The sequence below is a fragment of the Nocardioides sp. GCM10023255 genome (assembly GCF_042653125.1).
Lineage (GTDB): Bacteria > Actinomycetota > Actinomycetes > Propionibacteriales > Nocardioidaceae > Nocardioides.
The window spans coordinates 57,672-114,003 of record NZ_JBHSHU010000005.1 but is presented as its reverse complement, the minus strand read 5'-3'; the positions used below and the strand labels follow the sequence as shown (position 1 = coordinate 114,003).

Below are 56,332 nucleotides of genomic sequence, written 5' to 3'. Positions count from 1 at the left end.
CGAGCGCCGCCGGTCCGCTCAGCGCCGCAAATCGAACAGCTCGTCCCATCGTTCCCCTCCCTCGCTGGCGGCCCGCCCCTCAGCCCTGGAGCCCGGGGGCGGTCGACCCCTTCTCCTGAGCGAAGCACGCGTCGGCGCCTCGTCCCCTGAGCTCGTGGAAGCCACGCCCGCCGAACAGGCGTTCGTTGCCGCTCTCGCGCTCGAACTCGTCGTCGCCGGCGTTCGCGCAGATGTGGTCGATGTCGTCGCGGCCGCCTGGACGACGACGTCGAGCCGCCGCTTGCGGTGACCGCCCTTCGTCCGACCATAGATCCGCCCGCGCCGCTGGCGCAGGGGCGTTGGTCCCACGCCCAGTGCCCTGTCCGGTTGGCCGCGCGCTCCAGGACGATCCCGGAACCGACAGAACCGCCTCCGACCGCTTGCGGTCGGAGGCGGTTCTGTCAGGTCAGTCCAGGTAGTCGCGCAGGACCTGCGAGCGCGACGGGTGCCGCAGCTTCGACATGGTCTTGGACTCGATCTGGCGGATCCGCTCGCGGGTCACGCCGTACACCTTGCCGATCTCGTCGAGGGTCTTCGGCTGGCCGTCGGTGAGGCCGAAGCGCATGCTCACCACGCCCGCCTCGCGCTCGGAGAGCGTATCCAGCACGGCGTGCAGCTGCTCCTGCAGGAGCGTGAACGACACGGCGTCGGCCGGGACGATCGCCTCGGAGTCCTCGATCAGGTCGCCGAACTCGGAGTCGCCGTCCTCACCGAGCGGGGTGTGCAGCGAGATCGGCTCGCGACCGTACTTCTGGACCTCGATGACCTTCTCGGGGGTCATGTCGAGCTCCTTGGCGAGCTCCTCCGGGGTGGGCTCGCGGCCGAGGTCCTGCAGCATCTGGCGCTGCACGCGGGCGAGCTTGTTGATGACCTCGACCATGTGCACCGGGATGCGGATGGTGCGGGCCTGGTCGGCCATCGCGCGGGTGATCGCCTGGCGGATCCACCAGGTCGCGTAGGTCGAGAACTTGTAGCCCTTGGTGTAGTCGAACTTCTCGACCGCACGGATCAGACCGAGGTTGCCCTCCTGGATCAGGTCCAGGAAGAGCATGCCGCGCCCGGTGTAGCGCTTGGCCAGCGAGACGACGAGGCGGAGGTTGGCCTCGAGGAGGTGGTTCTTGGCGCGGCGGCCGTCCTCGGCGATCCACTCGAGCTCCTCGAGGAGCTTCGGGGAGATCTTGCCGCCCTTGGCGAGCTTCTCCTCCGAGAACAGGCCGGCCTCGATCCGCTTGGCGAGCTCGACCTCCATCTCGGCGTTCAGCAGCGGCACCTTGCCGATCTGCTTGAGGTAGTCCTTGACCGGGTCGGCGGTCGCGCCGGCGACCATGACCTGCTGCTCGGGCTCACCGGTGTCGTCGGCGTCGGAGACGACGAAGGTGGCGGACTTCTCGTCCTCCTCGATCGTCGGGTCGGTCTTCACGTCCTTCTCGAACTGCTCGTCGGGCAGGTCGGGGAGGATCTTCTTGCCGTCCGGCCCGACCACCGGGGCGGCCTCGACCGCGACCTCGGCCTCGGCCGACTCCGCGGTCGTGGCGGCCTTCTTGGCCGCGACCTTCTTCGCGGGGGCCGGGGCGGCCGCCTTCTTGGCCGGGGCCTTCTTGGCCGTCTTGGCGGTGGTGGTCTTCCGCGTGGAGGTCGCGGCGACCGCGCGCGTGCTCGAGGCGGTCACGTGCACCGAGATCCCCAGCGAGCTCAGGTGCATGAGCAGCGCCTTGAGGTGCTTGGGCTCGACCTGGGCGTCCTCACTGGCCTGGCGCACCTCCTCCGGCGTCAGGCTGCCGGTAGGGGTGCCCCGTTCGACCAGGGCCACGACGGCAGGGTGCGACAGCACCTCGGCAGGAAGCATCTTGCGTGCGTTCGAGGACACGAACACCTCTCGTAAGCTGGCGGTTCAGACCACGTGGGCGCGGCGAGGCCCGGATACGTCAAGGCCGCGTCGTCATTCTGCCACGGGGCCGGTGATCACCGGGCATTCACCCCGCGGCCATCCGCGTGGATGAGACGAAGGCCGCGTCTCATCCGGCCTTGGCGGCCGCCTTCTTCTGCTTCTTGTAGTCGCGGACCTTCTGCAGCGAGGCCTCGTCCACCACGTCGGCGACCGACCGGTAGCCGTCCTCGGCGTAGGCGCCGACAGCCTGCTCCCAGCCCTCGGGCCGGACGTCGAGCTGCTTGGCGAGCAGCGCCACGAAGATCTGGGCCTTCTGCTTGCCGAAGCCCGGCAGCTCCATCACCCGCTTCAGCAGCTCCTTGCCGGTCCCGGCCTCGGTCCACAGCCGCTCGGTGCGGCCGTCGTACTGCTCCTCGACCAGGGCCGCCAGGGCCTGCAGGCGCGCGGCCATCGATCCCGGGAAGCGGTGGATCGCGGGCGGCGTCGCGCACAGCGCCGCGAACTCCTCGGGGTCGGCGGCGGCGATCGCCGCGGGCTCGAGCGTCCCGAACCGATCCAGCACCTTGGCCGGGCCCCGGAAGGCGTGCTCCATCGGGTACTGCTGGTCGAGCATCATCCCGACGAGCAGGGCGAACGGGCTGTCGGTCAGGACCTGGTCGGCGGTCGGGTCGCCGGTGATCTGGATGGCCATGCGCCCATCCTGCCGCAGCCACGTCGTGGCCGACGCCTCCGCACGCTCGTGGCGAGCGCCCGTGATGACGTCTCCCCTCTCGTGGGGAGGCCCCCCGGGAAGGCCCCGAGCCGCCCGTCCCCTCATGTGGGTAGCAGGGGTGTCCCCTCTAGTGGGTAATCGCGATTTCGAGGTTGCCAGCCCGGTCCAGACCGTTTCTGATGAGAGCAGGTGCCCGGTTCTCGCCCGGCGCCGTCCCCCCGTTCTCCGAAGGACACCGATGCCTCGTCCGTGCCACCTCCTCGCCCCGGCGGCCGCTCGCCCGGCCGCCGGCGAGTCGACGGTCGCCGCCGAGTCCATCGGCCACGGACCCATCAAGCAGCACCTGGTCGCCCTCGGGACCGCGACCGAGATTGCGACGGAGGAAGAGCGATGGACCAGCAGCTTCTGCGGGAGCCCACCAGGGTAGGGCCGGACCCACCACGGGTGCCGGCCCTCAGTGAGCTCGATCCAGCGGCCCGGGGCCGCATCGACCGCCTCGTGGGGCTGTCGACGCGTGGCCTGACCGCGGCGTACCTGCCCCGCACGGGCGGGTTCGCCCGGACCGTGCGGGGACTTCCCGGGGGTGCCGGCGTCCGTGTCGTGCACGAGGGGACGGACCTGCGGTACGCCGCGATCGCGGCGCTCGGCCTGGGACGCCTGCCCGTCGCCGCGCAGCGCGAGGTGGTCGACGGGCGCACCGCCCGCGACGTGGCCGCGCTCGTCGTCGAGCGTGCTGACCGGACCCCGGACCTCGGCGCCGTCGCGCTCGCGGTGTGGGCGGCCTCCGAGGTGTACGACGAGCTGCCCCACCACCTGCTCACCCGGCTCGGCGCCGCCGTCGCCTCCCCCGCACCGATCCCGGCCCTGGACCTGGCCTGGTCGCTGACCGCCGGGGTCGCCGCGGCCCGGTTCGGGGACACCGAGGAGCTGCTCGCGACCGCGGCCGCGCGGCTGGTGAGGGAGCAGGGCGTCTCCGGGTTGTGGGCACACGTCCTGCCCGCCCGGACCCAGCCCCGGTGGCGGGCCCACGTGGGCAGCTTCGCCGACCAGGTCTACCCGCTCCAGGCGCTGGCGCGGGCCGCCCGGCTCACGGGCTCCACCGACCTGCTGGCCGCGGCGGAGCGGACGGCGACGCGGATCTGCCGGCTGCAGGGCCCGGCCGGCCAGTGGTGGTGGCACTACGACGCGCGGGACGGCGGGATCGTGGAGCGCTACCCGGTCTACAGCGTCCACCAGCACGCGATGGCACCGATGGCCCTGCTCGACCTGTGGGAGGCCGGCGGCTCCGACCACCGGGCCGAGGTCGCTTCCGGCCTGGCCTGGCTGGACCACCACCCCGAGGTCGTGGAGGAGCTCGTCAGCGACCGCTTCGGGCTGGTGTGGCGCAAGGTCGGCCGTCGCGAGCCGCCCAAGGCGGCCCGGGGAATCGGCGCGCTCACCACCGCACTGCGTCCGGGGCTGCACGCCCCCGGGATCGACACCTTGCTCCCTCCGTCGGTCGTCGACCACGAGTGCCGGCCCTACGAGCTGGGCTGGCTGCTCTACGCCTGGCTGCCCCCACGGCCGGACTCCCGGGCAGGGGGTGCGTCCGATGAGTGACCTGCGGACCGACCCCCGCGTGCTGTTCGGCCTCGAGGTCGACCCGCTCACGCTCGAGGAGACGGTCGCCCTGGCCGGCGAGGCGATCCGCAACCAGGAGCGCTGCCTCGTGGGTGTCGTGAACGCGGCCAAGATCGCCAAGCTCACGGCCGACGCGGTCCTGCGCGACTCGTTGCTCGAGTGCGACGTCCTCGTCGCCGACGGCCAGTCGGTGGTCTGGGCGAGCCACGTGCTCCGGCGGCCGCTGCCGGAGCGCGTCACCGGCATCGACCTCTTCGAGGAGCTGCTCGCCCTCGCCGACCGGGACCGACTCAAGGTCTACCTGCTGGGCGCCCGCCCGGACGTGCTGGAGCGGGTCCGCCGGGAGATCGCCCGGCGGTGGCCCGGGGTCACGGTCGTGGGCGCTCGCGACGGCTACTTCACCGACGCCGAGTCGGCGTGGGTCGCCGACGACATCGCGGCCAGCGGCGCCGACATGCTCTTCCTGGGCATGACCACGCCGAAGAAGGAGATCTTCCTCGGCGAGCACGGAGACCGGCTCGGCGTCCCGGTCATGCACGGCGTCGGCGGCTCCTTCGACGTGCTCGCCGGGGTCACCCGCCGGGCTCCGCGCGCCTGGCAGCGCGTCGGCATGGAGTGGGCCTACCGGGTGGCACAGGAGCCTCGTCGGCTCTGGCGCCGCTACCTCGTCACCAACTGCGCGTTCATCGGGCTCGTCGTGCTCGAGCTGGTCCACCGGCGCCCGGCGTACCCGCACGCGCCGCGGCACATCCACCATCTCAAGGGGGCAAGACCATGACCGACTCCGTCTTCGACGGCCGCGTCGCGATCCTCGGGCTCGGCTACATCGGGCTGCCGACCGCGGCCGTGCTCGCCACGAGGGGCATCGAGGTGGTGGGGGTCGAGGTCAACGAGGCCACCGTCAAGGCCGTCGCGAACGGCGAGGTGCCGTTCGTCGAGCCGGACCTGTCGGCCGCGGTGAGCGGGGCGGTGGCGCAGGGCCGGCTCACCGCGACGACCGAGACCCCGGAGGCGGACGCGTTCATCATCGCCGTGCCGACGCCGTTCGAGGAGGACCACCGCGCCGACCTGCAGTACGTCCGAGCGGCGGTCGGCCAGATCGCGCCACGGCTGCGCGGCGGCGAGGTCGTCGTCCTCGAGTCCACCTCTCCCCCGGGCACCACCGACAAGGTGAGCCGGTGGCTGGCAGACCTGCGACCCGACCTGGTCTTCCCGCACAGCTCGGAGGGCGTGCCGGACGTGTACGTCGCGCACTGCCCCGAGCGCGTGCTGCCCGGCCGGATCATGATCGAGATGGTCACCAACGACCGGGTCGTGGGCGGGGTCACTCCGCGGTGCGCGGCGAAGGCCGCTTCCCTCTACCGGGTCTTCACTCAGGGCGAGATCATCCTGACCGACGCCGCGAGCGCCGAGATGGCCAAGCTGGTGGAGAACGCCTACCGCGACGTCAACATCGCCTTCGCCAACGAGCTGTCCCTCATCAGCGAGGACCTCCAGCTCGACGTCTGGGAGGTCATCAGGCTCGCGAACCACCACCCCCGCGTCAACGTGCTGACCCCGGGGCCGGGGGTCGGCGGGCACTGCATCGCCGTGGACCCGTGGTTCATCGTGGGTGCGGCGCCGGAGCGCTCGCGGCTGATCCGCACCGCGCGCGAGGTCAACATCGTCAAGCCCCAGCACGTGGCCGAGCAGGTCGTGCGCAAGACCGAGCGCTTCCGCAACCCCACGGTGGCCTGCCTCGGCCTCTCCTACAAGGCGAACATCGACGACCTGCGCGAGAGCCCGGCCGTCGATGTGGTCATGGCGATCGCACGCGCGCTCCCGGAGGTCGACATCCGCATCGCGGAGCCGCTCTCGCACGTGCTGCCGCCGCAGCTGTCCGAGTTCCCCAACATCCGGCTGGAGCCCGCCTCGACCGCCATCGACGAGGCCGACATCGTGGTCCTCCTGACCGACCACGACCACTTCCGGTCGCTGAGCCGGTCGCGGCTGGCCGGCAAGGTCGTCTACGACACCCGCGGCCTGTGGAGGTGATGGGTGCCGACGGTGATGGTGGTCTACGGGACCAGACCCGAGGCCATCAAGCTCGCGCCGGTGGTCGTCGCGCTGCAGGAGGCGGCCGGGCTGGACGTGGTCGTCGCCGTGACCGGCCAGCACCGGGCGATGCTCGACCAGGTCAACGAGCTGTTCGGGATCGTGCCTGACCTCGACCTCGACGTGATCCAGCCGCGCCAGCAGCTGCACACCATGAGCCAGCGCATCCTCGACGGACTCACCGAGTCCGTCCGCACGGTCCGGCCCGACGCCGTCGTGGTGCAGGGCGACACGACGACGGCGTTCATCGCCTCGCTGGCCGCGTTCTACGAGCAGGTCCCCGTCTTCCACGTCGAGGCCGGGCTGCGGACCGCGGACCGCTACAACCCGTTCCCCGAGGAGATGAACCGACGGCTCACCTCGCAGCTCACCTCCCTGCACCTCGCCCCCACGCCGTTGTCACGGCAGAACCTGCTGCGCGACGGGATCGACCCGGCGGACGTCGTGGTCACCGGGAACACGGTGATCGACGCGCTCCTCGCCGTGCTGGAGCGCGACCTGCCCGCGGAGGACCCGGCGATCGAGGTCCTCGACGGCGGGCCGGCGGTCCTGGTCACCAGCCACCGTCGCGAGTCGTGGGGCGACCCGATGGGACGCACCGCGACCGCGGTGGCGCGCCTGGCCAAGGAGTTCCCCGACGTCCGCTTCCTGCTCCCCGCTCACCTGAACCCTGTCGTGCGCGAGGTGCTGCTGCCGCCGCTGCAGGACATGGACAACGTCACGATCACCGACCCGCTCGGCTACGCCGACTTCGCCCGGGCGATGGCCTCGAGCACGATCATGCTCACCGACAGCGGCGGGGTGCAGGAGGAGGCACCCAGCCTCGGCAAGCCCGTCCTGGTGCTGCGGGACAACACCGAGCGGCCGGAGGCGGTCGACGCGGGCACGGTCCGCCTCGTCGGCACCGACGAGCAGCGCATCGTCGACGAGGTCACCACGCTGCTGACCGACCCGGCGGCGTACGACGCCATGGCGCGGGCGGTGAACCCGTACGGCGACGGGCGGGCCGCGGTACGAATCCGTGCGGCCGTGGCGGAGTTCCTGGGTGTCGGGATCAGGGAACCGGACTGGCAACCGTCGGCTCCAACCGACGCAGCGCCTCGGTGATCCCCAGCAGCAGGAAGGTCACCCCGGCGAGCATCGGGAAGGACAGCGCGTCGAAGAACGCGAACGTGACGGCGATCGACGTGATCGACGCGCCGAGCGCCGCGGCGAGGGACCGGGTGTCCTCGTCACGCGACCGGCGCCTGACATTGACCGCGACGGCAACCCCGGTGACGAACACTGTGAGCATCGCCAAGGTGCCGACCACGCCGACCTCGATGAGGAGTCCGAGGTACTGGTTGTCGTTGGTGTTGTACTGCGGCAGGAAGGTCATGAAGCCGCGGCCGAGCCACGGAGAGCGGGAGATGAAGTCGCTGGCGACGGCGTAGCTGTTTGTTCGTGACAGCGCACTGCTGTCTTCCGACACGCCCGTGAACAGCTTGACCAGGGTCCCGAGCATCCCCGGGACGAGCACGAACGTCGCACACACGAGGACGACGGCGTATGCCGCTGCGCTGCGGCGAAGCGCTGACGACCAGGTCGGGACGACGCACAGCAACGCCACCACCATCGCGACGACGGCCGACCTGGAGACCGACAGAGGTATGGCAATCGACACTGCCACGGTCGGAGCCCAGCGTCGCAAGGGCCCCCCCGGGCTGCGCTGGGCGTGGTAGACGCACAGGGGCAGCATGGCTGCGGTGATCACGCCGAACTCGATCGGATGGATCGCAGTCCCGATGACACGGCTGAATCCGTCCCGTGACTGCACGGTCGCGACCCCGTTGTTGACGCTGAGGCCGGGGACCTGCAGCGCGTCGACGAACGTGTGATGGGTGAAGAACTGGACAATGCCCAGCGCGGCGAGCCACCCCACGGCCGTCGTCATCCGCGAGACGAGGACGTCCAGACGGCTCCGGTCGGTGACGGTGTCGCCACACACGAGCACGATCCCCAGCCAACCCACCACCAGCAGCAGCGCCACGTCGGCGGCACGGTTCTCGGTCGCCGTGGCCGGCCGGCTCGCCTCGACCACGTAGCTGGCCAGCACGGCCGCGGCGAACAGCATCACTGCGACCCGCATTGGGTGCCCACCGATCCGCGACTGGGGGGTCGCCCGCCCGGCGAGCTGCGTCAGGAGCCACCACGTGGCCCCGCAGGCGGCCAGCAGGCAGGCCGGCGCACCGGCAGCCCCCAGTGGCCCCACCACGAGCTTGGACGGCAGCACGAAGAGCAGCACGAGGTAGCCGGTGAGGAACCAGACACCGTCTACGGGGACGGACCGCACCTCCGGCGTGGAAGGGATCGTCTGGCGCAGGCTCACCGACGGGCTCCCGACGCCCTTCGCGAGCGCCTGATCTCGTCGCGGTCGTCCGGTGCGTCGGAGCCGGGTCTGTCTCCGGGCGGACGCCTCCTCGAGACGCTACCCAGCCGCGCCCGCTGCTGTGGCTGCGGCGGCCGCGCCGGTTCGCGGTCACGCCGGATCCGTCGTTGCAGGCGCGTGACCACGAGATCGAGCAGCACGACCAGCACCAGCGTCATCAGCAGACCGGCGGCCACCGCGACCAAGACGGCGCGCAGCTGGGGCGAGCGGGAGACCAGCGGCTGCCCGGGCGTGGCGACCACCTGGGTGGTGATCAGGTCCGAGTCGGGCACCTGGGCGGACTGCTGGAGGGAGAGCAAAGCCCCCGGGACTGCGTCGACCAGCGCCTGGATGCCCTGCTCGACGCCTGCCCGATCGGTGCCGTCCGCGGTGATGAGCAGCATGGGAGCGGCAGTGCCGGTGTCGCGCACGACGGTGAAGGACTCGACGCCGTCGTCCTTCAGCTCGCGTTCCAGCTTGGGTGTGACAACCCGCCGCGCCACGACGTCGGCGGCGCTCTCGAGACCTGCCAGGGCCATGTACGGGTTGCCCCCCACACCCACCGTGTGGGTCGGCGGCAGCATGACGACGCTCGCCGTCATCTGGACCGTGGGCTGCACCGATTGCTTGGCATACAGGCCCAGCAGGACGCACACGACCAATCCGGGCAGCACGGCGTACCACCGTCGAAGCAGAAGCCTCGGCAGGTCTGCGAACAGCATGTGCGTCCCCCTCGGGTGGCGAGCTGACTAAGCCCCTCCCCGTCGAACCTAAGCGGATATCGGCCCGGACACCCGTCCGATGGTGCTTCAACCGCCTGCATTCCCTGATAGTGGGTACGCCGCGCCGCGCCGTTCACGCGGGGGCCTTCGACCGGCGAGGCTGGGGCCATGGGCGTTGCCATGTCCGCGCGCGCACGTACGTGCGCGGTGCTGCTCGTCGGCGTGCTGCTCACGGCCGGCGGGCTGGTGTGGGTGCGAACGGTCCCTCCCTCGTTCGTCGCGTCCGCGCAACTGATCTTCGTCAGGGCCCCTCAGGAGTTCGTGTCTAACCCGCTGAGCACGGGCATCGGGAGTCTCATCGACGTCGCAGCGGTCGTCGAGCGCTCGATCAACCACCGTCCGGGCACGCGGACGGTCGTGAGCGAGGACCTGACACTTGCCGATCAGGGCATCCGTGAGGGCACGGTGATCCGACTGGCGAACGACGGCACCCAGTGGGCCAACGACTTCAGCCGGCCGGTGCTGGACATCGGTGTGGTGTCCCGGACCAGGTCGGGAGCTCGTGACCGCCTCGATCGAGCGATCGCCCTGGTCTCGAAGACCCTCGACCGTCTCCAGGGAGACCTCGGAGTCCGCCTCGACAACAGGGTCTACGCACGCCCGGCTCAGGCGTCCACGCCCGTGCTGCGCGTCGGTGGCGACCCCCGCCGCGCCCTGGTGGCCACCCTCCTGCTCGGCGCCGTCCTGACCGTGGGCGGCCTCCAGTGGTCCAGGCGTCCCCGACGTGGAGCACCGTCACCGCGCTAGGGCCTTTGGTCCCCGGTCGAGCACTCTTCGTGGCCTCCGTCCTACCTCATCTTGGGGATGAGCGGGCCCAGCCCTCCTTGCCGCTGTGCCAAGGTGTCCGGCGAGCGCGAGCCGGAGGCAAGCCAGACCTCCCGGCCAGGTCCTGACTCGGGGGAGACCGGGACAGCTCAACCAGCAGGCCATCGCATGTCCTGCCCTTGTCCGGACCCCGAGTGGCGTGGCCAGGCACCGAGTGCTGCCGAAGCAGCACCGGACTCTGCCGTGCCCGCTGAAGGAGAACTCGATCATGAAGCACGCAGTCCCGCACGTCTCAGCACGACGCAGCGCCGTGGCCTCGACCCTGGCCGTCGCCGTGCTTGCCGGCTCCGCGACAGCGATCTGCTGGGGGGCCGCCGACGGCGCCTCCGCGAACACGGCGTACCGGCGCGGCCACCACAAGCCCTCCCCGACCGCCGCGCCCACGTCCACCCCCACGTCCACTCCCACGTCCACCCCCACGTCCACCCCCACGTCCACCCCCACGTCCAGTGCGCCAACCGGCGTTCCGCAGAGCGGCGTCCCCACCGGGACCCAGCTGCAGGCCTCGGGCTCCATCACCGTGACCCAGGCCGGTGCGGTGATCGACGGCAAGGACGTGAAGGGGCAGATCAGGGTCCAGGCGAACAACGTCACGATCCGCAACACCCGGGTCACGGACGGGGGCTGGACCGTGATCGACATCGCGCAAGGCGTCACCGGGACCCGGATCGAGAACGTCGAGGTCGACGGTACGGGCTACCAGGGCTCCCCCGGGGCCGTCGGCATCGTGGGCACCGCGACCGTCGTGCACACGAACATCCATGGGGTCGAGAACGGGATCATCCCGGGCACCGGCTCGGTCGTCCAGGACAGCTGGATCCACCAGCTCGAGAGCCCGGGAAGCGACCCCCACTACGACGGGTTCCAGCTCGACGGTGGCCAGAAGAACATTCTCATCGAGCGCAACACCGTGGACCTGACCAACCAGAACCGCACCTCGACGGTGATGATCGACAACGACTTCGGCCCGGTCAGCGACGTCACGGTGCGCGCCAACCGCCTCCTCGGCGGGTCGTTCACCGTCTACGCCGACGGCAAGTTCTCCACGACCGACCCGATCACAGCGGTCTCCTACGTGAACAACCGGATGGGCCGAGGCGGCTACGGCTACGGCCTGCTCCGCAACGCCTCGGTCACCTGGTCCGGTAACGTCGACGACACGACAGGCGACACGGTCACGCCCTGAGTCACCGGCTCCGGCGCCGGAGCACGTCGCGATCCGGCCGGGACCCCGGGCTGCAGGACTCGGCGTCGGGAGTGCACCGCGTCAGGTCGCGGGCGGTCTCGTCCCGGTCCCATGTGACGTCCCCCGCTGCCAGACGGCGACGCGCCCTGATGCCCACCAGGACGCGCACCGTGGCGAAGACTGCGAGACCGGGCCAGCGGCGAGGATCGCGCAGCAGAGGAAGCAGCACGCTGCGACCCTGCTCCCCCACTTCGGGGGGAGCAGGGCCGAACGCGGCGTCCAGCTGCATGATGCCCAACCGTCCGCGCGTCTTGATCCTGACCAGCGGCCCCAGTCGGCGTGGCGCCGTCACGGTGAAGAAGCCTTGTGACGGGGCGCAGCGTTCCTCGACCGTGAACAGGCGCCGGAGGAACTCGTCGTCACCGATCAACGGCGGGAAGTCCTCGAATCGTTCGCGACCTCGTCTGGCCAGCCCGATGACGCCGGAGCCGATCATGCCCTGGCCGGTGTAGGGCAGGCGGGTCCATATGTCGTAGAAGCGACCGACCGGCCAGGAGGATCGACTCAGGTCGACGTGCATCGAGGGGGCACCGGCAAGCGCACCCCCGGCGTCGTCGAGCTGGACCTCGCGCAGGGTCTGCAGGCTCACGACGATGTCGGCGTCGACGTAGAACCGCGGAAACAGCGAGGCCGCTTCGTCCCCGATGTTGAGTGCGGCCGGCTTGCCACCGCGCTCGGCCTCGATCACTCGTACTCCGGGGAACCTGCGCGCGACCTCCGCTGTGCGATCCGTGCATCCATCGCAGACGACGATCACCTCATCAGCCGGAAGCGGTGGCCCCAGAGCTTCGAGCAGCCGCCCGATGACGGCCTCCTCGTCGTGCGCGGGAATGATCACCGACAGCGGATGGTCAGGCACGGCCGGTCTTCCTCGCCAGGAAGATCGGCTCGGGTGACATCCCGAACCGCCTGACCGTACCGGCAGGCAGCAGGTCGACGACCGAGCATCGTTCGACGTCGAACCCGGCACGCTCGAGGACCTTGGGGAAGTCCGACCCGTACTGCCGCACGTGGCCCACGTCGCGTGGATCCGGGGCGTCGTACTCCCGGGTCGACGGTGCCTCCCAGTCGACGGGCACCTGGAACACCGCTGTGCCACCCGGGGCGAGGACCCTGTGGATCTCGTCCAGTGCGGCATCGGCGTCGGGGATGTGCTCGAGCACGTGGAAGCAGATGAAGTAGTCGACAGAGTCGTCCTGGTATCGCATACGGGTGATGTCGCCCTGCTCCATCGCGTGTCGCTCGATGTCGAAACTCGTGTAGTCCAGGCCGGGCTGGGCTTGCATCAGTGCTTCGAATCCTCGCATCGGCGCCACTTCGATCACCCGTCTGCCGCCCTCGAGCATGTCCGTCCGCCCGACCAGCAAGGCGAGCAGGCTGCGATGCCGGTCCTGGCAAGAGCAGCCGGGACAGGTGACCGACTGCTCGTGGTAACCGGGTCCGGTGTTGGGAAAGAACCGTGGGCCCGTCCAACCACAGACGTTGCACTCGCGCCTGTCGGGGCCTAGAACGTTCCAGACCACGAGCCCGGGCAGCCGCAGACCCGTTTCGATCCCCTGGGCCACGAAGTCGAGGTCGCGACTGCGAATCGAGCGCGTCACGTGGCGAAGCGTCCGATAGCCGATGCGCGCCTGGTGTGACCACGGCCGCGGGGCGAGCCGGACGGGGGGCGAGATCTCCGGGGCCGGCACCGGCACCGCCTGGGGTGGGTCGTGGCGCCAGACAGAGCGCGAGTTCCAGATGTCGCGCCACTGGCGGCGACGGCCGCGCGCACCCACCGACGTTGCGACCAGGCGAAGACCGACCGCAGCGTCTATCAGCCACCCGCCCAGTCCTGCAGCCACCGGGTTCCAGTGCTTGTCGTAGTACTGACGACGGGCGCGGAAGACCTTGGTCAGCTTCTCCGACCGCACACGGTCGGACCCACCGCCGACGTGGACGAGGCCGACGTCGCCCGCGTGGACGCAGCGCAGTCCCGCGTCACGGACTCGCGCGGAGAGATCGGTGTCCTCGCTGTAGAGGAAGAAGCGTTCGTCGAAGCCACCGAGGCCGTGGAAGTCGGCAGTCCGCATCAACAGGAAGCACCCGGTCACGACGTCGACGTCTCGGGTGTCGTTGCGGTCCCAGGCGCCCAACGCCTCGGGGTTGAAGGTACTGCTGTGGCGCATCACGGAGGCCAGACCCGTGGCATAGCAGAACGCCGACCACAGGGTGGGCCGCGCGAAGCAGCAGGTCGGGTTGAGGCTGCCGTCGCGGTTGCGGGTCCGTCCACCCAGGGCCCCGATGCCCGGATCGGCGACGAGATGGCCGATGGCCACGTCCAGGGCGCCGGGGTCAAGCTCGACGTCGGGGTTCAGGAACAGCAGGAGATCGGTCTTCTGGATCGCCGCCGCCCCCATGTTGCAGGCGCGAGCGAAGCCGTAGTTCACGGAGGACTCGAGCACGAGCGCCCCCGGGCAGGTTCGGCCCACCGCCTCCACCGTGTCGTCGGAGGATGCGTTGTCCACGACCACGACCGCGGTGGCCGCTCGCGTCGCCGCGCGCAGGGAACCGAGCGCGGCCGTCACGTGCTCCACGCTGTTGTACGTCACCACGACCACCCCGAGCGTGGGCAGAGGCGGAGTCCCGTGTGGGGCGAGCGTCCAGTGAGCCGGGCCGGGACCGTTCGGAGGGGAGACGTCAGGGCGCGACATCGGCAGGCCGGGTGGCGGGGTGGGCATCGACTTCCTCCTGGGGGACTGGATGAGTCCGGCCACGCCGGAGCACGAGGTCTAGTGAGGATCTGAAGGTTCGGTGCGTGAGGAAGGGGCGTTCGAAGGCCAGCGAGAAGAGGTACGAGAAGGCGATCACAGCCGGGACGCAGAGGGCGAGCAGCAGGGCGAACCGGCCAGGCACGCCGAGGCCCGACGGTTCCACCACGAAGTGCCAGAGCAGCCACAGCACCGGCAGGTGGACCAGGTAGATCGTGTACGAGAAGAGCCCGACTCCGCTCAACGCGCGACTCGCCAGGAGCCTTCGCAGCCACGTCAGTCGCCCCAGGGTGAGCGCGGCGATGAGGCAGGCAGTGGCACCGCCTACGAGGAACGTGATCCAGAAGTAGGAGCGCTCGACGCGGTCGATGCTCAGCGAAGCGCACAGCGTCACGAAGGCGGCGAACAGCACCGCGGACGTCACGACCAGCACTCTGGGTCGACGGACGGGCCCGTGACTGAGGACCCTTCCTGCTGCCATGCCCATCACGAACAGCGCACCGAACTGGGGAGTCAGGTTGATGATCGGGTGCAACAGGCTGACCTTGCCCGCCACGAGGTAGGCCACGATGACGCTGCCGGAGACCAGCACGACCAGTCGCCACACGCCCCACCGACGGACGAAGAGCAGGAAGAACGGGAAGAACAGGTAGATCTGGCACTCGACCGCGATCGACCAGAACGTGGCATTGAGGTCGGGACTGTCGATGGCGTCCTGGACCAGCAGGGCGTGCACGACCACGGCCTTCGCGCTGATCAGGTCGCCGGTCTGCGCCGGCGTGACCAGCCCGAAGACCAGGCAGGAGAGCACCATCGCCGCGTAGTAGGTGGGCAGGATCCGCCAGGCCCGTCTGCGGAAGAACTCGGTGCTTCCGTTGCCGAGACGCCAGCCGTGACGGGCGGGCGAGATCGAGAGCGAGAACCCCGACACGACGATGAAGACCGCAACCGCCACGTACCCGTACGCCAGCCACTGCAGTGCCGGGCTACCTGCTTCGGTCAGGTAATCGGGGTGGGTCGTGAGCCAGACGTGGTGCACCACGACGTACATGGCGGCGACCGCGCGGATGCCGTCGACGAAGTCGATCCGGTGAGTGAGCGGACCCACGTTGCTCTGACCTGGCTCAGGACGCATGGGCGCGCTCCCCGCTGTCGTCATCGACGTTCGCCCGCCAGTCGACCGACGCGTTGCGGACGAGCCCGTAGCCGTACGCGCCACGCATCATGCGGTTCCTCACGTAGCGGACGCCCCGGATCGGGTCGGCGGCAGAGAACTTGCCGTCGGCGTAGACGGTGTACGAACCTCCGAGCAGCCGGTTCTCCCTCACGACGACGTCGCGGACCGGTCCGAAGTCGTTGTCGATCATGACGGTGGACGTACCGTCGTGGTTCGTCAGGTCGATCAGGTTGTGCTCGATGCGCACGTGCTGCTGACCGCCGTCGAGCTGGATGCCGTCGTAGTGCGGCTCCTGGCCGCTCGCATCGAGCCCGTGGATCCAGCTGTCACGGACCACCGAGCCGGACCCCGGGATGACTCCGTTCTCCACGCCCCGGATCTCCGTGTTCCGGATCGTCGCGGTGCCTGCGATGCCGACCGATCCTGGCGAACCGCGCTGACCGCGGCCGTTGACCTCGACGTCCTCGACGCGGGTGCCGGTGACGCCCGGGGCGACATCGATGACGATCCAGCCACCGTCCGTGACGCGCGTGTCACGGATGGTCACGTCGTCGGCTCTGATCTTGATCTGGCCACGCACGTCGAGGCCGTCGATCGTGGTCCCGGGGGCATTGACCGTCATGCCCGGGGACCGCGTGAGGTCGGTCCCCTCCGACACCCCGGCCTCGATCCTCCACACCGGTACCGGGTCCATCGGCCCCGGTCCGGCCGGGTCGACGCGTCCGGCCCGGGCTGCAGGCCCCTTCGAGTCCTGGGCCGCACGGTCCCCGCCGCCGGCATGACCAACGACTGGGCCGGATGGTGCGGACTTGCCGCCCAGCAGGTTGGCCACAGCGATTCCCACCACCACAACCAGGACGGTCGTCGTCACGGCGATCACCAGACTGACGCGCTCAGTCACGGGGCCTGCCCACAGCGTGCGCACGCGGGACCGCCTCCTTGACAGCTACCCGTGCGATGCCCGCGCCTGTACGGATGATCTCCTCGAGCAGGTCGCCGGGCACCCGCCAGTCGTCGGTGCGGACGCTTTGCGCCGCGGCTTCGCTGCGAGCGACTGCGTCGGGGGCCTCGACCGCCTCGCACAGGGCGTCGGCCAGGCCACCAGGGGTCGCGGGCGCCCAAGCGACGTGTGGGTTGTCCAGGTCGGCTCGGGCACCCCCAGCGTCGTTGACGATCGGGACGCAACCCGCCGCCAACATCTCCTCGGCGACCAGCGAGATGTTGGTGAAAGACAGGGCGAGCCCCGCGACGGATCGGTTGTAGATCTCGTTGAGCTCGCTGGGGGCCAGCCGTGACAGCCTGGTCACCGGAATCTGCAGCTCGGGCAACGGGTCGCCGTACACCCGGATCTCCTGGTCCGGATGGCGTCTGTGGAACTCGGCCAGTGCCAGGATCCCGAGGCGGTATCCACGGCGCGGGACGTCCGGCTTGGCGTAGAAGACGATCCCGGAACGCGGACCGCCGTCGACGCGTCGGTACACCGTCGTGTCGCAGGAGAAGGGCAGGAGCTCGGACGAGACCCCGATCTCCTCGGTCAGTCGCTCCTGCACCATCCGGCCCAGCGCCACGTTGGTGAACCCGAACCGGTAGGTGTCGGCGGCCAGCTCGTACTCGGAGCCGCGAGCGTAGAAGTAGGGCTCGTAGTCCTGGACCAGGTAGAGACGATGGATGCGCAGCTGCTCGGACCGCAGGGCCAGCACGTGCGCGGTGGCCCAGCTGGTGGCCACGCAGGCATCGGTGGCCCCGATGCCGTCGTCGACCCATGCGACCTCGGCCCGGACGTCGGGCCAGCAGGACCGGATCACGTGCTCGTGCGTACGCAGGCTCCCGTGATGCCGGTCGTAGAGCAGCACGACGCAGGTGTGCCCGTGACGTTCCAGGGCCGCGATCATCCTGAACATGGTCGTGTGACCGCCCGATCCGGGACCCGGCGGTGTGGTGACCCATCCCACCCGCAGCGGACGGCCGACATCAACCGGCAGTGGCTCGGCCAGCAGCAGCCGGGTGGAGTCCGCGATGTCGACGTCCAGCAACGGGAAGTCGAGCGACCCGGCGTCCAAGGCCCGGTAGGCGCGGCGCACCACACGCTTCGCACCCTCCCGGGCACCCTCGGCTCGAAGCTTTCGGGCCAGACCGGCGACGCCACCGGGCCTGGTCATGGCCGCACCGCCTCTGTGAGGGTCGCCACGACCTTCTCCTGCTGACAACCGGTGAGCCCCGGGTACATCGGCAACGACACGATCTCCTCGGCCAGCGCCTCAGCCCGCGGGAAGCTTCCCCTTGGCATGCCCAGGTGGGCGAAGGCCGGCATGAGATGGATCGGGGTCGGGTAGTGGATGCCCGTCCCGATCCCGGCGGACGCGAGACGCTCCAGCACCCGGGCGCGCTCGCGGACGCGTACGACATAGAGATGCCACACGTGCTCATTGCCGGCGAGCGACCGTGGGAGGGTGACCCCGTCGACGCCGGCGAGCATCTCGGCATACCGCTGGGCGGCCTCGACCCGCTCGTTGTTCCATCCCTTGAGGCGTTCGAGCTTGATCGACAGCACTGCGGCCTGCAAGGAGTCGAGCCGCGAGTTCGTGCCCACGCTGCCGTGCTCGTACTTGCGCACGCCGCCGTGGTTGCGCAGCGCGCGCACCCGGTCCGAGACCGCGAGGTCGTCCGTGGTCACCGCACCTGCGTCACCGAACGCACCCAGATTCTTGCCGGGGTAGAAGCTGGTGGCGGACACAGCCCCGAACGAGCCGGCCGGGCGGCCGAAGCGGGTCGCACCCTGTGACTGGGCGCCGTCCTCGATGAGCACCACATCGTCATCGACGGCGGCGCGCAGCTGATCGAAGGGCGCGACCTGTCCGTAGAGGTCCACCCCGATGACGCCACGGGTGCGCCGCGTCGTCCGACGTCGGACGTCCGCGGGGTCGATCAGGTAGTCATCGTCGCAGTCGGCGAGCACGACGACAGCCCCCGCACGCGCGACTGCCTCGGCCGTGGCCACGAACGTGTTGGCCGGGAGGATCACCTCGTCGCCGGGCCCGAGGCCGGCGGCACGCACTGCCAGCTCGATCGCGTCGGTGCCGTTCCCGACGCCGACACAGTGGTTGACGCCGCAGAACGCTGCGTATTCCGCCTCGAACTCATGCACCCGCGGACCGAGGACGAAGGCGCCGGTCCGGCACACCTCCCGCATGGCTGCAATCACCTCACCACCCACGGCGTCGTTCTGCAGCTGGAGATCGAGGAACGGCACCTTTTCGGCTCGGTCCGGGGTGGTCGGCACGCGTGTCACGTGGCTGCTCCTTCCGATTGCTGGGAGGCGACGAGCTCCGACACGGGCGGAGCCGGATGGTGCGCGCCGAGCGGGGCGCTCCCGACCATCGGGACGTCGCGGGGAACGCGGAACACCCCGCTGCGGGCCCATCGACGCATGCACCACCAGTCATCGAGGATCCGAGGCAGGGGGCGCAGACGGAGCCACGGACGACGGGTCGCCCATCGCCGTCCGGCCTGCCTGCGTGCCTCCAGGGCACGCCACTCGGGCATGCTCGTCGACGCCGGCCAGAGCCGCAGCGCGAAGTCCCGCAACGGCGCGACGTCGCGGGAGGGTGCTCGGCGCCGGTCGTACTCGTAGGACGCCCGCCTCAGCGCCTCGCCGGCCAGGGTCTGTCGGGCGAGGTCCCGGAGAGCCCCGGCCTGCGGGAGGGCACTGGCCGGCCCGGAGAACAGGACCTCGAAGGCCGACCAGCGCTCCTCGAGGATCGTCAGCCCCAGCGGGCTCTCGGCGCGCCGCGACAGGCTTGCCGGGTGCTCCCGGTGCCACGCTTGGTCCACCCCCCTCAGGTACGCCACATCGGAGAATGCCGCGAGCCGCATCCACATCTCCATGTCGTGGGTGTGGGCCAACGGCTGCTGGCCGCCGACCCGACGAACCACGGACATCCGCATGAACGCCTCGGGCGAGGTGATCACGTTGGTGCCCGTGCGGCAGAGGAGCTCCAGCCAGGCCGTTCCACGCCAGACGTGGACTCTTCCGGCGGACCTCCCGCCGCGGGCCCGCCGGCGGTGGGCGTGGAAGTGGACGGGGTGACCGTAGACGAGTCCGACGTCGGGCCGGGCACGGCACACAGCCGCGGAACGAGCGAGGGAGCCCGGCGTGAGCAGGTCATCCGCGTCCAGCCGGACCAGGAACTCCCCCGTCGCCACCGCGAGGCCGTCGTTGAAGGTGGCGACCGGGCCCTGGTTCGTCAGGTGGTGCAACACCCGGACACGAGGGTCCTCACGGGCCAGTCGGTCTGCGACCCGCCCGCTGGCATCCGTGGACGCGTCGTCGACGACGATGACCTCGACGTCGCAGCCCTGCTGCTCCAGCGCGCTGTGCACCGCCTCGGGCAGGAAGGTCGCGTAGTTGAAGCAAGGGATCACCACGCTGACACGCGGAGGTTCGGGGACGGTCCCCTTCTCACGGTCACCCAGCAGTCGCAGGACCCATCGAAAGACCAGCCCCGCGTAGAGCGCGGCCCCGGCCGTCGCTCCGAGCACCAGCGCGAGTGCCGGGCTGTCGACGTGGTGCACGACCCATGAACCGCCCAGGCCTGCTGCGACAGCTGCAGGCACGGGCGGCCACAACGCGAGGAGCAGCCGTCCGACCGCGACCCCTTCGCGTCGAAGGGCCAGCAGGTAGGCGGGCAGGATCACTCCCACCGACACCGCCAGGTGTGCCCAGCCACCGCCGGCGATACCGAACCACCGGACGGCTGGCACCATCACTGCCAGCAGGGTGACGAACCACAGCGCCTGGATCCACAGCACGGGGCGAGATGCCCCGCGCGCGAGCAGGAAGGCCACGACCAGGTCGAACACCACGCGCAGGGCACCGAACAGACCCAGAGCCGCCAGCACGGGGACCGCCGGGGTCCATCGCTCGCCGTACACGACCGTGACCAGCGGCACCGCCAGGACGGCCAGGGCCGCGCCCGCCGGCAGCGCCAGGGCCCAGGTCAGGGCGAGCCCGCGCCGCAGCGACTCGAGGCCGGCACCCCGCTCCCCCGTCCGGGCGAAGGCCGGGAGCGCCACCGAGCGAACGACCTGCCCGACAGCGCTCATGGGCCAGGTCGACATGTTGAAGGCCAAGGCGTAGAAGCCCAAGGAGATCGGCCCGGCCGCCCGGGCGATCACGACGTTGTCCAGGTTGAGCAGTGCCCAGGACAACATGTTGGCTCCCGCGAGCGGAACCCCGAATCGGAGCACCGAGCCGACCACCTCCCGGTCGAAGCGATAGGCGGGCCGGACGCCTGACATGAGGAACTGCAGCACGAGCGTCGACAGCTGCGCGACGATCCGGCCGATCGCGAGGGAGACGACGCCCCAGCCGAGGTGCAGGAGCAGCAACGTCGCGATCGTGGACAGCGCGAAGTCGACGGCAGCGATCCCGAAGAGTGCTCGCTGACGGAAGTCGCGCTGGAGCATCGCGTACGGCACGACACCCGCACCGGCAAGCACCAGCGTCACGGAGAGCAGGGCGATGACGGTGGTCGACTCCGGGCTGCCCATCAACTGGGCGATCGAGCTGGCAGAGAGTGCCATGAGCAGCGCCAGGACGGTTCCCGAGACCAACCCCAAGGCCCCGACCGACGGCGCGCGGCGCTGCGGTTCCGAGGAGCGAATCAGGTCCGCACTCAGCCCGAGGTCGGCCAGCGTCATCAGCACGGTCTGGACGGTGAGTGCGACGGCGTACACACCGAACTGCTCGGGCGTGAGGACGCGCGCCAGGACGATTCCGACGGCGAAGGAACCCGCCCGCAGGACGAGGTTGTTCAGCGTGCTCCACCCGATCCCGCGCCGGATCTTGTCTGCGAGCTCAGGTTCCCCCGCAACGGGGATCACGGGACCACCTGCCTGTCGCGGACCCGAGCCACCCGTCGGGGCTGGACATGCTCCTGCCCGAACCGCACCGTGCAGAACTTCGCGAACTCGTAGCTGGTACGCAGCAACTCGCGGGCGAGCACGGAACGATCTGTCCGTCGAGAGGCGGCCTCTGCGTAGATCGTCTCGAGGAGGTCCGCCGCCGAGTCGAGGCTGAACCGTTCCACCGCCAGCCGGCGGCCGAGGCATCCGAGCCGGCGCCTCGAAGCCGGGTCCCGGACCAGAGGTTCCATCGCGGCGATCAGGTCCTCGGCACCGCGGCCCCCCTCGCCGTACCAGCCGTGCCCGAGGAACTCGGGGAGCGTGCTTTCGTCGAGAAGACGCCAGTAGCCTTGCGCCCCCTGGACGACCAGAGGCTTGCCGAACGCCAACCCCTTGAGCGCCGAGCTGCCCATGCCCAGCACCAGGTCGGCGGCGTCGTACGCGTCGCTCGGGTCGAGCAGTCCCCCGGTGACGATCACCGTCTCGCGGCCGGTGGCCGCCCGCGCCTCATCAGCTGCACGACGGAGCTCAGGGAGTCCTGGTCCCTCGCCGACCGCGAGCAGCCGTAGGGGCGCGCCCTTGCTCGCCAGGTCTGCGACCACGTCGACGGCGGTGATCACCCCCGCGAGCTTGTCGAGGTCAGTCGTCATCCGGCACACCACGGAGACCACGACCTCGTGCGGAGCGATGCCGAACCGGGCCCGAGCACCCGCCTGATCCCGCGAGGCGTTCACGTCCACGTCGACCGGGGGTTCCATCAGCCAGAGAGGACCGCGCTGCTCGGTCGCACGCTGCGCGAGAAGAGCCGCCGTGCCGACCACCATCGTCGAATGACGAGGCAGGAAGTGCGGCACCGACATCGACATCACCGTGGTGACGCCACCGACGTGGCCGAACGGCTCGACCCCGAAGGCGAGGTCGAGAGCCGGACCGAACTCGTAGCCGTGAACCACCTCGATCCCTCGTTCAGCGACGAGTTGTCGCAGCCGAGCACTGTTGAGAGGGGATGGCCAGGCGCTGTCGTGCGGCACGTGGACGACCTCCAGTCCCAGCTCCTCGGCGACCCGCACCAAGGGCCCCCGCGGGCTGAAGAGCACGACCTCGTGCCCGCGCCCGGCGACCCGAGCCGCGAGCTCGATCGCGTTGAGCTGGCTGCCTCCGATCTCCATCAGGTGGGGATGGACGAGGATCTTCATGAACCACGCTCCCGCGTGGTCGAGTGGAGGCTGGTCCTGCGACGCGTGGCCGCGGCACGGAGGGACATCACCGACCACCCTCGTCCTCGCGAAGCTTCGCCTCGAGCTCGTCGATCCGGGTCAGCAGCGACTCGTACCGCAGACCGAGCGTCTCCCGCACGGAGCGGATCAAGGTGGCCGGTACGACCTCCTCGCCGTGCTCGCTGGCGACGGCGTCGATGCTCAGGACGCCGTCGCCTGTCAGCACCTCGACCTCCCCGGACGTGCGCTTGACTTCGACGACGCGACCAGGGACACGCCCTTCGAAGACACGAGCACCTTCCACCGGATGTGCCCGCAGGATGTTGACCCGGGCGCGACCTGCGAAGGTGAAGGCGGGCGGGTAGGGGCCGCTGAGACCGCGGACGAGGCGATCGACCGCCGCCGTGGTCGATCTCCAGTCGATCTCGCCGTCCCCGGGGACCCGCGAGGCACAGTACGTCGCGCAGGACTCGTCCTGCGCCTCTCCCAGGTCGCCGGCCAGGCGCCGTTGCACCGCGTCCGCGAGCGCCGCGCGTTGGAGTTCGTTCAGGCGTTCGTACAGGTCGGCGACGGTGTCCCTGGGACCGATCGGGGCAGTCACCTGGGCGAGGATTCCTCCAGCGTCGAGCTCCGGCTCCAGGCAGTGCACTGTCATCGCCGTCTCGGTCTCGCCATTGATGATCGCCCAGTTGACGGTCGCCCGGCCCCGATATCTCGGCAGGGGGGCGTAGTGCACGTTGACGAAGGGACAGCGAGCGACGAGCCGTGGCTCGAGGATCCGGTCGTACGACGAGACGACGACCAGGTCTGGCATCAAGCGATCGACGAGGCCCGCGACCTCGGACGGACGGTTCGCCGTGAAGACCTCGATGCCGGCGTCGAGCGCCCATCGGGTGACGTCGTCGGGCTCGCCACGCACCAGGCCGCACAGCTCGAAGCGAGGAGCCAGGGACTCCAGCGCAGCCTGGGTCGTCGGGCCCATGCCGAGGACCAGGATGCGGTCAGAACTCATCGACATACTCCATTGCCGCCGCGGTGCGCGCGTCCGTGGTCGTGAGGAGCACTTGGGCGACCTTGAGCCCGCCGGCCTGCAACCGGACGATCGCGTCCGGGCCGATGTCGGACGGCAGGACGCCCATGTGCCCCGGCCGCGGCCCCCTCGGCGGCCAGACGGCCACACCGGCCGCGCGCAACGCGTCACGGTCGAGGTCGCCCCAGAACTGCACGACCGTCGTCCCCGGCCAGCGCTCGGCGATGATCGACGTGGCGCTCGCATCGACCACCGGCCTGCCCGTCGGTGTGAGGGCGACGAGGATCGCGTCGGGGCAGCGCTCGTCGTCGAGCTCGTCGAGGTGGGCGTGCACGCATACGTCGGCACCGGCCCCGCGCAGCCCGCCGGCGACGTAGTCGGCGAACGGGTTGTCGCACAGGACGACGATCCGGCAACGGTGCACGCCGAGCCCGGCGCCCAGCAGCTGCCACATCGCCATGGGACCGAGGTAGGAGAACACGTCGACGTTCGGGTGACGTTCGTTGGTGCCGGCAGTGGCGATCCCCCGCCGGCGAAGCTCCTCGAGATCGATGTCGACCCGCCCGGCGTGGAGCTCCCACGCCTCGAACATCAGGGGGACGACCGCGCTGTCCTTCATGAGCGAGATGTCACCGGCATCGATGGGGCGCAGGTGGCCCGAGTTCGTCACCACGTCGGCAGCGGCCAGGTCGCCCGGACGCTTGCGGTCCGTCACCTCGATCCGCTCGGCCACACCCGCGGCCGTGGCGAGCGCCATCGTCTGGCGACGAACCTCGGCCACCGTCCCGTAGCGGCTCCCCCGGGTCACCCCCACCACCCGGGACGCACCGGCCAGCGCGGCGAGCACCGGCGTGACGACGTACGCCCCTGTGGCCGACTCGGTCAGGACCTGTCGGCCGGACAGGTCGAGGTCGCACTCGGCCACCGCCGACCGCATCAGGCGGACGAGGCGGTCCAGGTCGTACCCGGGTCGGGTCCGCCCCTGCTCGTCGGGCGGGGGAACCGAGATCACGGCGCCTGTCACCGGGGAGCCGACCGTCGCCTGCGCGGCGTGCGAGAGTGGCTTCACGGCCGGTCCCACGGTCGGGTGAGCACGTCGATCACCCGCTGCTGCTCCGAGTTCGAGAGCCGGTGGTAGACGGGCAGGATCAGGGTGTTGTCGGTGAGTCGCTCGGTCACCGGCAGCGGGACCCGGATGCCCGGTCCGTCGCGGTACGCCGGCTGCCGGTGGATCGACATGATGCCGCGGCGCGCCGAGATGTCCGCGTCGGCCAGCCGGGCGAGCAGCCCGTCACGGTCCAGCGCGTGGTCCTGGTCGACCTCCAGCCAGCAGGACTGGAAGTTGCCGGTGCCGTACGACGGGTCGGCGACCAGGCGCAGCCCCGGTATGTCGTCGATGACCTTGGCGTAGACGGCGGCGATCTCCCGGCGCCGGCGCACGACCTCGGGGAGCCGGTCGAGCTGCACCAGCCCGATGGCGGCCTGCAGGTCGGTCATCCGGTAGTTGAAGCCGACCTCGAGGTACTCCTCGGCCGGCGCGAGGACGCTCACGTGGCGCGCCGCGGCCGACACGCTCATGCCGTGCTCCCGCAGCCGTCTGGCGCGCGCCGCCCACTCGGCGTTGGAGGTGGTGATCATGCCGCCCTCGCCGGTCGTGAGCAGCTTGCGCGGGTGGAACGACCAGGCCGTGACCTCCGCACCGGCACCAACCGGCTCGCCGCGGTACGTCGAGCCGGCACCGCACGCGGCGTCCTCGACCACGACGACGCCGAGCGGGTCGCACAGCTCGCGCAGCGCGCCGAGGTCCACCGGCACGCCACCCTGGTCGACGGCGATCACCGCACGCGTCTTCGGGGTCAGGGCGGGCGCGACCGTGGCCGGGACCAGATTGCCGGTCTCCGCCTCCACGTCGGCGAAGACCGGTGTGGCCCCGACGTTCACGACGGCGCTGGCGGTGGCGATGAAGGAGAACGACGGGACCACGACCTCGTCGTCCGGGCCGACCCCGGCGAGCAGCATCGCCAGGTGCAACGCAGCGGTGCAGCTCGACGTCGCCACCGCGTGCTCCGCCCCCTGGCTGGTCGCGAAGGCGTGCTCGAACTCGAAGACGCGGGGACCCTGAGCCACCCAGCCGGACGCGATCACCTCGGTGACCGCGGCGATCTCCTCCTCGCCCAGCCACGGCTGCATCACGTTGACCCGGTTCACGGGACCACCGTCAGACGGCCGCGGCGGATGTCGGCACGCTGCGGCCGCCACCACTCGACCAGCTCGCGCAGGCCTTCCTCGAGGCCGACCTCGGCGACGAAGCCGAGGTCGCGACTGGCCGCGCTGGTGTCCGCCAACCGGCGTACGACGCCGTTGACCGCGCGCTCCGGACCGTGCTCGACGTGGAGGTCGGACCCCATCACCCGCAGCAGCGCCTCGGCAAGCTCCAGCAGGCTGGTCTCGGTGCCGCTGGCGACGTTGTAGACCCCTTCCACGACGTCGCTCCCCGCCGCCAGCAGGTTGGCGCGTGCGACGTCCCGCGCGTGGACGAAGTCCATCGTCTGGCTGCCGTCGCCGAAGATCAGCGGGGGCAACCCGTCGTCGATGCGCTCCATCCAGCGGACCAGCACCTCGGTGTAGAGCCCGTGCACGTCCATCCGCGGCCCGTAGACGTTGAAGTAGCGCAGCAGCACGTGGTCGAGGCCGTGCATGGCGCGGAAGCTGCGCAGCATGCCCTCGTTGAACGACTTCGCGGCCCCGTAGAACGTGTCGTTGTCGTGGTGGTGATGGCGTTCGGAGGTCGGGAACTGCTCCGCCATGCCGTAGACCGACGCCGACGAGGCCGCCACGACCTTGCCGACCTTCGCCTCGACCGCGGCCTCGACGACGTTGAAGGTGCCGTCGACGAGCACCTCGAGCGCCAGTCGTGGCTCCTCGGCACACTGGGTGATGCGGATCGCCGCCTGGTGGAAGACCAGGTCCTTCCCGACGGTCAGGTCTCCGACCACGTCGCGGTCGCGGATGTCACCGTGGACCACCGTCACCCGCCCGGACGCGATGGCGGCGCCCAGGTTCTCCCAGCGCCCGCGCACGAAGTTGTCCAGCACGTCCACGTGCGCGGCGCCGGCGTCGAGGAGCTGGTCGACGATGGTCGAGCCGATCGTGCCCGCTCCCCCGGTGACCAGCACCCGGGCTCCCTGGAGGGCACTCACCGGACCACCTCCAGCAGGTCGGTCGCGACCGGCGTCCCGTCCCCGAGACTGCGCTGCGCGGCCTCGAGCACCGTCAGCACCCGCAGCCCCGCGGCGCCGTCGGTCCGGGGGGCCGAGCCGTCGCGGATGCTGAGCGCGAAGTCGGCGACCATCGCCCGGAGCGCCTCGTGCTCGGGCAGGGCCGGAGCCCAGGTGTCACCGAGCCGGTAGGAGACCTGGCTGGTGGCCCGGTCCACCGCGTCGACCGACTGCTGGGCCAGGTCGACGCCGCGGTCGTAGACGCTGAGCCGCTGCTGCGGGTTCAGGTCGTCCCACACCAGCGTCCGGCGGCTGCCCCCGACCACCATCTGACGGATCTTCGTGGGGCTGAGCCAGTTCACGTGCACGTGGGCGATGCCGCCGCCGGCGAGCGGCAGGGTCAGGTAGCCGACACACGACTTGCCGGCCCCGATCGGGTCGGCGCCGACGGCGGAGACGGTGGCCGGGCGAAGGCCGCCCGGCAGGATGAAGTCGAGGATGGACAGGTCGTGCGGCGCCAGGTCCCAGAAGACGTCGACGTCCGGCTGGACCAGCCCGAGGTTGATGCGCACCGAGTCGACGAACAGGATGTCGCCGAGCTCGCCGGCGGCCACCAGCTCGCGGATCTTCAGCACCGCGGGCGTGTAGCAGTAGGTGTGGTCGGCCATCAGGACCAGGCCCTGCGCCTCGGCGAGGTCGACCATGGCCTGTCCCGAGGCCCGGTCGTGGGCCAGCGGCTTCTCCACCAGCACGTGCTTGCCGGCCCGCAGCGCCGCCTCGGCGATCGCCTGGTGGGTCCGGGCCGGGGTGGCGATCGCGACGGCGTCGACGTCGTCGCGCTCGAGCACCTCCTCGAGCCGGTCGGTGACGGCTGTGGCGTCGTCGTAGCCCACCACCCGGCGAGCGCGGTCGAGGTCGAGGTCGCAGACCGCAGCGAGCTGCCAGTCCTCACCGCCGCGGAAGTTGCGGACCAGGTTGGGTCCCCAGTACCCCGCTCCGACCACGGCTACGCCGAGTGGTCGTGCAGGGCTGAACGTCGATCTCATCTGTCCGTGTCCCCTCTAGCCAGACGTCGATGCCTCGATTCCACGTGTCTGGACCGCGGAGCGGTAGACCCGGCCGCGTGGTTACCCGAACTTGGGGACCTTGCCTCTGATGCTGCCCTGCACCCGTCGACGCGTCACTCACCGCGGGCCCAGGGAACGCATCCGGGGACTCGGACGGGTGTTCACGTCGCTGGGACGTCGCCACGTCCTCAGCAGCGGAAGCTGCCGGCCCGGACGGCCGGCAGGGACGCGATGCGCGCGACCACGGCGACGCCCAGGAACACGGCGACGCGCGGCGCCATCCGCGGATCGTTGCGCACCATCTGCCGGAGCACGGCCGGCGACGTCACCGACTCCGGTCGCCGCATCCCCAGCGATCCGGCCTGGCTGTTCCCGGTGGCGACCCGGATCCGCCGGCGCACCAGGTCGCGCACGGTGGCGGGTGCGACGACGGTGACGGTCGCCCCCTCGACGATGCGCCGCTCGTGGTCCGCGAACGCCTCCGAGACCAGGAGGTCGTCGCTCATCGCGTCCGGCAGGGCGTCGACCCGCGCCTGCCCCTCGCGTGAGAGGGCGATCGCGCCGCGCCCGAACAGCCCGCTGCGGACCTGCGGCAGCTGCTCCCACACGTCGTGGTACCACCGGACCAGCCAGTGCGACCGGGAGTGGTCGAGCATGCGGCGTGGCGCGGTCGCGAGCAGCCCCTCCTCGCGGAGGGGGGCGACGAGCAGGCGTACGTCCGCGCCGCTCAGCGCCACGTCGGCGTCGAGATGGACCCTGGGGAACACGTCGGTGGAGAGGTTGCCGAACCGGACCGCGTCGGTCTTGGAGGCGTGCACGATCTCCAGCACCCGCACCCCCGGCACCCGTCGCGCGACCTCCACGGTGTCGTCGGAGCAGCCGTTGGCCACGACCACCACGTCCAGCTCGCCGGGGTCGACACCGCGCTGGAGCAGCGCGAGGTTGCGCCCGATCACCCGCGCCTCGTTGTGCGCGGGGATGATCACGCTGGCCGCCGGCGTCATGCGCAGCCGCACCCCGTGGTCCCGGTCGCCCTCCCTGTCGCCCTCTCGGTCGCGCTCCCGGTCGCCCTGGCACCCATCCGGTCTCCCCCTGTCCGACGGCGGGACGACGGCCGTCCTGCCACCCTGCGCCCCGTGCAGGCAGAGCGTCGCCCGGCGGGTCGGGACGCCGCGTCGACCGGCAGCCAGGTTCCCTGAAATTGGCGAGCCGGCTGGTGCCCACTTGTGGGGAACTTCCCCGCGCACCGACCCCCCGGGCGGCGGTCCGTCCGATCGTCGGTCGGAGGCGGACGCGAGACCGCCGGCGGAGGGGGATCGATGACGGGGACCACGGAGCACCACGTCGCGGCATCGGCAGACGTCGACGCGACCGCGAGCATCGGCGACGGCACCCGGATCTGGCACCTCGCCCAGGTGCGCGAGGGCGCTCGCATCGGCAGTCAGTGCACGATCGGCCGCGGTGCGTACGTCGGGCCCGGCGTGGTGCTCGGCGACCGGTGCAAGGTGCAGAACCACGCCCTCGTCTACGAGCCCGCGATCGTCGAGGACGGTGCCTTCATCGGCCCCGCGGTCGTGTTCACCAACGACTGCTTCCCGCGAGCGGTGACCACTGACGGACGGTTGAAGGGGCCCGACGACTGGTCGGCGGTCGGCGTGACCGTGCGCGAGGGCGCGAGCATCGGTGCCCGCGCCGTCTGCGTCGCCCCGGTCACGATCGGCCGGTGGGCGATGGTGGCGGCCGGCGCCGTGGTGACCCGTGACGTCCCGGACTTCGCGCTGGTGGCCGGTGTCCCGGCCCGGCGGTCGCGCTGGGTCGGGCACGCCGGCGTGCCGCTCGACGACCTCGCGGCCGGCCGGTTCGGGTGCCCGGTGACCGGCCGGGTGTACGTCGAGCACGACGGGCGCCTCTCGGAGGCCCCGGCCTCCTGACGACCCGGGTCAGCCGCGCACGGCCCCGTTGAGCCGCGCCGCCTGGCGCGTCAGGTGGTCGCGCTCGGGCAGGTTGGGCGCCTGCCGCGCCGCCTCCGCGTAGAGGCGGGCCGCTCCCTCCAGGTCGCCGTCGCGTTCGTGGAGGTACGCCGCGACCGCGGCGTGGCGCGGCAGCGACGGGTCGATGTCGGCCAGTGCGGCCAGGCCGGCCCGCGCACCATCGGCCTCGCCGACGGCGACGGCCCGGTTGAGGCGCGCGACCGGGCTGTCGGTGAGCCGGACCAGCTCGTCGTACCACTCGACGACCTGCACCCAGTCGGTCTCCTCCACCGTCCGGGCGTCCGCGTGCAGCGCGGCGATCGCGGCCTGCGCCTGGAACTCGCCGAGGTCGTCGCGGGCCAGCGCCCGCTGGAGCAGGTCGATGCCCTCGGCGACCATCCGCGTGTCCCACCGGTCGCGGTCCTGCTCCGCGAGCGGCACCAGGCTCCCGTCCTCGCGGGTGCGCGCCGGGCGCCGCGCGTGGTGGATCAGCATCAGCGCCAGCAGCCCGGACACCTCCGGGTGGTCGATCCTGGCCGCCAGCTCCCGGGTCAGCCGGATCGCCTCGGCGGCGAGGTCGACGTCACCCGAGTAGCCCTCGTTGAAGACCAGGTAGAGGACACGCAGCACCGTGGCGACGTCACCGGGCTGGTCGAACCGGACCCCGGAGACGGTGCGCTTGGCCCGGCTGATCCGCTGGGCCATGGTCGCCTCGGGCACGAGATAGGCCTGCGCGATCTGCCGTGTGCTCAGGCCTCCGACCGCCCGCAGCGTCAGCGCGACCGCTGACGTGGCCGTCAGCGACGGGTGGGCGCAGAGGAAGTACAGCTGGAGGGTGTCGTCCACCGAGCTCGGTGCGGCGGGCGGAGCCGGCTCGTTGGTCACCCGATCCTCGCGGTGCCGGCGCGATGCCTCGGCGCGGGTCGCGTCGAGGAACCGGCGCCAGGCCACCGTGACCAGCCACCCCTTCGGGTCCCGCGGCGGGTCGTCCGGCCACACCCTGACCGCCTCGACGAGCGCGTCCTGCACGGCGTCCTCTGCAGCCGGGAAGTCGGCGCCGCGGCGGACGAGGACCCCGATCACGGCTGGGGTGAGCGTCCGCAGCAGGGCCTCGTCCGCCACCGCGTCACTCCGTGATGGTCGGCGGCTCGGACATGAACGGACGCACCTCGATCCACTCGTGGATCGGCCTGCTCCCGGCACCCGGGGCGGCCGACAGCTCCCCGGCCAGCTCGAAGGCCCGGTCCTGGCTGTCTACGTCGATCACCATCCACCCGGCGATCAGGTCCTTGGTCTCCGGGAACGGCCCGTCTGTCACCGGTGGCCGGCCCTCCCCGTCGTACCGGACGAACATGCCCCCGGGCGAGAGCGCCTGCGCGTCGACGAACTCGCCGGAGTCCTCGAGCCGGGCGGCGAGGTCGCGCATGTACTGGATGTGCGCGGAGACCTCCGCCGGGGTCCACCGGTCCATCGGCACGTTGTTCTCCGGTGCCGGAGCGCCGCGGTAGTGCTTGAGCAGCAGGTACTTGGCCATCTTGTCCTCCTCGATGCGGTACGGCCCGTCGTGGCCGTGCTCGCCCCGGGGACGGAGCCGCGCCCGCGTTCTCGACATCCGGTGCCCCGACGAGCTCGAGCGGCTCGACCGGCCCGGCTGCGCCCGGGCGCGACCCGGGTCAGTCGCCCGCCTTCACCGCCAGCACCGGGCAGTGGGCGTCGAGCAGGATCCGCTGGGCGTTGCTGCCCAGGATCAGCTTGCCGACCGGCGAGCGCCGACGCAGCCCGATGACGATCAGCTCGGCCGAGTTGGCCTCGGCGATGCTGATCAGGTCCTCGGCCGGCTCGAAGCCGCGGACCAGCTGGCGCAGGTCGTAGGTGACCCCGGACTCGTCGAGCCGGGCGCGCACGGCGTCCATGTCCTTCTCGGCCCGGATCGCGGCCTCGCCGTCGAACTCCTGGCCGCCGCGGTGCGAGTTGACCACCACCAGCTTGGTGCCACGCAGCTTCGCCTCGTCGATCGCCTTGCTCAGCGCTGCATCGCCCTCCGGCTTCGGCACGTAGCCCACCACGACGGTCCCCATCGGCCCTCCTCGTCTCGCGTCGGCCGCGGATGCGCGGCCCGTGCTTTTCACGCTACCGGTAACTCGGGCTCGGGGGCAGCCTGTGGAGGAGCTGCGCGCGCCGGTGTCGCGATCGGGCAGGCTGGTCGGGTCCGTGTCGGACCGCAGTCGGAGGGGGCCGGGTGGAAGGCATCGTCGAGCCGATCGGCCGCGAGCTGGCGGCCCAGCTGCGCCGCGCGGTGCTGGAGCACGCCACCTCGGAGCAGCGACGCACCTACGCGCCGCTGGTCCACGTCGGGGTCCCGGACGGCCCGCAGGCGCTCTTCGCGCCCGAGGCGGGCGAGCCGGAGGACGCGGCCGGCCCGTCCTGTCCCGAGCAGGTCGACGGGGAGCCGATCGACCGCGTCCGGCTCGACCACGGCCTGCGGACCGACGTGATGGCAGCCCTGTTGCGGCGCGCAGCAGCCTGGTCGGACGCGCCGCTGGTGTGGCTGACCCGCCCCGGGGAGCACACGCTGCAGGACGTCGACGCCGCCTGGCTCTCCGCCGCCCGGGCCGCGACCGGCGAGGCGGGTCTCCCGCTCACCCTGGTGGTGGTGACCCGTGGCGGCTGGTGGGACCCGCGCAGCGGCGCGTCCCGGACCTGGCGCCGGCTGCGGGCGCGCTGATCACTCCCAGGTGTGCACGGGCTCGTTGGTGTGCATGCCCTGGCGGTACTCCAGCAACGTGGCCCGCAGCGCGTCGTACCTCTCCATGTCGGAGCGGTCGGCCATCCTGCGGACGAACCACTCGGCGCCGGTGACCCCGGTGAGGCAGCGCTGCTCGATGATCCCGAGCAGCCGGTCGCTCTCCTCGGTCGTGGCGCCCCACGACGCCAGGCCCTCGTGTGCCAGCGGGAGCAGCCGCCGCAGGATCAGCTCGGTGGCCCGGACCTGCCCGACTCCGGGCCAGTAGATCTGCGCCTCGACGCCCTGCTGGGCCGCGACGTGGAAGTTCTCCTCCGCGGCGCTGAACGACATCTGGGACCACAGGGGCCGCTCGCTCTCCGCGAGGGCGCGGACCAGCCCGAAGTAGAACGCCGCGTTGGCGATGGTGTCCGCGACCGTCGGCCCGGCGGCGAGCAGCCGGTTCTCGACCCGCAGGTGGGGCACGCCGGCAGCGATGTCGTAGACCGGCCGGTTCCACCGGTAGATCGTGCCGTTGTGCAGCCGCAGCTCGTGCAGGGAGGGCGTGCCGCCCGACTCGAGCACCTCGAGGGGTTCCTCCTCCTCGGTGACCGGCAGCAGCGCCGGGAAGAACCGCACGTTCTCCTCGAAGAGGTCGAAGATCGAGGTGATCCAGCGCTCCCCGAACCACACGCGGGGTCGCACTCCCTGCGCCTTGAGCTCCTCGCTGCGGGTGTCGGTGGCCTGCTCGAAGAGCGGGATGCGGGTCTCGCGCCACAGCTGCTTGCCGAGGAGGTAGGGCGAGTTCGCGCCCACCGCGAGCTGGACCGCGGCGATCGCCTGGGAGGCGTTCCAGTACGCCGGGAACTGGTCCGGCGAGGTCTGCACGTGGAACTGGGTGCTGGTGCACGCCGCCTCGGGCACGATCGAGTCCGCGGTCGTCTCGAGCCGTTCGGGGCCGGAGATCGAGATCGTGATGTCCTCGCCCCGGGCGTTGAGGATCTGCTCGCTGAGCAGCTTGTACCGCGGGTTCGCGCTCAGGCTCGCCACGCTCATGTGCCCCTCGGCGAGGGTGGGCAGGATGCCGATCATCACCATGTGGGCGCCGACGTCCGAGGACTTCTCCTCGGCCTGGTTGAGGCTGGCCCGCAGGGAGTCCTCGAAGGTGGTCAGCCCACCCTCGCGGAGCTTGGCGGGCGGCACGTTGATCTCGACGTTGAACTGCCCGAGCTCGGTCTGGAAGTCGGGGTCGGCGATCGCCGCGAGGGCCTCGGCGTTCTTCAGCGCCGGGTCGCCGAGGTCGTCGATCAGGTTCAGCTCGACCTCGAGACCGGTCATCGGGTCGTCGGTGTCGAAGCGGGCCTCCCGCAGCATCCGGGCGAAGACGTCGAGGCAGCGACGCACCTTCTCCCGGTGCCGCGTCCGGTCAGCCCTGGAGAACTCCTGCTGGTCCACCTCTTCGCCCATGACGAAACCTTAGGGTGTGGCACCCCGCCGGGGGCTCACCCCGGCGTCGAGTCCCGACCAGACGGCCTCGCTGCGCAGGACCAGGTCGTCCACCACACCGTCGAGGGACCCGGCCCGTCGGTAGGCCTCGAGCTGACGCACCGCTCCCCCGCCCCACAGCACGCGCTCGACCCCGGCCCGCACCAGCTCGGTGTCACCGGTCTCCTCGAGCTCGGTGGCCACGGTGGCGAGCAGCGCCTCCATCACCTCCCGGGCCGTGGCGAGACGGCGGGTGAGCGGGTGCACCAGCGTGCTCGCGAGGCCGACCCGGGAGGCTCGCCAGTGGGCGGCCCGCAGCGACTCCGTGCGCCACGGCGGTGGTCCCTCGCCGCGGCGCCAGGACCGCGCCACGTGCTCGACCAGGGCGCGCACCAGCGCCGCGAGCAGGACCGCGTCGTCGAGGTCGGTGCAGGTGTCGAAGACGCGCACCTCGACGGTGGGCTGGTGGGCCGACAGCCGTGCGTCGAAGTAGAGCATCCCCGGGTCACGGGCCGCCCCGGACTCCAGCAGCTCCTCGCACAGCCGGCGGTAGGCCGCCACCGAGGAGAGCGTCCCGGTCGGCCCGGCGGTCGGCCAGTGCGACCAGACCTGCGAGCGCCACGAGGCGTAGCCGGTGTCCCGGCCCTCGGCATACGGCGAATTGGCGCTGACCGCCCGGAGCACCGGGAGCCACGGCCCGACCCGGTCGATGACGCCGACGCCCTCCTCGTCGCTCTCGACCACCACGTGCACGTGCATGCCGCAGGTGCCGGCGTGCCGGGCGATCTCGGCGTAGCGGAACAGCATGTCCTCATAGCGGTCGTCCGGCGTCAGCCGGGGCTCGTCGGTCAGCGGGACGGTCGCCACGGCGACGGCCGCCAGGCCGAGTCGCCGGGCGGCGCGCCCGGCGATGGCGCGCGCGACCAGCAGCTGCTGTCGCACCGAGGCCATGTCGGTCGTGGGCTCGGTCCGGGTCTCGAGCTGGTGCTGGAAGAGCTCCTTGTCCAGGCCGTGGCTGGCCCGGACGGGCCGCACGCCGTGCTCGCGGTGGTGCTCGGCGAGCACCTCCTGCGATCGTGAGCTGGCCAAGCGGGTGGCGGGGTCGACGAGCAGGAGCTCCTCCTCCACGCCGACCGTGCGGACACCCATGGCGCATCGTAAGCACGGATGCGTGCGGGCCCCTCGCCCCCAGCGGGTGAACCGAACGGACCGGGTACGGCTAGGCGGGGTCGTCGAACACGTCGGACCACCCTGCCTCGAAGTCCCAGGCGCTCGGAGGCACGGCGTGGTGGAGCAGACGGCCCACGATGTCGGCCAGCCCGTAGCCGGGATCCACCTCCTGGCAGCGCTCGACCGCGCACCAGGCGAGCGCACCGTGTCCGGCGAGCCACGCCGCGAAGCCGAGCAGGGCGGCCGGCGCCGGCAGCAGGTCGTCGGGACTGCGGCGGACCAGGTCGGTCCAGTAGCCGACGTGCTGGGGAGAGGTCTCGCGGGTCATCAGCGACCACGCCACGTCGCGCAGCTGCAGGTCGCGCAGCGCCCGCAGCAGCCGGGCCGCCTCCTCGTCGGACGGCACGGCCCCGGCGGCGACCTGGCGGCCCACGGTGCTGCGCACCCAGGCCGCCTCTGCGGTGGGCTGCGCAGCGCCTGCTGTCCTGTCACCGGTCAGACGGGTCACGGCCGCCCCCCGGTCGGGGTGTCGGGCCAGCGACGCGGCCAGCTCGTCGCGGCTCGCGAGGGTCACCCGCCCGTCGAGGACCGACTGCGCGACGAAGCGGTGGGCCGAGACGTCGTACGGCACGCCGTGCACCGGGACCCCGGGGCGCCCGGGCAGCAGCGCGAACCAGCGCCGGCCGTCGGCGCGCAGGGACTCCAGCACGTCGATCCCCGAACCCTCGAAGGCAGGCACCAGCGCACGGGAGACCTGCTGCGCCTGGTCGGCGTCGTCGGTGTAGAGCACGAACACCACGCCGCGGACCTCGTGGCGGAGCGCCGGTCCGAGGAGCGCGTCCACTGCGTGGTCGACGTGGGCGGGCGGTGGCAGGTCGACCCGCGCGTGGAAGGTGGCCACCGCGCCGAACGTGAGCATCACGATCGAGCGCTGCGGGACGAAGCCGAGGACGACGGGAACGGCCGCGAGCACGTCCTCGGGGCTGCGGGCGACCAGGGTGGTCGGCTGGGTGGGAGTGGTGGGTGTGGTCATGCAGGGACGGTCCCCGCCGGCGCCGACGTCGACCCCGGGGTGCGGCGTGGCCTGTGGAGGGACCCGCCGACAGCGCCTCCTGTGGACGCTTCGTGGGCCGTCCGGACCGTGTCGGCGGGCCGCGATACCTTGCGCGCATGCCCGTCGCACCCGGAGGCCGCTGATGCGCGCGCACGCCTCGGTGCTCCACCTCGACCTCGACGCGTTCTTCGCCGCGGTCGAGCAGCGCGACAAGCCGTCCCTGCGTGGCAAGCCGGTGGTCGTCGGCGGCGTGGGTGGCCGCGGCGTGGTGGCCACGGCGTCGTACGAAGCCCGCAAGTACGGCGTGCGCTCCGCCATGTCGACGCGCGAGGCCCGGTCACGCTGCCCGCACGCGGCCTTCCTCTCCGGACGTTTCCACGCCTACCGGGACACCAGCCGTGTCGTGATGTCGCTGCTGCGGTCCGCCTCGCCGCTCGTGGAGCCGCTCTCGCTCGACGAGGCGTTCGTGGACCTCGAGCACGCCCTGCTCCCCGACCTCGAGGTGGACACGGTGACCGCGTTCGCCGAGGAGCTGCGCGCACGCGTGCACGAGGCGACCGGCGGGCTGACCGCGTCGGTGGGGCTGGGGACGTCGAAGTTCATCGCCAAGGTCGCCAGCGACCTCGACAAGCCCGACGGGCTGACGGTGGTGCCACCGGGCACCGAGCAGACGCTGCTGCGACCGATGCACGTCTCGGTGATCCCGGGGGTCGGGCCCGCGACCGCCGAGCGGTTGCGGCGGGCCGGCATCCACACCGTCGCCGACCTCGAGTCCGTCGGCCTCGAGGAGCTGGTCCGGCTGCTCGGCAAGGCGCACGGCACCGGCCTCTTCCACCTCGCCCGGGCCGAGGACGACCGGCCGGTGGTGCCGGAGCGCGAGGCGAAGTCGGTCAGCGTGGAGGGCACCTACGACACCGACCTGACCGACCGCCGGTTGATGGAGGGGCTGCTGACGCGCCAGGCCCGGGAGGTCGCCGAGCGCCTGCGCAAGCACGGCCTCTCCGGCCGGACCGTCTCCATCAAGGTCCGGCTCCACGACTTCACGACGCTGAGCCGGTCCACCACGCTGGCCTCCCCCACCGACAGCACCGCCACCATCGCCCGGCTCGCCCGCGGGCTGCTCACCGACCTCGACACCTCCGGTGGGGTGCGGCTGCTGGGGGTCGGGGTCTCCGGGCTGGCCGACTGGATCCAGGAGGACCTCTTCGGCGACGAGCCCGACGAGGAGGTCGACGCGGTGCCCGAGGAGGAGCTGGTGCCCACCAGCCGTCAGCGTCGCACGTGGGCCCCCGGGATGGACGTCGTGCACGCCGAGCTGGGCCGCGGCTGGGTGTGGGGGTCGGGCCGTGGGGTGGTCACGGTCCGGTTCGAGACGGCCGAGTCGCCGGCGGGGCCGGTCCGCTCGTTCGCGGACGACGATCCCGTCCTCAGCGCCTGGCTGCCGGAGGAGCCGGCCGACCCGACCCACCCCGGGTGACGAGACCGGTCCAGAGCACCCTGGGTCACAGGCCGCGGAGCGAGAAGCCCGCCTCCTCCAGGGAACGGCGTACGGCGCGGGCGTGGCCCACCGCACCCGGGGTGTCCCCGTGCACGCACAGCGAGTGCAGCGACGGCACGACCTGGGCGGCCAGCTCGACCGCGCGGCCGGCGATCGTCTCCGCGTCGGTCAGCACGGCACCGGGCTCGCTGCGTGGGACCAGCCGCCCGCCGGGCCCGTACACCCGGTCGGGGAAGCCCTCGTGCAGGACCCGCCGACCGCCCTGCGCCGCGAGCGCCAGCAGCGCTCCACCGGGCAGGCCGAGCACCGGCAGCTCGCCCGAGCCGGCCAGCACGGCCGACGCCTGCTCCTCGTCGTCGACGACCCGGTGGTAGAGCGCACCGTGCGGCTTGACGTAGCGGACCGTGGTCCCGCAGGAGACCGCGATGCCGGTGAGCGTCCCCACCTGGTCGGCGACCTGCTCGCGCAGCACGTCGACGCGCACGTCGAGCTCGACGCGGCCGAAGTTCTCCCGGTCGGCGTAGGAGACCTGGGCCCCGATCGAGACGCCCAGGCGGGCCGCCTCGGCGCACACGGCACGCATGATCTCGACGTTGCCGGCGTGGTAGCCGCAGGCCACGTTGGCGCTGGTCACCACCGCGAGCAGCGCCTCGTCGTCGGTGACCTCCTCGCCGAGGTCGGCGTTCAGGTCGACGTGCCGGGTCTCCACGCCACCGACGCTAGCGCCGCGCCGTGACGGCGCTAGGTTCGACCCCATGGAGCACTCCCCCGCGACGACCGCCCCTCCGAGCGCAGAGCGCCGGCCCACCACCACCGAGGTGCACGGGACCGCCCGGACCGACGACTACGAGTGGCTGCGGGACAAGGACGCCCCCGAGGTGCGGGCCCACCTCGAGGCCGAGAACGAGCACACCCGGGCCCGGACCGCGCACCTGGCCGACCTGCGGCAGTCGATCTTCGAGGAGATCAAGGCGCGCACCCTGGAGACCGACCTCTCCGTCCCGACCCGGGTCCGCGGGCACTGGTACTACGGGCGCTCCTACGAGGGCAAGGAGTACGGCGCCACCTGCCGCGTGCCCGTGCTCGACGCGGACGACTGGACCCCGCCCCGTCCCGCGGAGCACTGCGCCGCCGGCGAGCCGGCGCTGCCCGGCGAGGAGCTGCTGCTGGACCTCGACAGCCTCGCCGAGGGACACGACTTCTTCTCCCTCGGCGGCTCGGCGGTCAGCCCGGACGCCACCCTGCTCGCCTACTCCACCGACGTCACCGGCGACGAGCGCTACACGGTGCGGGTCAAGGACCTGGGCACCGGAGAGCTGCTGCCCGACGAGATCGCCGGCGTGATCGGCGGGGCCACCTGGAACCGGGAGGGCACCGACCTCTATTACACGACCGTCGACGAGTCCTGGCGTGCCGACAAGATCTGGCGGCACCGGCTCGGGACCGCGCAGGCCGACGACGAGCTGGTCTTCCACGAGACCGACGGCCGCTTCTGGGTGGGTGTGGGGCGCACGCGCACCGACCGGTTCCTGGTCATCGCGTCGGGCTCGAAGACCACCAGCGAGTACCGCTACCTCGACGCCGACGCCCCCGAGCAGGGCTGGAGGGTGTTCGCGGAGCGTCGCGAGGGGCTCGAGTACAGCCTCGACCACGGCGTGCTCGCCGGGCGCGACCTCTTCCTCGTGCTCCACAACGCCACCGGGCCCGACTTCGAGCTCGCGACCGCTCCGGTCGAGCCCACTCCGGTGGAGCGCTGGACGGCGCTCGTCCCCCACGACCCGGCGGTGCGCCTCGAGGACGTCGACGCGTTCGCCGGCCACCTCGTCGTGCACCAGCGCAGCGAGGGCCTGACCCAGCTGCGCATCCTCGAGCTCGGCGACGACCCCGCACAGCCGGTCACCGACGACTACCTCGTCCGGTTCGACGAGGAGGTCTACACGGTCGGCTCGGGCAGCAACCCCAACTACCACCAGCCGGTGGTCCGGCTCGGCTACACGACCATGGCCGTCCCGTCCTCGGTCTACGACTACGACGTCCGCACCCGCGAGCTGACGCTGCTGCGGCGTACCCCCGTGCTCGGCGGCTACGACCCGGCCGACTACGAGGAGCACCGGCTCTGGGCGACGGCCGACGACGGCGAACGGGTGCCGATCTCGATCGTGTGCCGCCGCGGCGCCCGTGAGGACGAAGGCGGGGGCTCGCGCCCGATCCCGGTGCTGCTCTACGGGTACGGCGCCTACGAGATGTCGATGGACCCCTACTTCTCCAAGCCCCGGCTCTCGCTGCTCGACCGCGGCGCCGGCTTCGCCATCGCCCACGTCCGTGGTGGCGGCGAGATGGGCCGGCGGTGGTACGACGACGGCAAGCTGATGCGCAAGCAGAACTCCTTCTCCGACTTCATCGCCTGCGCCCGGCACCTGGTCCAGACCGGGTGGACCACCCCGGAGCACCTGGTGGCCGAGGGCGCCTCGGCCGGCGGGCTGCTGATGGGGGCGGTCGTCAACCAGGCGCCGGAGCTCTTCGGCGGGGTGGTCGCCGGGGTGCCGTTCGTCGACGCCCTGACGTCGATGCTCGACTCGTCGCTGCCGCTCACGGTCACCGAGTACGACGAGTGGGGCAACCCCGAGACCGACCCCGAGGTGTTCGCCTACATGGCCGACTACGCGCCGTACGACAACGTGGCTGCGGTGGACTATCCGCCCATCCTGGCTGAGACATCGCTCAACGACACCCGCGTCCTCTACGTGGAGCCGGCCAAGTGGATCGCCCGGCTCCGGGCGACCGCGGTGGGCAGGCGGGACTTCCTCCTGCGCACCGAGATGTCGGCCGGTCATGGCGGCGTTTCGGGGCGCTACAAGTCGTGGCACGACCGGGCCTTCACACTGGCCTGGATCCTCGACCGGATGGGCCTGGCGGACGCGACCCCCGCGTGGTCCCCGCCCCCGGCCGGGTCGGCGACGGACGGGTCCGACGTCTGAGAACTGGCTGAGATTTTCGCGCGGACGCAACTCCAACCCATCGCCAACCGTCCTTGGCTACGAAGAGTTCATAAGCACCGGCGGGATAGGTCCGGGAATCTCCGGGTACGTCGGGGCGTTGGACAGGACGTGTGGGGCTGCCGTTGGCAGGCCACAGAGCTGAGGAGGGGCGCCCATGACGACACGCACCGCAACGGTCGGCGCGCGGGTCGGATCACGCGAGATCGAGGGCCGGGACAGCGTCGGGCTGTACCTCGACGAGATCGCGCGGAACCCCCTGCTCGACGCTGCCAGCGAGGTCGAGCTGTCCAAGACCATCGAGGCCGGCCTGATGGCCGAGCACCTGCTCGCCGAGGGCCGGGTCGGCCGCCGCAAGGGCGGCGCCCCGATGTCTGCGACGCAGGAGGAGCTCGAGTGGCTGGCCGAGGAGGGCCGCAAGGCCGTCGACACGTTCATCACCGCCAACCTGCGGCTGGTGGTCTCCATCGCCCGCAAGTACGGCCGCGCGCAGATGCCGATGCTCGACCTGATCCAGGAGGGCAACACCGGCCTGATCCGGGCGGTCGAGAAGTTCGACTACACCAAGGGCTACAAGTTCTCGACCTACGCCACCTGGTGGGTGCGGCAGGCCATCACCCGCGGCATCGCCCAGCAGGCCCGGGTCGTCCGCCTGCCCGTCCACGTGGTCGAGGAGCTCAACCAGGTCGGCGGCGCGCGCCGCACCCTCGAGCGCCAGCTCGGCCGCGAGCCGGAGCCGCACGAGATCGCCACCGAGCTCGGCATGGACGTCGACCGGGTCCTCGACCTGATCGCCTGGGGTCGTGAGCACGTCAGCCTCGACTCCCCCGTCGACGAGGACGGCGACACCTCGCTGGGTGACCTGATGGCCCAGGAGACGTCCCCCAGCCCGGACCTGACGGTCCTCGACGTCGAGTCCCGCGAGCGCCTCAACCGGCTCGTCGGACAGCTCGACGACCGGGCCGCCGACATCATCCGGTCCCGCTACGGCCTGGTCGACGGGCGCCAGCACAAGCTCGCCGACATCGGCGCCAAGCACGGCATCTCCGCCGAGCGGGTCCGCCAGCTCGAGCGCGAGGCGCTGCAGAAGCTGCGTCGCCTGGGCGACCCCGACCTGGCCGCCTGACCCGGCCGCCTGAACGGGCTGCCGGACCGGCTCAGCCGCCGGCCGTCGCCAGCTTGTCGAAGACCTCCGCCACCGCCCGGCGGAGGTCTTCGAGCGTCCCGGTGTTCTCGATGACGTACGTCGCGACGGCGCGCCGCTGCTCGCGGCTCGCCTGGGCAGCGATCCGGGCGGAGGCGTCCTCGGGGCTCATCCCCCGCAGCCGGGTCATCCGGTCGACCTGGACGTCGGTCGGCACGTCCACCACGACCACCGCGTCGAAGTTGTCCGCCTGCCCGGTCTCGGCCAGCAGCGGGATGTCGTGCACCACGACCGCGCCGGCGGGTGCCTCGGCCTCGATCTCCGCACCCCGGGCCCTGACCCGCGGGTGGATGATCGACTCCAGCACGCGGCGCTTCTCGGTGTCGGCGAAGACGATCGCCCCCATGGCGGGCCGGTCGAGCCCGCCCTCGGCGGTCAGCACCCCGGGCCCGAACGCCGCCACCACCTCCGCGAGACCGTCGGTGCCGGGCGCGACCACCTCCCTGGCCAGCTGGTCGGCGTCGATGACCACCGCACCCAGCTCGGCGAACATCGTCGACACCGTGCTCTTCCCCGAGGCCACGCCACCTGTCAGTCCCACGCGCATGCCGTGAGGGTAGAGGGTCGCCGTAGGCTGCGACGCGTGGACCACGTCGAGCTGCGCGAGGGGTCGCGCGTCGCCCTGCTGGCGCCCGGGTCCGCGGAGTACGTCGACCTGGTGATGGCGCTGCTCGCGGGCGGGGTGTTCCCGATCCCGCTGGACCCGCGGCTGACGACGTACGAACGCGCGCGCATCCTCGCCGGCCTGGAGCCGGACCTGCTCGTCGAGACACCGGAGCAGGTGTCCTCGCTGCTGCGGCTGCTCCCGACGGAGCCGGTCGGGGCGGGTGCGCGCCGCGGCGTGCCGCGAGGTCGGCCCATCCATGTCACCAGCGGCACGACGGGGACACCCAAGGGCGTCCACAGCGGGCAGCTGACACCGGAGCAGGCGGCCGCACTGGTCGCCGAGGAGCGCGACCTGTGGGGGTTCTGCGCGTCCGACGTCAACCTCGTGCTGAGCCCGCTCCACCACTCGGCGCCCCTGCGCTTCGCGATGGGCACGCTCCTGGCCGGCGGCCGCATCGTGGTCCCGGGTCCGTTCGACCCCGCGACGGTGACCGCCGCGATCGCGCAGGAGCGCCCGACCACGATGTTCTGCGTGCCGACCCACCTGCAGCGGCTCTTCGCCCACTGGGACGACGTCGGCACGCCCGACCTGTCGTCGTTCCGGCTGGTGGCGCACGCCGGCGCACCCTGCCCGGTGGCGGTCAAGCACCGGCTGGTCGAGGAGTTCCCGGCGGGCTCGACCTGGGAGTTCTACGGCTCCACCGAGGGCCAGTTCACCGCCTGCCGCAGCGAGGAGTGGTTCGAGCGGCCGGGCACGGTCGGGCGCGCGCGTCCGGGCCGTTCGCTCGCGGTCGACGACGACGGCACCATCTGGTGCACCGTTCCGGAGCACGCACGCTTCTCCTACGTCGGCGACCCGGAGAAGACGGCTGCGGCCTGGGGCGGATCCGTCGACGGCCCGGCCTTCACGGTGGGCGACCTGGGCCGGCTCGACGACGAGGGCTACCTCTACCTCGACGGGCGTCGGGAGGACCTGATCATCAGCGGCGGGGTCAACGTCTACCCCCTGGAGGTCGAGAACGCGCTGCGCGAGCATCCCGGCGTCGAGGACGTGGCCGTTCACGGGGTGCCCGACGAGCAGTGGGGCCAGCGCGTCTGCGCCGCTGTCGTCGGTCCGGCCCGCGAGGAGGAGCTGGCGGCGTACGCACGCGAGCGGCTCGCGCCGCCGAAGCGCCCCAAGACGTGGACCTTCGTCGAGGAGCTCCCCCGCACGCTCACCGGGAAGGTGCTCCGCGACCGGCTGACCGACCGGGTCAGCGCCTCAGGCGAGCCAGAGCGGCAGCCGTCGGGCCCGGCGTCCGGTCGTTGAGAGGGGTGACGGTCACGCGGTAGGCCTTCCCAGGTCTCACCCGGTCGATGCGGAAGCGCCTGGCCGTCGTGGTCCGCGACCGCAACGAGTCGGGTTCGCCACGCCTCTTCCACGTGAGGACGTACGACGTGGCACCGGCCGCCGAGGTCCAACGGGCGACGAGGCGGTGTCGGCGCGCGATCAGATGGAGGGCCGCAGGGCCGGGCGCCGGCTTCTGCGGTGTCGCAGCGACCACGTTCGAGAAGAGCTGCTCTGCCACAACGCTGCCCTTCGCAGACTGCAGCCGGAACTGGTACTCGTGGTAGTCGATGAGCCCTGTCGCCGTCCAGGAGCTCCCGGGGTGCTCCACCCGCCCTGGCAGCGGATGCCAGCCCTCTTCGAGCGTAGCGTCCCGGATCCACACGACCTCACCCGTGGCGCCGGGCGGGCGCGTCCAGGACAGTGCGACCTGACCGTCACCGGCACTGGCGACCAGCACGGCCGGACGCGTCGGCCCGTTGTCGACCTCGGGCAAGGGACGGGGATACAGCGCGCCCACCCCGATATCCGCGAGGGCATCCGCGACGCCAGCCGCCATCTTCACCTCGCCCGTGGCCGACAGGTGCGCAGGATCGTAGGTGTCGACGTCCTGGACGAGCTCCTGGGCGGGTACCGCGGCAACGACCCGTGACTCCGGGGTGTCGAGCTCGGAAGCGAGTCCGGGCAGTGCCTGGTTGTAGGCGGTCACGCCGGTGAACCAGGTCTGCGGCAGCTCGGCGAGCACGACGTCGACCTGGGGGTCGGCGGCCCGGGCGTCCACGACGAACGCGCGTGCAGCACTCAGCACCATCTCGGGAGGCGTGCCCAGCCAGGTCAGGTCGTTGATGCCCAAGGCCTCGACCACGACGTCGGGGCGACAGCTTGCGACGAGATCGCCGATGGGGTGGTCCTGCGACGCGAAGGCCATTCCCCAGCGGGCAGCGTGGTCCTGGTCGAACCCGGGGTCGGCGTAGTCGTGCGATCCGAACTGGTCACCCTGACGGTCGAAGAGGTCATCGCGCGGACCGACGAAGTCCACGTCGACACCCGTCCCGACCAGGTGTTCCCACAGCCGGTAGCGCCAGGTCCAGTCATCGACCGACCCCTGGGCCACCGAGTCCCCCACGACCATGATCGACGTCCCTGCCGGATCCGCAGCAGGTCCGCAAGTGACCGGTTCCGCTCCGGACGCCGGCACCTGGACGAGCACGCTCACCAGCATCGACGCCCCGACAAGCGCCACCCTCAACGTCGTCACGAGCCCCCCGATGCTCCGTCAGCGGCTCGATGTTAGCCGGTCAGCCCGGTGGTGCGGTGGAAGTCCCGGGGACCGCCGACGGGATCACGGACACCACGTTGGAGAACAGGTCCTCGGCCACCGCCGATCCCTTCTCTGCCTGGAGCCGGAACTCGTAGCGGTGGCCGTTGGTCAACCCGCCCGCCACCCAGGGCGATCCCGTCACCGGGTAGGGCAGCCGGGCCCAGTCCTCGCCCGTCGTGGCGTCCCGCCGCCAGACGGTCTCGCCCGTCGCCCCGGGCGGCGACTCCCAGCGCAGCGTCGCCTCGCCGTCACCGGGATCCGCGGAGAGGACCGCCGTGACCCGTGGCCCGTTCGGGACGGCCGGGAGGGGGCGCGGGTAGTCGGTCCCGATCCCCAGGGAGGCGAGCGCGTCGGCCACTCCGGCGGCGATCTTGACCTCGCCGGTGGCCGTGGGGTGGGCGGGGTCGTAGGTGTCGACGTCCTCGACGTACGGCTGCACGGGCTGCGCCACCACCACCCGGGAGTCCTCGCTGTCGAGGTCCGCCGCGAGCTCCTGCAGGTCGGCGTCGTACTCCTCAACGCCCGGGAACCACGTCTGCGGCAGCCCGCCCAGGACCACCGACACGTCGGGGTCGGCGGACCGGGCGTCCTTGACGAAGTCCCGTGCGTGCTCGATGACGTCGGCGGGCGCGGCGTGGTCCCAGGCGATGTCGTTGAAGCCGAGCATCTCGACCACGACGTCAGGGTGGTAGGTGTCGACGAGGTCCCCGATCGGCTGGTCCTGGTCCACGAACTTCATGCCCCAGCGGGCGGCGTGGTCCTGGTCGAACTCCGGATCGGCGTAGGCGTGCGAGCCCTGCTTCCCCGCGACGTTGTCGAGCAGCCCGTCCTCCGGCCCGACGAAGTCGAAGGGGACGTCCGCGTCGACCAGGTGCTGGGCCAGCCGGTAGCGCCAGGTCCAGTCGCCCGCGGACCCCTGGGTCACCGAGTCGCCCACCAGGAGGATCCGGACCGGCTCGTCAGCCGACCGGCAGGCCGCGGCGAGGGGCAGGAGGCCCAGGAGCAGGACCGCGAGGAGTGCCGTCAGGGCGCGCTGTCGCGACATCCGGCCCCCTTCCACCCCGCTCATCGTAGGCAGCCCGGCCTCGGCGCCGGGCACCGGGCGCAGGCGGTCAGGCGCTCCGCTCGGCGGCCGCACCGGAGAAGGTACGCCGGTACTGCTGCGGGCTCACGCCCCGCGCGCGGGTGAAGTGGTGACGCAGCGTGGCGGCGTTCCCGAAGCCGACCTCGTCGGCGATCCAGTCGACGGAGTGGTCGGTCAGCTCGAGCAGCTCCTCGGCGGCCTGCACCCGCTGCGCGGTCACCCAGGTGTGCGGCGTGGTGCCGGTCTCGGCGCGGAAGCGGCGGGCGAAGGTGCGCGGCGACATGTGCGAGCGCCGGGCCAGCTCGTCGACGCTCAGGTCGTCGCCGAGGTTCTCCACGATCCAGGCGAGCAGCGGGCCCAGGGTCTCGGCGTCGCAGTCGGGCACCGCTCGGGCGATGAACTGGGCCTGCCCGCCGGAGCGGTGCGGCGGCACGACCATGCGGCGGGCGGCCGCAGCCGCGGTGCGGGCGCCGAACTGCTGGCGCATCAGGTGCAGCGCGGCGTCGAGACCGGCAGCGGAGCCGGCCCCGGTCACGATGGTGCCGTCCTGGACGTAGAGGACGTTCTCGTCGACGTGGGCCAGCGGGTACCGCTCGGCGAGCACGTCGACGTGGCGCCAGTGGGTCGTGCACCGGCGGCCGTCGAGGAGGCCCGCCTCGCCGAGGACGAACGCCGCCGTGCAGTGCGCGAAGACGAAGGCACCGCGGGCGTGCGCGGCCGCGACCAGCTCGACCACCTCGGGCGACGGAGCCAGGTAGTCGCGCTTGGGTGCGATGCAGAGCAGGTCTGCGTCGGTGGCGGCGTCGAGACCGTTCTCGACATGGAGGTCGAAGCCCGAGGGGCCACGGACCCGGCCCGGGCGCGGTGTCGCCACGACGAAGTCGAAGACCGGGTTGTCGTCCTCGGGGTGGTAGGGCTCGGCCCAGACCTCGCACATCGCGCCGAGCCCGAAGGGCTCGACGCCGTCCTGCACGAGCACGGCGACGCTGGTCACGCTGGAGGACATGGCACCAGACTGCCGCATCAATGGCAGAAAAACAACGTCCAATGACTTTTCTGCCACTGGTGGCGGGATCTCGACCGGCGCAGACTTACTGCCATGACCTTCCTGATGATCCTGCTGGCGCTGGCAGTGCTGATGAGCGCAGAGACCGTCCGCCTGGCCGTCCGTGACGGCCGTGGCCCCCAGCGCCCGCCGCGCTCCCACCTCGACGACCACCGCTTCCAGTCCCCCGCCCTGCCCCACTGACCGCGCCCCACCCGAGCGTGCCGCGCTGAACCCTCTCCTCTGGTCCCCGGCCCCGTTTCGCCGCCCCCGTCGGGGGGAAGCGTGCCGGCATGGGACTTCGGGGGACGACGATCACCACGGCACTGCTTGTCCTGGCGCTGGCCGGCTGCAGCAGCTCGGACGCCGAGCCGGAGGCAGGCGGCAGCGCAGGCGCCAGCTCCTCCCCGCAGTCAGGTTCGGCCTCCGCCTCGGCCGACCCCGACGAGCCGACCCCGCTGGACCCGTGCGCGATGACGCCGGAGAAGTCCTGGCAGGCCCTCGTCCCCGCCAAGCAGCGCTCGCACGTCGTGCTGACCGCCGACTTCGTCACCCAGCGAGGCATCCTCCTCCTGGACGACTACGCCCGCTACGCCTGCCAGATCAGCTACGACAACGGGGTCAAGTCCCCGGGGATCACCTGGGGCTACTTCCCGCAGACCTTCCGCCCGCACGACCTCGAGAAGGTGCTCGAGGGAGCCGGCGGCACGCGGATCCCGTCGTTCAGCTATCCCGCCTTCACGACGGGCGACTTCACCTCGAGCCAGGCGATCGGCCTCAACAGCTCCACGGCGTTCTTCGTCTCGGTGGACGAGAAGCTGAACTCGGTCATGCACGGCGACACCCGCACCAAGGACCGGGACCTGGTCCGGGTGCTGAAGGAGCTGGGCGGCCAGGTCCCGCTGGAGGAGCAGACCAGGATCGACCTGCCCGCCGACTGCCCGGGCGCCCGCTCCGACGAGGTATCCGCGGCGTACGGTCCCGTCGACTTCGCCCGCGGCGGCGAGGACGGCGACGGCCGCTCCTGGTGCCTGTACATCAACCAGGAGAAGTCGTCGCAGCTGAGCCTGCGGGCCTTCCACCTCACCGACGAGGCCTTCGAGTCGTTCTACGACCAGACGAAGACGAACCCCAACCGCGTCGACATGTTCGACGGACCCCCCGGCGTCATCCGGATGATCAGCCTCGGCGAGGACGGCAGCGCGGACTCGATCGTCCTCGACCCCGAGAGCCACTTCTACGTCGACGTGAAGATCGAGTCGGTGCGGCAGACCCCCGGGCGGGCCGACCGCGGCGCGGTCATCGCGCTGGCCAGGGCGTACGCCGACCTCGTGTCGGCAGGTCAGGCCTGAAATGACACCGACCCGCCCGAGGATCTCGGGCGGGTCGGTGTGCGTGTCAGCTCAGGCGGTCAGCCGCCGGAGGGTCAGTTGCCCCCGCCGGTCAGCTTCTCGCGCAGCGCCTGCAGGGCCTCGTCCGACGCGAGCGAGCCGCCCTCGGACTCGGTGGCGACGTCGTCGTTGCCGCTGGAGTACGACGTGGCCTCGCCGGCCTCGACCTCGGCCTGCTTGGCCTCGGCCTGCTGCTTGACGTGGGCCTCCCAGCGAGCGTGCGCCTTGGCGTACTGCTCCTCCCAGGTCGCGCGCTGCTCCTCGAAGCCCTCGAGCCACTCGCCGGTCTCGGGGTCGAAGCCCTCGGGGTAGACGTAGTTGCCCTGCTCGTCGTAGGTCGCGGTCATGCCGTAGAGGGTCGGGTCGAACTCCTCGACGTCCGTCGCGGCCGCGGTGTCGTTGGCCTGCTTGAGGGACAGCGAGATCCGGCGACGCTCGAGGTCGATGTCGATGATCTTGACCATGACGTCGTCGTTGACCTGGACGACCTGCTCGGGGATCTCGACGTGGCGCTCGGCCAGCTCGGAGATGTGGACCAGGCCCTCGATGCCCTCCTCCACACGGACGAACGAACCGAACGGCACCAGCTTGGTGACCTTGCCCGGGACGATCTGACCGATCTGGTGGGTGCGGGCGAAGTGCTGCCACGGGTCCTCCTGCGTCGCCTTCAGCGACAGGGAGACACGCTCGCGGTCCATGTCCACGTCGAGGACCTCGACGGTGACCTCGTCGCCCACGGCGACGACCTCGGACGGGTGGTCGATGTGCTTCCACGACAGCTCGGAGACGTGGACGAGACCGTCGACGCCGCCGAGGTCCACGAACGCACCGAAGTTGACGATCGAGGAGACGACACCCTTGCGGATCTGACCCTTCTGGAGCTGGGTCAGGAAGCCGTGGCGGACCTCGGACTGGGTCTGCTCGAGCCACGCACGACGCGACAGGACCACGTTGTTGCGGTTCTTGTCGAGCTCGATGATCTTCGCCTCGAGCGTCTGGCCGACGTAGGGCTGCAGGTCGCGGACGCGACGCATCTCCACCAGCGACGCGGGCAGGAAGCCGCGCAGGCCGATGTCGAGGATGAGACCACCCTTGACGACCTCGATGACGGTGCCCTCGACGACGCCGTCCTCCTCCTTGACCTGCTCGATCGTGCCCCAGGCGCGCTCGTACTGGGCGCGCTTCTTGGACAGGATCAGGCGGCCTTCCTTGTCCTCCTTCTGGAGGACGAGGGCCTCGACCTTGTCGCCGACCTCGACGACCTCGGAGGGGTCGACGTCGTGCTTGATCGACAGCTCGCGCGAGGGGATGACGCCCTCGGTCTTGTAGCCGATGTCGAGCAGGACCTCGTCGCGGTCCACCTTGACGATGGTGCCGTCGACGATGTCACCGTCGTTGAAGTACTTGATGGTCGCGTCGATCGCGGCGAGGAAGTCCTCTTCGGAACCGATGTCGTTGACCGCCACCTGGGGCGCGTCGTAATCGGGAAGAGTGGAGATGGTGCTCGTCATAAGGGAAAAAGATCCTTGGATGGTCAGTTGTCGTGCGGGCACGCCGGACGTCGCGTTTCACTACCGGTGAGATACCCCGCCGGACTGGCGGGGCTGATAGCGAGCGAGAGTCCACTCCGTCCGGGACGCAGGCAGACATCAGGCGCAACAGCCAGCGTACGCCGCGGCGTGTCGCCGCGTCCAACCGGCGAAGCGCTCTGGCCATGCAGGTCTCGTGCGAGTATGCACGGGCTGCTTTGCGACTCCGCGCCCGAGCACGGCGGCGACCCCGACGCAGGCTTGCGGTGCCCGTGGAGGCGCGGCCTTGGAGACCACCCCGACGGGTGCGCCGCAGCCACCGCTGGCCTCACTGCCAGCGGCTCGCGGACGGCCGTCGAGCAGCGTGTGCGAGTCAGCACCACCCGGCCGGGCAGCACGGCAGGCCCGATCGCCCGGTGGGTGCCGGGTGGTCAGGCCTGCGGGTGCTGCTCGTGTGGCTAGTTGGTGTCGAGGCGGATGGTGCCGTACGGAGTGACGAGGTACCTGCGGCCGTGGGGGCCGTGCCACTCATACGTGCCGTCGCGCCGTCGTCGATAGCGCCAGCGGCCACTGGTCTTGCACCTGTGATGTCGCCGGCACAAGGGGGCGAGCCGGTCGGGTGCGGTCTGGCCGGGTGGCCCGCCCTCGTCCATCGGGATATAGGGGTCGATGTGGTCGAGGTCGGATCGTCTTGCGTCGATCTGGCACCAGGGGAAGACGCAGTGGCCGTCGCGGAGGATGACCAGCTCGCTCATCCAGGGTGGTGGGTCGTGCTGGTCGACCGCGTTGCGGCTGTTCATGTCGAGGATGGGCTGGACGGTCACGCGGGAGCGGCCGACCCAGTCCTTGATCAGGTCGATGGTGGCGGGGCCGAGCCGCTCGACGGTGCCGGTCGCCGTCACGCCGGCCGCACTGCCGGGGCCGTCGGGACCTGTCGTGGGCGTGCAGCCGGTGGCGAGGTCGGCCAGGGAGAGGTGGAGGTAGAGCCGGGTCTTGGGCGGCCGCGGCTTCGCGGGCGACATTGGCTGATCCGGAACCTGGCCGGTGACGGAGAGGAGGTCGAGGGTGGCCTGCTGGGCGGCGATCACGCCGAGGGCCTTGGCCTTGCGGGTCTCGAGGTCGTCCTGGTCGCCCATGGCCTTGAGCTGGGCGGCCTGGTCGCAGACGAGGTCGTGGAAGGCGGTGAGGTCGAGGGTGTCGCCGGCGACATCGAGGTAGGAGGTGCCGTCGAACCGGCCGGGGTGGTCGTGGCGCAGGGTGACGTGCCAGCCAGCCCTCCCCTTGTTCTCCTTCTGGGCGATCAGGTCGGGGTCGAACTTCGCGATCGCGTGCGCCACCGTCGTCTCGACCGCCCGCCACCCGCACGAGGACAACCTCGGGGCGAGCTGCTCGTCGACGTAGGCGGCCGCTGCCCGGGAGAGCTGGTGGGTGGCCTGGGCGACCTGCCGGGCCCGGTACGGCTCCACCGCCAACTGCTCGACGAGTCGCCAGATCCGGGGCAGCCGGAACTGCAGGTCCAGCGCGTCGGCGATCAGCGCCATCCCCGCGGTCGTGGAGATCCCGAGCGTGGCGGCGACCGGCTCGGGCGCGAACGCCGCCACCGCCGGGGTGCCGTCACCGCCCAGCGACTCGTCGGTCAGCAGGACACTGGGGCCGCCCCAGGTCGCCACCCCGGTGTCGACGGTGGCGGGGTGCAGCACCGCCCACTGCAGGGCCAGCCGGAGCTTGCCGCGCTCCTCGGCACGGGCGCCCTGCCGGCGGATCTCGAGGAGCTCGAGCACGCCGTCCGCGTCGAGGTCGTCGACCTCGACCGGGTCCCAGTTGGCGCCTGTTTCGAACATGCGTCCATAGTCGCATCGACCACCGACACCCACCCCCCGAATCGGGCCCGATCCGGGCGCGCTGGGGAAATCCGAAGGTAAAACTTCCGGCCGGGCCGCCGCCCTACCTCGGCTGCGCAGGTCTTGCTGGCGTTCCCTCTCCATAGCTGCCCGGGCCGCAACCACAGTCGGCCCGCAGGCCCCACGCGGCGCTGGGGTCCCTGCCTACGACACCGAGCCTCGACGACGCTCGATGGTGTTCGCTGCTCGACCATCGGTCCCCAGTCGAGCCCCGCGGACCATCCGCCGCCCGCCCCTGCCGCGGCAGCATGACCTTCGCCTCTGGCGACGGCCGCGCCGACATTCCTAGCGTGAGTGCTTCGCATCCCACCGAGGAAGAGCGAGGGACCCCATGAAACGGCTCTACATGACGACCTACCGTTTCCGTGACGGACTCGGGGCGGACGAGCTGCGAGAGCTCACCAAGCAGTTCATGGAGATCGGCACGGCCCCCGGCACGATCGCGCACTACGCCTCCCTCGACGGGAGGGGTGGGTTCGTGGTCTCCGAGGACGACGACGACCCGAGCGAGACCTTCAAGGTCACCTTGCAGTACGGCCCGTGGATCGAGTTCGACGTCGTCCCCGTCGCGACGATCGAGGAAGCGTTCCCGGTCATCCTCAGCGTCTACGGCTGAGCCTCGTCCCGCAGGGGCACGTCGGGGTCCCCGGCGCGCGCGATCGCGCGCAGCAGCCGGTCGGCCCACTCCGCCACGATGTTCTGCGAGCGACGCGGGGCCAGGTCGAGCAGCGCCCAGAGGTCGGCCGCGCGGGCCAGGGCCAGCGCCTCGTCCCGCCGCCCGCCGCGGCGGGCGACGTAGGCCTCGAGCACGGCGTCGACGAAGGCGGGGTCGCGCTCGAAGCGCAGCAGGTTGCCGAGGTCGGTGAACGGGTGCCCCGCGTGGGCATACTCCCAGTCGACGAGACCGGTCACCTCGAGGGTTTCGGGGTCGACGAGGACGTTCTTGGGGTTGAAGTCGCTGTGCACCAGGCAGTGGCGGGTCACGGTGTCGAGCAGCGCCTGCGCCTCGACCGCGACCTCCCGGAGCCCGCCGAGCTCGTCGGGGGTCCACCAGCCCAGGCCGGGCTCGGCCAGGTCGACCACGGCGGGCAGCCCGTCCACCTGCTTCCCGTCGATCGTGAAGGTGCCGATGGTGAGGTCACCGTCGACGAACGGGCCCGCCTTCAGCTGGGGCATGCCCCCGAGGTCGGCGAGCAGGCCACCGAGGTGCGCGCCGAGGACCGAGCGCCGGGCCGCGTCGAGCTCGGGCAGCAGCACCTCGGCCCGGACCCCGGGGAGGAACGACGTCACCAGCAGCGCCGGCATCCCGGTGGCCGGGTCGGCGCGGCGTACCTCCAGGACCTCGGGCACGGGCAGGAGCCCCCGCACCAGCCGCAGCAGCGAGGCGTCCACCTCGTGCGCGGCGTCGCCGCGGTGGCTGGGGCGCGCATAGATGCGTACGACGCTCCGCTCCCCCGCGACGTCGGCGACGAACGTCTCTCCGGACCAGCCCCCGGCCAGTGGCGTCAGGGAGGTGAGGTCCATGGCAGTAGTCTGCCGAACGTGAGCGCCGAGCAGTCATCCGGCCACCCGCCCGTCCGCGTCGAGCGCCGCCCCGTCGACGAGGCCGAGTCCCGACGGGCCAACGGTCCCGACTGGGACCGCTACGCCGACGAGTACCAGGCCACCCACGGGGAGTTCCTCGGCGACGTCGGCTTCGTCTGGGGCCCCGAGGGGCTGACCGAGGCGGCGGCCGGCGTGCTGGGCGACGTCCGCGACCGCGACGTGCTCGAGGTCGGCTCCGGCGCCGGGCAGTGCTCGCGCTGGGTCCGCGCCCGGGGCGGCCGGGGCTACGGCCTCGACCTGTCCTTCCGTCAGCTCCAGCACTCGCGGCGCATCGACATGAACAGCGGCGTGGCGGTGCCCTCGGTGCTCGGGACGGCGACGCACCTGCCGTTCGCGGACGGCTCCTTCGACGTCGTCTTCTCGTCCTTCGGGGCGCTGCAGTTCGTCAGCGACATCGACCAGGCGGTGGCCGAGGCCGCCCGGGTGCTGCGGCCCGGGGGCCGGTTCGCCTTCTCGATCACCCACCCGACCCGCTGGATGTTCCCCGACGACCCGTCGGAGGCCGGGCTGGTGGCCAGCCAGTCCTACTGGGACCGAACGCCCTACGTCGAGGTCGACGACGCGACCGGCGTGGTGTCGTACGTCGAGCACCACCGCACGCTCGGCGACTGGGTCGCGCTGCTGGCCGACGCGGGGTTCGCCCTCACCCGCCTCCTCGAGCCGGAGTGGCCCGAGGGGCACGAGCGGGTCTGGGGCGGCTGGTCCGGCACGCGTGGCCAGTTCACCCCGGGCACGGCCATCTTCGTGGCCGACCTGCGCTAGGTCCTAGCGGGTCGCGGTCCCTGCCGGGGTGCGCGGCTCGCTCGCGGAGGCGCTGTGGCCGCCACCGCGGTTGCGACGCTGGAGCAGCAGCAGCGCGACCCCGATCAGGAAGACCGGGATCCCGACGAGGTAGCCCACCAGCGGCACGGTCTTGACGACGAGCTGGATCATGCCCCACTTCTCGTCGACCTCGTCGACCTTGGCCTGCTGGGTGCCGTCGGTGAACTCGAGCTGCAGGTCGAGGATCTTGGTGCCGTCCTCGAGGTAGCGCTGCTGGTCCTCGACCTGGTTCAGGATGCTGCCGGTGTTGGGGTCGACGTAGATCTCCTTGACGTCGTCGTAGACGCCCGGGACACCTTCGAGGACGTCGGTCTTGGCGTCCTTGGTCGTGATCTTGTAGACGTAGGCCTCGATGCCCTTGACCTCGTCGGTGCGCTCGTAGACCGCGTCGACGGCCTTGCCCAGCGTCCCCTCCCAGTACTGGTAGGTCTGCTTCTGGGCGTCGAAGGGCCACTTGTTGACCAGGCCCTCGTGCTGCACGGCGTCGTCGGGGAGGTAGCCGTCGTTGGGGACGGACTCCGCGGTGTGCCGGTCGGTGGCGAAGGTGTCGATCTCGGCCGTGATCAGGCGCGGGTCCTTGTCGTCCACGCAGACCCGGTCCTGACCCTCGTCGACGACCACGCAGGTGGTCTGCACGAAGACCGCGACGTCACCGTCGGACTTGTTGCTGTCCGACTTGTTCACGTCGATCGCATAGATGGCGGAGTTCTCCAGCTTGCCCGTCTCGGGGTTCAGCTTGTCGGCCTGCCCCTCGAGGTAGGTCGTCGTGTTGACGTCGATGGGGGTCCGCTTGACCTTGTCCGGCGCCCACACCTGCGCGACGACAGCCGCCACGATCAAGAAAGCACCGAGGGCGACCAGCACGGGCGCCAACCACTTGAACTTCACGAATCCCCTCCCGGGAGCGTCAGACCGGCTGAACCGTACCAGTCAGTAGGGGTCGTGTGTGGCCACTCGCACACACGATCACCCAGATCGGGAGGCCACCTGTGAGATAGTCCGGCCCGTGTTCGCCCGCCTCCTACGGTACGCCCGAAACCGGGCCGCGGACCGCAGGATCGTCATGGCCGGCCTCGCGCTGGTTGCCGTCCAGCTCGGCTACCGGGCCTGGGCGCTGGCGGGATCGTGGTTCTACTTCGACGACCTCGCCTTCATGTCGCGCGCGATGAACCAGCCCTTCGACCTCGGCTACCTGACCGAGTCGTACGGCGGGCACCTGATGCCGGCCGGCTTCGCGGCCGCCTGGGTGCTCACCGACCGAGCGGTCTACGACTGGTGGCCCTGGGCCCTGACCCTGCTGGCGATGCAGGCGGTCGCCGGGGTCGGCATGCTCCGCCTGCTGCTGTCGATGTTCGGGCACCGCCGCCTGGTCCTGGTGCTGCTGGCCGGCTACCTCGGCTACGTGTTCACCCTGCCCGCCGGGCTCTGGTGGGCGGCGGGTATCAACCAGCTGCCGTTCCAGATCGCCCTCGCGTTCGGACTCACCTCCCACCTCGCCTACCTGCGGACCGGCCGGGTGCGGCACCTCGTCGCCACGCTCGCCTGGACCGTCGCCGGACTGGCGTTCTACGAGAAGACGCTGCTCCTCTTCGGCATCTACGCGATCGTCGCGCTGGGCTGGTTCTG

The 56,332-nt window shown here is 71.4% G+C and carries 51 protein-coding genes (1 of these 51 running past the window's edge); 18 read left to right on the top strand and 33 right to left on the bottom strand.

Annotation, left to right across the window (positions count from 1 at the left end; translation table 11 throughout):
- The first annotated feature begins 154 nt into the window (after positions 1-154).
- Positions 155-289 (top strand): hypothetical protein, encoded by a 135-nt coding sequence (locus ACFO9I_RS09605; protein ID WP_379180186.1) that lies wholly within the window; start codon positions 155-157, stop codon positions 287-289.
- A 156-nt stretch (positions 290-445) separates the two neighbouring features.
- On the opposite strand, the gene ACFO9I_RS09600 is transcribed toward ACFO9I_RS09605, so the two are convergent.
- Together ACFO9I_RS09600 and ACFO9I_RS09595 are read right to left on the bottom strand one after the other, a co-directional pair.
- Positions 446-1,912 (bottom strand): RNA polymerase sigma factor, encoded by a 1,467-nt coding sequence (locus ACFO9I_RS09600; protein ID WP_379180184.1) that lies wholly within the window; start codon positions 1,910-1,912, stop codon positions 446-448.
- A 142-nt stretch (positions 1,913-2,054) separates the two neighbouring features.
- Entirely contained in the window at positions 2,055-2,618 is a 564-nt protein-coding gene (locus ACFO9I_RS09595) for an HhH-GPD-type base excision DNA repair protein (RefSeq protein ID WP_379180182.1), read from the bottom strand.
- A gap of 411 nt (positions 2,619-3,029) precedes the next feature.
- Between ACFO9I_RS09595 and ACFO9I_RS09590 the strand changes: the two genes are divergently transcribed.
- The 4 genes from ACFO9I_RS09590 to wecB are packed head-to-tail and all read left to right on the top strand — an operon-like array spanning position 3,030 to position 7,460.
- Entirely contained in the window at positions 3,030-4,238 is a 1,209-nt protein-coding gene (locus ACFO9I_RS09590; RefSeq protein ID WP_379180180.1) for a hypothetical protein, read from the top strand.
- Positions 4,231-5,037 (top strand): WecB/TagA/CpsF family glycosyltransferase, encoded by an 807-nt coding sequence (locus ACFO9I_RS09585; protein ID WP_379180178.1) that lies wholly within the window; start codon positions 4,231-4,233, stop codon positions 5,035-5,037. Before ACFO9I_RS09590 ends, ACFO9I_RS09585 begins: the two co-directional genes overlap by 8 nt.
- On the top strand, positions 5,034-6,293 hold the full coding sequence (gene wecC, locus ACFO9I_RS09580; RefSeq protein ID WP_379180176.1) for a UDP-N-acetyl-D-mannosamine dehydrogenase: 1,260 nt from the start codon (positions 5,034-5,036) through the stop codon (positions 6,291-6,293). Before ACFO9I_RS09585 ends, wecC begins: the two co-directional genes overlap by 4 nt.
- Positions 6,294-6,296: 3 nt before the next feature.
- A complete protein-coding gene (wecB, locus tag ACFO9I_RS09575) occupies positions 6,297-7,460 on the top strand; it encodes a non-hydrolyzing UDP-N-acetylglucosamine 2-epimerase (protein ID WP_379180174.1) in 1,164 nt (387 codons plus the stop codon).
- On the opposite strand, the gene ACFO9I_RS09570 is transcribed toward wecB, so the two are convergent.
- Both ACFO9I_RS09570 and ACFO9I_RS09565 read right to left on the bottom strand, forming a co-directional pair.
- The gene (locus ACFO9I_RS09570; protein ID WP_379180172.1) at positions 7,408-8,466 is read right to left on the bottom strand and encodes an O-antigen ligase family protein; all 1,059 of its coding nucleotides are present in this window, start codon (positions 8,464-8,466) and stop codon (positions 7,408-7,410) included. The two genes, wecB and ACFO9I_RS09570, sit on opposite strands and share 53 nt — an antisense overlap.
- A gap of 251 nt (positions 8,467-8,717) precedes the next feature.
- Positions 8,718-9,482, bottom strand: a complete 765-nt coding sequence (locus tag ACFO9I_RS09565; protein WP_379180170.1) for a hypothetical protein — start codon at positions 9,480-9,482, stop codon at positions 8,718-8,720.
- A 168-nt stretch (positions 9,483-9,650) separates the two neighbouring features.
- On the opposite strand from ACFO9I_RS09565, the gene ACFO9I_RS09560 reads away from it, so the two are divergent.
- Together ACFO9I_RS09560 and ACFO9I_RS09555 are read left to right on the top strand one after the other, a co-directional pair.
- The gene (locus ACFO9I_RS09560) at positions 9,651-10,289 is read left to right on the top strand and encodes a hypothetical protein (protein WP_379180169.1); all 639 of its coding nucleotides are present in this window, start codon (positions 9,651-9,653) and stop codon (positions 10,287-10,289) included.
- A 286-nt stretch (positions 10,290-10,575) separates the two neighbouring features.
- Positions 10,576-11,553, top strand: coding sequence for a hypothetical protein (locus ACFO9I_RS09555; RefSeq protein ID WP_379180167.1), 978 nt, complete (start codon positions 10,576-10,578; stop codon positions 11,551-11,553).
- Position 11,554: 1 nt separating this feature from the next.
- On the opposite strand, the gene ACFO9I_RS09550 is transcribed toward ACFO9I_RS09555, so the two are convergent.
- From ACFO9I_RS09550 to ACFO9I_RS09485, 14 genes are all read right to left on the bottom strand, one after another.
- A complete protein-coding gene (locus ACFO9I_RS09550; RefSeq protein WP_379180165.1) occupies positions 11,555-12,472 on the bottom strand; it encodes a glycosyltransferase in 918 nt (305 codons plus the stop codon).
- Positions 12,465-14,306, bottom strand: a complete 1,842-nt coding sequence (locus ACFO9I_RS09545; RefSeq protein WP_379181113.1) for a glycosyltransferase — start codon at positions 14,304-14,306, stop codon at positions 12,465-12,467. The genes ACFO9I_RS09550 and ACFO9I_RS09545 overlap by 8 nt, the downstream gene beginning before the upstream one ends.
- Positions 14,293-15,498 carry an acyltransferase family protein gene (locus tag ACFO9I_RS09540; protein ID WP_379180163.1) on the bottom strand — a complete coding sequence of 402 codons (1,206 nt, stop codon included), beginning with the start codon at positions 15,496-15,498 and terminating at the stop codon, positions 14,293-14,295. The genes ACFO9I_RS09545 and ACFO9I_RS09540 overlap by 14 nt, the downstream gene beginning before the upstream one ends.
- Positions 15,488-16,162, bottom strand: coding sequence for a hypothetical protein (locus ACFO9I_RS09535; protein ID WP_379180161.1), 675 nt, complete (start codon positions 16,160-16,162; stop codon positions 15,488-15,490). The genes ACFO9I_RS09540 and ACFO9I_RS09535 overlap by 11 nt, the downstream gene beginning before the upstream one ends.
- 271 nt (positions 16,163-16,433) lie before the next feature.
- Positions 16,434-17,699, bottom strand: coding sequence for a glycosyltransferase family 1 protein (locus tag ACFO9I_RS09530; protein ID WP_379180159.1), 1,266 nt, complete (start codon positions 17,697-17,699; stop codon positions 16,434-16,436).
- A complete protein-coding gene (locus tag ACFO9I_RS09525; RefSeq protein ID WP_379180157.1) occupies positions 17,696-18,829 on the bottom strand; it encodes a DegT/DnrJ/EryC1/StrS family aminotransferase in 1,134 nt (377 codons plus the stop codon). Before ACFO9I_RS09525 ends, ACFO9I_RS09530 begins: the two co-directional genes overlap by 4 nt.
- On the bottom strand, positions 18,826-21,423 hold the full coding sequence (locus tag ACFO9I_RS09520; RefSeq protein WP_379180155.1) for an oligosaccharide flippase family protein: 2,598 nt from the start codon (positions 21,421-21,423) through the stop codon (positions 18,826-18,828). Before ACFO9I_RS09520 ends, ACFO9I_RS09525 begins: the two co-directional genes overlap by 4 nt.
- Positions 21,420-22,640 (bottom strand): glycosyltransferase, encoded by a 1,221-nt coding sequence (locus ACFO9I_RS09515; protein ID WP_379180153.1) that lies wholly within the window; start codon positions 22,638-22,640, stop codon positions 21,420-21,422. The genes ACFO9I_RS09520 and ACFO9I_RS09515 overlap by 4 nt, the downstream gene beginning before the upstream one ends.
- Before the next feature lie 67 nt (positions 22,641-22,707).
- A complete protein-coding gene (locus ACFO9I_RS09510; RefSeq protein ID WP_379180151.1) occupies positions 22,708-23,673 on the bottom strand; it encodes a methionyl-tRNA formyltransferase in 966 nt (321 codons plus the stop codon).
- Complete coding sequence (locus tag ACFO9I_RS09505; RefSeq protein WP_379180149.1) at positions 23,663-24,760, bottom strand: hypothetical protein; 1,098 nt, start codon at positions 24,758-24,760, stop codon at positions 23,663-23,665. The genes ACFO9I_RS09510 and ACFO9I_RS09505 overlap by 11 nt, the downstream gene beginning before the upstream one ends.
- Positions 24,757-25,899: a DegT/DnrJ/EryC1/StrS family aminotransferase gene (locus ACFO9I_RS09500; protein ID WP_379180147.1), complete on the bottom strand. Its 1,143-nt coding sequence runs from the start codon at positions 25,897-25,899 to the stop codon at positions 24,757-24,759. The genes ACFO9I_RS09505 and ACFO9I_RS09500 overlap by 4 nt, the downstream gene beginning before the upstream one ends.
- Positions 25,896-26,891, bottom strand: coding sequence for an NAD-dependent epimerase/dehydratase family protein (locus ACFO9I_RS09495; protein ID WP_379180145.1), 996 nt, complete (start codon positions 26,889-26,891; stop codon positions 25,896-25,898). Before ACFO9I_RS09495 ends, ACFO9I_RS09500 begins: the two co-directional genes overlap by 4 nt.
- Positions 26,888-27,913 (bottom strand): Gfo/Idh/MocA family protein, encoded by a 1,026-nt coding sequence (locus tag ACFO9I_RS09490; RefSeq protein ID WP_379180143.1) that lies wholly within the window; start codon positions 27,911-27,913, stop codon positions 26,888-26,890. The genes ACFO9I_RS09495 and ACFO9I_RS09490 overlap by 4 nt, the downstream gene beginning before the upstream one ends.
- Before the next feature lie 251 nt (positions 27,914-28,164).
- Positions 28,165-28,992, bottom strand: a complete 828-nt coding sequence (locus ACFO9I_RS09485) for a glycosyltransferase (protein WP_379180141.1) — start codon at positions 28,990-28,992, stop codon at positions 28,165-28,167.
- Positions 28,993-29,295: 303 nt separating this feature from the next.
- Here ACFO9I_RS09485 and ACFO9I_RS09480 point away from each other — a divergent pair, with 303 nt between their 5' ends.
- A complete protein-coding gene (locus tag ACFO9I_RS09480) occupies positions 29,296-29,907 on the top strand; it encodes an acyltransferase (protein ID WP_379180140.1) in 612 nt (203 codons plus the stop codon).
- Positions 29,908-29,916: 9 nt separating this feature from the next.
- Here ACFO9I_RS09480 and ACFO9I_RS09475 read toward each other — a convergent pair whose 3' ends face one another.
- The 3 genes from ACFO9I_RS09475 to ACFO9I_RS09465 form a co-directional block, all read right to left on the bottom strand.
- Complete coding sequence (locus tag ACFO9I_RS09475; RefSeq protein ID WP_379180138.1) at positions 29,917-31,068, bottom strand: RNA polymerase sigma factor; 1,152 nt, start codon at positions 31,066-31,068, stop codon at positions 29,917-29,919.
- Positions 31,069-31,072: 4 nt separating this feature from the next.
- Positions 31,073-31,480 (bottom strand): YciI family protein, encoded by a 408-nt coding sequence (locus ACFO9I_RS09470; RefSeq protein ID WP_379181111.1) that lies wholly within the window; start codon positions 31,478-31,480, stop codon positions 31,073-31,075.
- 139 nt (positions 31,481-31,619) lie between these two features.
- Positions 31,620-32,024 (bottom strand): universal stress protein, encoded by a 405-nt coding sequence (locus tag ACFO9I_RS09465; protein WP_379180136.1) that lies wholly within the window; start codon positions 32,022-32,024, stop codon positions 31,620-31,622.
- 161 nt (positions 32,025-32,185) lie between these two features.
- Here ACFO9I_RS09465 and ACFO9I_RS09460 point away from each other — a divergent pair, with 161 nt between their 5' ends.
- Positions 32,186-32,671 carry a hypothetical protein gene (locus ACFO9I_RS09460; RefSeq protein WP_379180134.1) on the top strand — a complete coding sequence of 162 codons (486 nt, stop codon included), beginning with the start codon at positions 32,186-32,188 and terminating at the stop codon, positions 32,669-32,671.
- On the opposite strand, the gene ACFO9I_RS09455 is transcribed toward ACFO9I_RS09460, so the two are convergent.
- The 3 genes from ACFO9I_RS09455 to ACFO9I_RS09445 form a co-directional block, all read right to left on the bottom strand.
- Positions 32,672-34,135: a glutamate--cysteine ligase gene (locus ACFO9I_RS09455; protein ID WP_379180132.1), complete on the bottom strand. Its 1,464-nt coding sequence runs from the start codon at positions 34,133-34,135 to the stop codon at positions 32,672-32,674.
- Between the two features lie 9 nt (positions 34,136-34,144).
- Positions 34,145-35,302 (bottom strand): carboxylate-amine ligase, encoded by a 1,158-nt coding sequence (locus tag ACFO9I_RS09450; RefSeq protein ID WP_379180130.1) that lies wholly within the window; start codon positions 35,300-35,302, stop codon positions 34,145-34,147.
- A gap of 70 nt (positions 35,303-35,372) precedes the next feature.
- Positions 35,373-36,356 (bottom strand): DUF4192 domain-containing protein, encoded by a 984-nt coding sequence (locus ACFO9I_RS09445; protein ID WP_379180128.1) that lies wholly within the window; start codon positions 36,354-36,356, stop codon positions 35,373-35,375.
- A gap of 163 nt (positions 36,357-36,519) precedes the next feature.
- On the opposite strand from ACFO9I_RS09445, the gene ACFO9I_RS09440 reads away from it, so the two are divergent.
- Positions 36,520-37,854, top strand: coding sequence for a DNA polymerase IV (locus tag ACFO9I_RS09440; protein WP_379180126.1), 1,335 nt, complete (start codon positions 36,520-36,522; stop codon positions 37,852-37,854).
- A 25-nt stretch (positions 37,855-37,879) separates the two neighbouring features.
- Here ACFO9I_RS09440 and ACFO9I_RS09435 read toward each other — a convergent pair whose 3' ends face one another.
- Positions 37,880-38,584 carry a LamB/YcsF family protein gene (locus ACFO9I_RS09435; RefSeq protein ID WP_379180124.1) on the bottom strand — a complete coding sequence of 235 codons (705 nt, stop codon included), beginning with the start codon at positions 38,582-38,584 and terminating at the stop codon, positions 37,880-37,882.
- A 46-nt stretch (positions 38,585-38,630) separates the two neighbouring features.
- Between ACFO9I_RS09435 and ACFO9I_RS09430 the strand changes: the two genes are divergently transcribed.
- Positions 38,631-40,853: a S9 family peptidase gene (locus tag ACFO9I_RS09430; protein ID WP_379180122.1), complete on the top strand. Its 2,223-nt coding sequence runs from the start codon at positions 38,631-38,633 to the stop codon at positions 40,851-40,853.
- A 175-nt stretch (positions 40,854-41,028) separates the two neighbouring features.
- Positions 41,029-41,997: a sigma-70 family RNA polymerase sigma factor gene (locus tag ACFO9I_RS09425; RefSeq protein WP_379180120.1), complete on the top strand. Its 969-nt coding sequence runs from the start codon at positions 41,029-41,031 to the stop codon at positions 41,995-41,997.
- Between the two features lie 31 nt (positions 41,998-42,028).
- Here the strand turns inward: ACFO9I_RS09425 and coaE are convergent, their stop codons facing one another.
- Positions 42,029-42,622: a dephospho-CoA kinase gene (gene coaE / locus ACFO9I_RS09420; RefSeq protein WP_379180118.1), complete on the bottom strand. Its 594-nt coding sequence runs from the start codon at positions 42,620-42,622 to the stop codon at positions 42,029-42,031.
- A 36-nt stretch (positions 42,623-42,658) separates the two neighbouring features.
- On the opposite strand from coaE, the gene ACFO9I_RS09415 reads away from it, so the two are divergent.
- The gene (locus ACFO9I_RS09415) at positions 42,659-43,990 is read left to right on the top strand and encodes a class I adenylate-forming enzyme family protein (RefSeq protein WP_379180116.1); all 1,332 of its coding nucleotides are present in this window, start codon (positions 42,659-42,661) and stop codon (positions 43,988-43,990) included.
- Here the strand turns inward: ACFO9I_RS09415 and ACFO9I_RS09410 are convergent.
- The 3 genes from ACFO9I_RS09410 to ACFO9I_RS09400 all read right to left on the bottom strand — a co-directional run bounded on the left by ACFO9I_RS09410 (position 43,935) and on the right by ACFO9I_RS09400 (position 47,419).
- The gene (locus ACFO9I_RS09410; protein ID WP_379180114.1) at positions 43,935-45,218 is read right to left on the bottom strand and encodes a hypothetical protein; all 1,284 of its coding nucleotides are present in this window, start codon (positions 45,216-45,218) and stop codon (positions 43,935-43,937) included. The genes ACFO9I_RS09415 and ACFO9I_RS09410 overlap by 56 nt on opposite strands.
- A gap of 88 nt (positions 45,219-45,306) precedes the next feature.
- Entirely contained in the window at positions 45,307-46,374 is a 1,068-nt protein-coding gene (locus ACFO9I_RS09405; protein ID WP_379180112.1) for a GDSL-type esterase/lipase family protein, read from the bottom strand.
- A gap of 67 nt (positions 46,375-46,441) precedes the next feature.
- Positions 46,442-47,419: a GlxA family transcriptional regulator gene (locus ACFO9I_RS09400; RefSeq protein WP_379180110.1), complete on the bottom strand. Its 978-nt coding sequence runs from the start codon at positions 47,417-47,419 to the stop codon at positions 46,442-46,444.
- Positions 47,420-47,512: 93 nt separating this feature from the next.
- On the opposite strand from ACFO9I_RS09400, the gene ACFO9I_RS09395 reads away from it, so the two are divergent.
- Both ACFO9I_RS09395 and ACFO9I_RS09390 read left to right on the top strand, forming a co-directional pair.
- A complete protein-coding gene (locus tag ACFO9I_RS09395) occupies positions 47,513-47,662 on the top strand; it encodes a hypothetical protein (protein WP_379180108.1) in 150 nt (49 codons plus the stop codon).
- Positions 47,663-47,751: 89 nt separating this feature from the next.
- Entirely contained in the window at positions 47,752-48,810 is a 1,059-nt protein-coding gene (locus tag ACFO9I_RS09390; protein ID WP_379180106.1) for a hypothetical protein, read from the top strand.
- 74 nt (positions 48,811-48,884) lie between these two features.
- On the opposite strand, the gene rpsA is transcribed toward ACFO9I_RS09390, so the two are convergent.
- Both rpsA and ACFO9I_RS09380 read right to left on the bottom strand, forming a co-directional pair.
- Positions 48,885-50,360, bottom strand: coding sequence for a 30S ribosomal protein S1 (rpsA, locus tag ACFO9I_RS09385; RefSeq protein WP_379180104.1), 1,476 nt, complete (start codon positions 50,358-50,360; stop codon positions 48,885-48,887).
- Between the two features lie 476 nt (positions 50,361-50,836).
- A complete protein-coding gene (locus ACFO9I_RS09380; RefSeq protein ID WP_379180102.1) occupies positions 50,837-52,219 on the bottom strand; it encodes an HNH endonuclease signature motif containing protein in 1,383 nt (460 codons plus the stop codon).
- Between the two features lie 406 nt (positions 52,220-52,625).
- Here ACFO9I_RS09380 and ACFO9I_RS09375 point away from each other — a divergent pair, with 406 nt between their 5' ends.
- The gene (locus ACFO9I_RS09375) at positions 52,626-52,895 is read left to right on the top strand and encodes a DUF3303 domain-containing protein (RefSeq protein WP_379180100.1); all 270 of its coding nucleotides are present in this window, start codon (positions 52,626-52,628) and stop codon (positions 52,893-52,895) included.
- Here the strand turns inward: ACFO9I_RS09375 and ACFO9I_RS09370 are convergent.
- On the bottom strand, positions 52,886-53,803 hold the full coding sequence (locus ACFO9I_RS09370; protein ID WP_379180098.1) for a phosphotransferase family protein: 918 nt from the start codon (positions 53,801-53,803) through the stop codon (positions 52,886-52,888). The genes ACFO9I_RS09375 and ACFO9I_RS09370 overlap by 10 nt on opposite strands.
- An 18-nt stretch (positions 53,804-53,821) precedes the next feature.
- On the opposite strand from ACFO9I_RS09370, the gene ACFO9I_RS09365 reads away from it, so the two are divergent.
- Positions 53,822-54,646, top strand: coding sequence for a class I SAM-dependent methyltransferase (locus ACFO9I_RS09365; RefSeq protein ID WP_379180097.1), 825 nt, complete (start codon positions 53,822-53,824; stop codon positions 54,644-54,646).
- Between the two features lie 3 nt (positions 54,647-54,649).
- On the opposite strand, the gene ACFO9I_RS09360 is transcribed toward ACFO9I_RS09365, so the two are convergent.
- Complete coding sequence (locus ACFO9I_RS09360; protein WP_379180095.1) at positions 54,650-55,594, bottom strand: DUF3068 domain-containing protein; 945 nt, start codon at positions 55,592-55,594, stop codon at positions 54,650-54,652.
- Positions 55,595-55,769: 175 nt separating this feature from the next.
- Here ACFO9I_RS09360 and ACFO9I_RS09355 point away from each other — a divergent pair, with 175 nt between their 5' ends.
- Positions 55,770-56,332, top strand: the start of a protein-coding gene (locus tag ACFO9I_RS09355; RefSeq protein WP_379180094.1) for a hypothetical protein. 1,201 nt of this gene lie beyond the right edge of the window; only the first 563 of its 1,764 coding nucleotides appear in the window; its start codon is at positions 55,770-55,772; its stop codon lies off the right edge, out of view.

Bases quoted from the DNA above. Each gene is read 5' to 3' on its own strand.
- ACFO9I_RS09375 (WP_379180100.1), top strand. From the start codon at position 52,626: ATGACGACCTACCGTTTCCGTGACGGACTCGGGGCGGACGAGCTGCGA.
- ACFO9I_RS09390 (WP_379180106.1), top strand. From the start codon at position 47,752: ATGGGACTTCGGGGGACGACGATCACCACGGCACTGCTTGTCCTGGCG.
- coaE (WP_379180118.1), bottom strand. From the start codon at position 42,622: ATGCGCGTGGGACTGACAGGTGGCGTGGCCTCGGGGAAGAGCACGGTG.
- ACFO9I_RS09380 (WP_379180102.1), bottom strand. From the start codon at position 52,219: ATGTTCGAAACAGGCGCCAACTGGGACCCGGTCGAGGTCGACGACCTC.
- ACFO9I_RS09440 (WP_379180126.1), top strand. From the start codon at position 36,520: ATGCGCGCGCACGCCTCGGTGCTCCACCTCGACCTCGACGCGTTCTTC.
- ACFO9I_RS09425 (WP_379180120.1), top strand. From the start codon at position 41,029: ATGACGACACGCACCGCAACGGTCGGCGCGCGGGTCGGATCACGCGAG.
- ACFO9I_RS09570 (WP_379180172.1), bottom strand. From the start codon at position 8,466: ATGCTGTTCGCCGCGGCCGTGCTGGCCAGCTACGTGGTCGAGGCGAGC.
- ACFO9I_RS09480 (WP_379180140.1), top strand. From the start codon at position 29,296: ATGACGGGGACCACGGAGCACCACGTCGCGGCATCGGCAGACGTCGAC.
- ACFO9I_RS09530 (WP_379180159.1), bottom strand. From the start codon at position 17,699: ATGACCAGGCCCGGTGGCGTCGCCGGTCTGGCCCGAAAGCTTCGAGCC.
- ACFO9I_RS09535 (WP_379180161.1), bottom strand. From the start codon at position 16,162: ATGACGGTCAATGCCCCCGGGACCACGATCGACGGCCTCGACGTGCGT.
- ACFO9I_RS09585 (WP_379180178.1), top strand. From the start codon at position 4,231: ATGAGTGACCTGCGGACCGACCCCCGCGTGCTGTTCGGCCTCGAGGTC.
- ACFO9I_RS09455 (WP_379180132.1), bottom strand. From the start codon at position 34,135: ATGGGCGAAGAGGTGGACCAGCAGGAGTTCTCCAGGGCTGACCGGACG.
- ACFO9I_RS09445 (WP_379180128.1), bottom strand. From the start codon at position 36,356: ATGACCACACCCACCACTCCCACCCAGCCGACCACCCTGGTCGCCCGC.
- ACFO9I_RS09565 (WP_379180170.1), bottom strand. From the start codon at position 9,482: ATGCTGTTCGCAGACCTGCCGAGGCTTCTGCTTCGACGGTGGTACGCC.
- ACFO9I_RS09510 (WP_379180151.1), bottom strand. From the start codon at position 23,673: ATGAGTTCTGACCGCATCCTGGTCCTCGGCATGGGCCCGACGACCCAG.
- ACFO9I_RS09400 (WP_379180110.1), bottom strand. From the start codon at position 47,419: ATGTCCTCCAGCGTGACCAGCGTCGCCGTGCTCGTGCAGGACGGCGTC.
- ACFO9I_RS09405 (WP_379180112.1), bottom strand. From the start codon at position 46,374: ATGTCGCGACAGCGCGCCCTGACGGCACTCCTCGCGGTCCTGCTCCTG.
- ACFO9I_RS09395 (WP_379180108.1), top strand. From the start codon at position 47,513: ATGACCTTCCTGATGATCCTGCTGGCGCTGGCAGTGCTGATGAGCGCA.
- ACFO9I_RS09590 (WP_379180180.1), top strand. From the start codon at position 3,030: ATGGACCAGCAGCTTCTGCGGGAGCCCACCAGGGTAGGGCCGGACCCA.
- ACFO9I_RS09465 (WP_379180136.1), bottom strand. From the start codon at position 32,024: ATGGGGACCGTCGTGGTGGGCTACGTGCCGAAGCCGGAGGGCGATGCA.
- ACFO9I_RS09430 (WP_379180122.1), top strand. From the start codon at position 38,631: ATGGAGCACTCCCCCGCGACGACCGCCCCTCCGAGCGCAGAGCGCCGG.
- ACFO9I_RS09560 (WP_379180169.1), top strand. From the start codon at position 9,651: ATGGGCGTTGCCATGTCCGCGCGCGCACGTACGTGCGCGGTGCTGCTC.
- ACFO9I_RS09595 (WP_379180182.1), bottom strand. From the start codon at position 2,618: ATGGCCATCCAGATCACCGGCGACCCGACCGCCGACCAGGTCCTGACC.
- ACFO9I_RS09555 (WP_379180167.1), top strand. From the start codon at position 10,576: ATGAAGCACGCAGTCCCGCACGTCTCAGCACGACGCAGCGCCGTGGCC.
- rpsA (WP_379180104.1), bottom strand. From the start codon at position 50,360: ATGACGAGCACCATCTCCACTCTTCCCGATTACGACGCGCCCCAGGTG.
- ACFO9I_RS09545 (WP_379181113.1), bottom strand. From the start codon at position 14,306: ATGTCGCGCCCTGACGTCTCCCCTCCGAACGGTCCCGGCCCGGCTCAC.
- ACFO9I_RS09470 (WP_379181111.1), bottom strand. From the start codon at position 31,480: ATGGCCAAGTACCTGCTGCTCAAGCACTACCGCGGCGCTCCGGCACCG.
- ACFO9I_RS09370 (WP_379180098.1), bottom strand. From the start codon at position 53,803: ATGGACCTCACCTCCCTGACGCCACTGGCCGGGGGCTGGTCCGGAGAG.
- ACFO9I_RS09450 (WP_379180130.1), bottom strand. From the start codon at position 35,302: ATGGGTGTCCGCACGGTCGGCGTGGAGGAGGAGCTCCTGCTCGTCGAC.
- ACFO9I_RS09540 (WP_379180163.1), bottom strand. From the start codon at position 15,498: ATGCGTCCTGAGCCAGGTCAGAGCAACGTGGGTCCGCTCACTCACCGG.
- wecC (WP_379180176.1), top strand. From the start codon at position 5,034: ATGACCGACTCCGTCTTCGACGGCCGCGTCGCGATCCTCGGGCTCGGC.
- ACFO9I_RS09515 (WP_379180153.1), bottom strand. From the start codon at position 22,640: ATGAAGATCCTCGTCCATCCCCACCTGATGGAGATCGGAGGCAGCCAG.